Source organism: Paenibacillus sp. NPDC057934 (assembly GCF_042887565.1).
GTDB lineage: Bacteria > Bacillota > Bacilli > Paenibacillales > Paenibacillaceae > Paenibacillus_AQ.
Genome location: NZ_JBHVPB010000020.1, coordinates 1 through 50,865, shown reverse-complemented (window position 1 = coordinate 50,865; position 50,865 = coordinate 1). Strand labels below are relative to the sequence as shown.

General features: G+C 49.5%; 51 protein-coding genes and 1 riboswitch. Of the genes, 11 read left to right on the top strand and 40 right to left on the bottom strand.

The window, feature by feature from the left end:
- Positions 1–360: 360 nt before the first annotated feature.
- Positions 361–1,239, bottom strand: a complete 879-nt coding sequence (locus tag ACFVRY_RS28705) for a nucleotidyltransferase-like protein (RefSeq protein ID WP_387503665.1) — start codon at positions 1,237–1,239, stop codon at positions 361–363.
- A 138-nt stretch (positions 1,240–1,377) separates the two neighbouring features.
- Here ACFVRY_RS28705 and ACFVRY_RS28700 point away from each other — a divergent pair, with 138 nt between their 5' ends.
- The gene (locus tag ACFVRY_RS28700) at positions 1,378–1,746 is read left to right on the top strand and encodes a DUF2614 family zinc ribbon-containing protein (RefSeq protein WP_387503664.1); all 369 of its coding nucleotides are present in this window, start codon (positions 1,378–1,380) and stop codon (positions 1,744–1,746) included.
- 103 nt (positions 1,747–1,849) lie between these two features.
- On the opposite strand, the gene ACFVRY_RS28695 is transcribed toward ACFVRY_RS28700, so the two are convergent.
- The 17 genes from ACFVRY_RS28695 to uptA all read right to left on the bottom strand — a co-directional run bounded on the left by ACFVRY_RS28695 (position 1,850) and on the right by uptA (position 16,876).
- A complete protein-coding gene (locus ACFVRY_RS28695) occupies positions 1,850–3,571 on the bottom strand; it encodes a glycosyl hydrolase family 18 protein (protein WP_387503663.1) in 1,722 nt (573 codons plus the stop codon).
- A 359-nt stretch (positions 3,572–3,930) separates the two neighbouring features.
- Complete coding sequence (gene perR, locus ACFVRY_RS28690) at positions 3,931–4,368, bottom strand: peroxide-responsive transcriptional repressor PerR (RefSeq protein WP_066365765.1); 438 nt, start codon at positions 4,366–4,368, stop codon at positions 3,931–3,933.
- 125 nt (positions 4,369–4,493) lie between these two features.
- Positions 4,494–6,389, bottom strand: coding sequence for a DUF4097 family beta strand repeat-containing protein (locus ACFVRY_RS28685; protein WP_387503662.1), 1,896 nt, complete (start codon positions 6,387–6,389; stop codon positions 4,494–4,496).
- Positions 6,390–6,428: 39 nt separating this feature from the next.
- A complete protein-coding gene (locus ACFVRY_RS28680) occupies positions 6,429–6,896 on the bottom strand; it encodes a GNAT family N-acetyltransferase (protein WP_387503661.1) in 468 nt (155 codons plus the stop codon).
- Positions 6,897–6,987: 91 nt separating this feature from the next.
- Positions 6,988–8,421, bottom strand: coding sequence for an Asp-tRNA(Asn)/Glu-tRNA(Gln) amidotransferase subunit GatB (gene gatB, locus ACFVRY_RS28675; RefSeq protein ID WP_387503660.1), 1,434 nt, complete (start codon positions 8,419–8,421; stop codon positions 6,988–6,990).
- A gap of 344 nt (positions 8,422–8,765) precedes the next feature.
- Positions 8,766–10,223: an Asp-tRNA(Asn)/Glu-tRNA(Gln) amidotransferase subunit GatA gene (gene gatA, locus ACFVRY_RS28670; RefSeq protein WP_066365774.1), complete on the bottom strand. Its 1,458-nt coding sequence runs from the start codon at positions 10,221–10,223 to the stop codon at positions 8,766–8,768.
- Positions 10,224–10,252: 29 nt separating this feature from the next.
- Entirely contained in the window at positions 10,253–10,540 is a 288-nt protein-coding gene (gene gatC, locus ACFVRY_RS28665; protein WP_379469133.1) for an Asp-tRNA(Asn)/Glu-tRNA(Gln) amidotransferase subunit GatC, read from the bottom strand.
- A gap of 135 nt (positions 10,541–10,675) precedes the next feature.
- A complete protein-coding gene (locus ACFVRY_RS28660; RefSeq protein ID WP_175371706.1) occupies positions 10,676–11,059 on the bottom strand; it encodes an ATPase in 384 nt (127 codons plus the stop codon).
- 158 nt (positions 11,060–11,217) lie between these two features.
- Complete coding sequence (locus ACFVRY_RS28655; RefSeq protein WP_387503659.1) at positions 11,218–11,997, bottom strand: ABC transporter permease; 780 nt, start codon at positions 11,995–11,997, stop codon at positions 11,218–11,220.
- Entirely contained in the window at positions 11,994–12,914 is a 921-nt protein-coding gene (locus ACFVRY_RS28650) for an ABC transporter ATP-binding protein (protein WP_387503658.1), read from the bottom strand. Before ACFVRY_RS28650 ends, ACFVRY_RS28655 begins: the two co-directional genes overlap by 4 nt.
- Complete coding sequence (locus tag ACFVRY_RS28645) at positions 12,911–13,102, bottom strand: PLDc N-terminal domain-containing protein (protein WP_387503656.1); 192 nt, start codon at positions 13,100–13,102, stop codon at positions 12,911–12,913. The genes ACFVRY_RS28650 and ACFVRY_RS28645 overlap by 4 nt, the downstream gene beginning before the upstream one ends.
- 20 nt (positions 13,103–13,122) lie before the next feature.
- A complete protein-coding gene (locus ACFVRY_RS28640; RefSeq protein WP_387503655.1) occupies positions 13,123–13,341 on the bottom strand; it encodes a hypothetical protein in 219 nt (72 codons plus the stop codon).
- Positions 13,338–13,664: a YxlC family protein gene (locus ACFVRY_RS28635; RefSeq protein WP_387503654.1), complete on the bottom strand. Its 327-nt coding sequence runs from the start codon at positions 13,662–13,664 to the stop codon at positions 13,338–13,340. Before ACFVRY_RS28635 ends, ACFVRY_RS28640 begins: the two co-directional genes overlap by 4 nt.
- The gene (gene sigY, locus ACFVRY_RS28630; RefSeq protein WP_066365808.1) at positions 13,657–14,190 is read right to left on the bottom strand and encodes an RNA polymerase sigma factor SigY; all 534 of its coding nucleotides are present in this window, start codon (positions 14,188–14,190) and stop codon (positions 13,657–13,659) included. Before sigY ends, ACFVRY_RS28635 begins: the two co-directional genes overlap by 8 nt.
- Before the next feature lie 870 nt (positions 14,191–15,060).
- A complete protein-coding gene (locus tag ACFVRY_RS28625) occupies positions 15,061–15,690 on the bottom strand; it encodes an MBL fold metallo-hydrolase (protein ID WP_387503652.1) in 630 nt (209 codons plus the stop codon).
- 5 nt (positions 15,691–15,695) lie between these two features.
- Positions 15,696–16,262: a thioredoxin family protein gene (locus ACFVRY_RS28620; RefSeq protein ID WP_387503651.1), complete on the bottom strand. Its 567-nt coding sequence runs from the start codon at positions 16,260–16,262 to the stop codon at positions 15,696–15,698.
- Positions 16,259–16,876, bottom strand: a complete 618-nt coding sequence (gene uptA / locus ACFVRY_RS28615; RefSeq protein WP_387503650.1) for an undecaprenyl phosphate transporter UptA — start codon at positions 16,874–16,876, stop codon at positions 16,259–16,261. The genes ACFVRY_RS28620 and uptA overlap by 4 nt, the downstream gene beginning before the upstream one ends.
- 260 nt (positions 16,877–17,136) lie before the next feature.
- On the opposite strand from uptA, the gene ACFVRY_RS28610 reads away from it, so the two are divergent.
- Positions 17,137–17,475, top strand: a complete 339-nt coding sequence (locus ACFVRY_RS28610; RefSeq protein ID WP_387503649.1) for an autorepressor SdpR family transcription factor — start codon at positions 17,137–17,139, stop codon at positions 17,473–17,475.
- Positions 17,472–18,125: an SdpI family protein gene (locus ACFVRY_RS28605; protein WP_387503648.1), complete on the top strand. Its 654-nt coding sequence runs from the start codon at positions 17,472–17,474 to the stop codon at positions 18,123–18,125. The genes ACFVRY_RS28610 and ACFVRY_RS28605 overlap by 4 nt, the downstream gene beginning before the upstream one ends.
- Before the next feature lie 294 nt (positions 18,126–18,419).
- On the opposite strand, the gene ACFVRY_RS28600 is transcribed toward ACFVRY_RS28605, so the two are convergent.
- From ACFVRY_RS28600 to yyaC, 6 genes are all read right to left on the bottom strand, one after another.
- Positions 18,420–20,621, bottom strand: coding sequence for a tetratricopeptide repeat protein (locus ACFVRY_RS28600; protein WP_387503647.1), 2,202 nt, complete (start codon positions 20,619–20,621; stop codon positions 18,420–18,422).
- A 176-nt stretch (positions 20,622–20,797) separates the two neighbouring features.
- A complete protein-coding gene (locus tag ACFVRY_RS28595; protein WP_387503646.1) occupies positions 20,798–20,920 on the bottom strand; it encodes a hypothetical protein in 123 nt (40 codons plus the stop codon).
- 289 nt (positions 20,921–21,209) lie between these two features.
- Positions 21,210–22,391: a class I SAM-dependent methyltransferase gene (locus ACFVRY_RS28590; protein ID WP_387503645.1), complete on the bottom strand. Its 1,182-nt coding sequence runs from the start codon at positions 22,389–22,391 to the stop codon at positions 21,210–21,212.
- Between the two features lie 190 nt (positions 22,392–22,581).
- Positions 22,582–23,256, bottom strand: a complete 675-nt coding sequence (locus ACFVRY_RS28585; protein WP_387503644.1) for a DUF6483 family protein — start codon at positions 23,254–23,256, stop codon at positions 22,582–22,584.
- A 218-nt stretch (positions 23,257–23,474) separates the two neighbouring features.
- The gene (locus ACFVRY_RS28580) at positions 23,475–24,272 is read right to left on the bottom strand and encodes an alpha/beta fold hydrolase (protein ID WP_387503643.1); all 798 of its coding nucleotides are present in this window, start codon (positions 24,270–24,272) and stop codon (positions 23,475–23,477) included.
- Between the two features lie 53 nt (positions 24,273–24,325).
- Positions 24,326–24,883: a spore protease YyaC gene (yyaC, locus tag ACFVRY_RS28575; RefSeq protein ID WP_387503642.1), complete on the bottom strand. Its 558-nt coding sequence runs from the start codon at positions 24,881–24,883 to the stop codon at positions 24,326–24,328.
- A gap of 150 nt (positions 24,884–25,033) precedes the next feature.
- Here yyaC and ACFVRY_RS28570 point away from each other — a divergent pair, with 150 nt between their 5' ends.
- Positions 25,034–25,258: a DUF1128 family protein gene (locus ACFVRY_RS28570; RefSeq protein ID WP_387503641.1), complete on the top strand. Its 225-nt coding sequence runs from the start codon at positions 25,034–25,036 to the stop codon at positions 25,256–25,258.
- Between the two features lie 114 nt (positions 25,259–25,372).
- Here the strand turns inward: ACFVRY_RS28570 and ACFVRY_RS28565 are convergent, their stop codons facing one another.
- Positions 25,373–26,092: a pirin family protein gene (locus tag ACFVRY_RS28565; RefSeq protein WP_387503640.1), complete on the bottom strand. Its 720-nt coding sequence runs from the start codon at positions 26,090–26,092 to the stop codon at positions 25,373–25,375.
- A 103-nt stretch (positions 26,093–26,195) separates the two neighbouring features.
- Positions 26,196–27,203 (bottom strand): asparaginase, encoded by a 1,008-nt coding sequence (locus ACFVRY_RS28560; protein WP_387503639.1) that lies wholly within the window; start codon positions 27,201–27,203, stop codon positions 26,196–26,198.
- A 318-nt stretch (positions 27,204–27,521) separates the two neighbouring features.
- On the opposite strand from ACFVRY_RS28560, the gene ACFVRY_RS28555 reads away from it, so the two are divergent.
- Together ACFVRY_RS28555 and ACFVRY_RS28550 are read left to right on the top strand one after the other, a co-directional pair.
- A complete protein-coding gene (locus ACFVRY_RS28555; protein ID WP_387503638.1) occupies positions 27,522–27,983 on the top strand; it encodes a YtxH domain-containing protein in 462 nt (153 codons plus the stop codon).
- Between the two features lie 358 nt (positions 27,984–28,341).
- A complete protein-coding gene (locus ACFVRY_RS28550; RefSeq protein ID WP_387503637.1) occupies positions 28,342–28,662 on the top strand; it encodes a DUF5665 domain-containing protein in 321 nt (106 codons plus the stop codon).
- A gap of 198 nt (positions 28,663–28,860) precedes the next feature.
- On the opposite strand, the gene ACFVRY_RS28545 is transcribed toward ACFVRY_RS28550, so the two are convergent.
- From ACFVRY_RS28545 to ACFVRY_RS28500, 10 genes are all read right to left on the bottom strand, one after another.
- On the bottom strand, positions 28,861–29,631 hold the full coding sequence (locus ACFVRY_RS28545; RefSeq protein ID WP_387503636.1) for a sigma-70 family RNA polymerase sigma factor: 771 nt from the start codon (positions 29,629–29,631) through the stop codon (positions 28,861–28,863).
- A complete protein-coding gene (rsbW, locus tag ACFVRY_RS28540; RefSeq protein WP_387503635.1) occupies positions 29,628–30,080 on the bottom strand; it encodes an anti-sigma B factor RsbW in 453 nt (150 codons plus the stop codon). The genes ACFVRY_RS28545 and rsbW overlap by 4 nt, the downstream gene beginning before the upstream one ends.
- Positions 30,081–30,098: 18 nt before the next feature.
- Positions 30,099–30,437, bottom strand: coding sequence for an STAS domain-containing protein (locus ACFVRY_RS28535; RefSeq protein ID WP_066365894.1), 339 nt, complete (start codon positions 30,435–30,437; stop codon positions 30,099–30,101).
- A 96-nt stretch (positions 30,438–30,533) separates the two neighbouring features.
- On the bottom strand, positions 30,534–32,204 hold the full coding sequence (locus ACFVRY_RS28530; protein WP_387503634.1) for a response regulator: 1,671 nt from the start codon (positions 32,202–32,204) through the stop codon (positions 30,534–30,536).
- 18 nt (positions 32,205–32,222) lie between these two features.
- Positions 32,223–33,092 carry a CheR family methyltransferase gene (locus ACFVRY_RS28525; protein WP_387503633.1) on the bottom strand — a complete coding sequence of 290 codons (870 nt, stop codon included), beginning with the start codon at positions 33,090–33,092 and terminating at the stop codon, positions 32,223–32,225.
- An 81-nt stretch (positions 33,093–33,173) separates the two neighbouring features.
- Complete coding sequence (locus ACFVRY_RS28520) at positions 33,174–36,845, bottom strand: response regulator (RefSeq protein ID WP_387503632.1); 3,672 nt, start codon at positions 36,843–36,845, stop codon at positions 33,174–33,176.
- The gene (locus ACFVRY_RS28515; protein WP_387503630.1) at positions 36,842–38,014 is read right to left on the bottom strand and encodes a SpoIIE family protein phosphatase; all 1,173 of its coding nucleotides are present in this window, start codon (positions 38,012–38,014) and stop codon (positions 36,842–36,844) included. The genes ACFVRY_RS28520 and ACFVRY_RS28515 overlap by 4 nt, the downstream gene beginning before the upstream one ends.
- Before the next feature lie 218 nt (positions 38,015–38,232).
- Complete coding sequence (locus tag ACFVRY_RS28510; RefSeq protein WP_066365914.1) at positions 38,233–38,583, bottom strand: YflT domain-containing protein; 351 nt, start codon at positions 38,581–38,583, stop codon at positions 38,233–38,235.
- A gap of 91 nt (positions 38,584–38,674) precedes the next feature.
- Positions 38,675–39,205: a hypothetical protein gene (locus ACFVRY_RS28505; RefSeq protein WP_387503629.1), complete on the bottom strand. Its 531-nt coding sequence runs from the start codon at positions 39,203–39,205 to the stop codon at positions 38,675–38,677.
- 51 nt (positions 39,206–39,256) lie between these two features.
- On the bottom strand, positions 39,257–39,763 hold the full coding sequence (locus ACFVRY_RS28500) for a DUF948 domain-containing protein (protein WP_387503628.1): 507 nt from the start codon (positions 39,761–39,763) through the stop codon (positions 39,257–39,259).
- 190 nt (positions 39,764–39,953) lie between these two features.
- Between ACFVRY_RS28500 and ACFVRY_RS28495 the strand changes: the two genes are divergently transcribed.
- Positions 39,954–40,121: a DUF1328 domain-containing protein gene (locus ACFVRY_RS28495; protein ID WP_083205100.1), complete on the top strand. Its 168-nt coding sequence runs from the start codon at positions 39,954–39,956 to the stop codon at positions 40,119–40,121.
- 426 nt (positions 40,122–40,547) lie between these two features.
- Here the strand turns inward: ACFVRY_RS28495 and ACFVRY_RS28490 are convergent, their stop codons facing one another.
- On the bottom strand, positions 40,548–41,405 hold the full coding sequence (locus ACFVRY_RS28490) for a C40 family peptidase (protein ID WP_387503627.1): 858 nt from the start codon (positions 41,403–41,405) through the stop codon (positions 40,548–40,550).
- A 415-nt stretch (positions 41,406–41,820) separates the two neighbouring features.
- Here ACFVRY_RS28490 and ACFVRY_RS28485 point away from each other — a divergent pair, with 415 nt between their 5' ends.
- On the top strand, positions 41,821–42,006 hold the full coding sequence (locus ACFVRY_RS28485; protein WP_387503626.1) for a hypothetical protein: 186 nt from the start codon (positions 41,821–41,823) through the stop codon (positions 42,004–42,006).
- Positions 42,007–42,237: 231 nt separating this feature from the next.
- Here the strand turns inward: ACFVRY_RS28485 and ACFVRY_RS28480 are convergent, their stop codons facing one another.
- Entirely contained in the window at positions 42,238–43,863 is a 1,626-nt protein-coding gene (locus ACFVRY_RS28480) for an ABC-F family ATP-binding cassette domain-containing protein (protein ID WP_387503625.1), read from the bottom strand.
- Positions 43,864–43,982: 119 nt separating this feature from the next.
- Positions 43,983–44,975: an MBL fold metallo-hydrolase gene (locus ACFVRY_RS28475; RefSeq protein WP_387503624.1), complete on the bottom strand. Its 993-nt coding sequence runs from the start codon at positions 44,973–44,975 to the stop codon at positions 43,983–43,985.
- Positions 44,976–45,268: 293 nt separating this feature from the next.
- On the opposite strand from ACFVRY_RS28475, the gene ACFVRY_RS28470 reads away from it, so the two are divergent.
- Both ACFVRY_RS28470 and ACFVRY_RS28465 read left to right on the top strand, forming a co-directional pair.
- Entirely contained in the window at positions 45,269–46,405 is a 1,137-nt protein-coding gene (locus ACFVRY_RS28470) for a virulence factor (RefSeq protein ID WP_387503623.1), read from the top strand.
- A 109-nt stretch (positions 46,406–46,514) separates the two neighbouring features.
- Positions 46,515–46,722: riboswitch (Lysine riboswitch) on the top strand.
- Between the two features lie 158 nt (positions 46,723–46,880).
- A complete protein-coding gene (locus tag ACFVRY_RS28465) occupies positions 46,881–48,362 on the top strand; it encodes an amino acid permease (RefSeq protein ID WP_387503622.1) in 1,482 nt (493 codons plus the stop codon).
- A 224-nt stretch (positions 48,363–48,586) separates the two neighbouring features.
- Here the strand turns inward: ACFVRY_RS28465 and ACFVRY_RS28460 are convergent, their stop codons facing one another.
- The gene (locus ACFVRY_RS28460; RefSeq protein WP_387503621.1) at positions 48,587–49,726 is read right to left on the bottom strand and encodes a transglutaminase domain-containing protein; all 1,140 of its coding nucleotides are present in this window, start codon (positions 49,724–49,726) and stop codon (positions 48,587–48,589) included.
- A 346-nt stretch (positions 49,727–50,072) separates the two neighbouring features.
- On the opposite strand from ACFVRY_RS28460, the gene ACFVRY_RS28455 reads away from it, so the two are divergent.
- Entirely contained in the window at positions 50,073–50,387 is a 315-nt protein-coding gene (locus tag ACFVRY_RS28455) for a DUF3139 domain-containing protein (protein ID WP_387503619.1), read from the top strand.
- Positions 50,388–50,865: the final 478 nt, after the last annotated feature.

Sequence of the window (50,865 nt, the reverse complement as noted above, 5' to 3'; positions counted from 1 at the left end):
TTCACTTTCGTGAATTCGATACTCACTCGTTGTTCAGTTTTCAAAGATCAAGCTGTTCTCGTTGTCCGCTTAATGTCTCAGCAGCAACTCTTATACTATAACATGTCACCCTCGTTTTCGTCAACCCTTTTTTTAATTTCTTTTTTCAGGTTGTTCATTGATTGTTTTTCAACAAATCGTTGTCTCAGAGGGACGAGTTATAATTTATCACATCTTCATACGATGAGTCAACTATAAATATTTCCTTACTTCGTATTTCTCATTCATAAGCTACAACAAACAAAAAAAGAGAGTGCTCCGCCTCTCCCTACCCACAGCTTTTATCTATAGTATATTGTTTCAGCGTCCTTCTTCTTATCTCTATACAGTATAGCGAACAGCATGACCTTCCCCAGGATTAGCTTCCCCCCAGGAAGTGATCTCTCGCAGGAGTGAACGGGAGGCTAGTTTACGTAAAACAAGCGGAAGTTCAGCTTCCAGCGGCTTCAGACCAGAATGCTGAAGGAGTTCCGCGATACCCCATGGCTCTTTGCGACTCTTCAGAATGGAGAGGAGTAGACTACAACAGTCCACCATCTTCGACATGATTGAGAAATCACAGGCTAACAAGATCAGCTCCACTCTTTGTTCCAGTGTCTCCGTGCTTACAGTGAGTTCCTCATACAGCTTATGAACAGGTGAGTTCATTTTTTTGACCTGATCCCATACAGCTGGCTCGGGAAAACAACCACTCTCGCTCACTTCTATGCGTGCCCAATGATATAGTGCCATCAATATACAATTATAAGCATCCATAATACACGAGGCGTCCAGGTAGCGTTTGGCCTTCACATACATATGCAAAAAACGGGCGAACTCCATAAACAGTACCCGATCCTTAAGCGGCCCTGAAAATTGAGTGATTTCCCGGCGCATATCCTCAAGAATGCCCTTCGGATCCCAGATTACCTCTCCCGACATTAGACTAGTAAGCAGTTCATTGTTATCCCCCGCCATAACTGCTCGTTCGAGAGCAGACAAACCTACGTGGAGAGAATGGGTACGTCTTTCACCGGCAATTGTCTGGCTAATTAGACGTTCCTTGCCCTGCCCTTCATGCAGCATCAGCACGACCATATCAAAATCATGAAGCAGCGCACTCTGAAAAGGAGCATTCCCCTTCCGCCGCATTGCCACAGCGCCGAGAACACTATCATCAAACGTTTCTCCACTTAATAAAGTCAAATTGGACAGTTCCATACTTCCCTCCATCAAATTTGGCGATTTTGCGTCAATTCAGTTATAATTCAGGTATAATTTACTTAGTAATGTAATTCTACATATCCATGTTAGTTCCTTCTGGTCAACCGAACTATATTTAGTTAGGAGTTAATACTCATGAAATTCAAATCGGCCAAGATCAACGCTTTCCGTACATGGGGACTTTTGCTCACAATGCTTGGAATGGGACTAATGATTTTGGGGACTGCCGGAATTGTATTCTGGGGCCCGGCCGGTAAAGTGTTTGCCGGAATTGGACTTGTAATCGGTTTAATTGCGATGGTGGCCAGCATGGCCATCTATTTTTGGGCTGGCATGCTTTCTACAAGCGCTGTGCAGGTAGAATGTCCGGAATGTCATAAGCTCACCAAAATGCTCGGTAAAACCGACCGCTGCATGTTCTGTCACACCATTCTCACGCTGGACCCAAACCAGGCGAATATTACTGCAGAACAGCTTAAACAACAGCAGCTTAACCAGAATTAGAACTGCGTGCAGGCTCATCTGAATGATAATCCAACTAGATATGCATAGAAAAAGGGACATCCGGTTAGACGGAGTCCCTTTTTTAGATCATTTTGATAAAACATTACTTATGAATACCCTGTAAAGCTTCCCATGCCGTCGGATTAGCAAAGCTACGATTCCAAGAACCAATGCCTCCAAGTCCGAGAGACTGGGCAAGTTCAACTCTAGCCTTTAACGACGTCTTATCCTCAATCCATATTTTGCGAAGAACGCCTTCTTCCTTGTACTCTACATAGTTCTGCCCTGCACTCTCATCAAAGGTTGGCTTCAACTTCTTTTCATTGATGATCTTGTCCACTGCATTCATGCTCACTGCCTTGGAGCTGACCTTCGTCTTGCCATCCACTGGAGTCTCGGTCCAGATCCGTGTATACAGAGGCACACCAAGGATCAGCTTCTCTGGAGGTACCTCATCTTCATTGATAATGCGATTCATCGCTTTCTTGACCCACGGAAGTGAAGCTACAGATCCCGCTTTCGGACTAGCTGCCCAATGTTCATCATACGCCATAACGATCAGAAAATCCGTAAGCGGACCCAGGGATCGACGATCAAGAAACAACGACCACATTTCACTGTTCGATTTTGGGGTGACGTCTATGGATACGATGAGATTTTTGGCTTGTGCCATCGGCTTCAGTTCGCGCATAAACTGCGTAACGTTCTCTCCGTCCTTCGTATACACATTCTCAAAGTCAATGTTAATCCCATCAAGATTGTACAGGTCTGCATATTCCAGCATCTGCACGATCGTCCTCATCCGCTTTTCATAAGTGGACAAAGCTTGTGTTGTCAGATCAGCCTCAAAGCTGTTGCTGAGCAGTCCCCATACTTCCATCCCCTGAGCATGGGCCCACTGCACATAAGCACTGTCAGCCTGGCTGCGAACATTACCATCGGTATCCACAATCCGGAACCAGGTTGGACTGACTACATTGACACCCGGCAGCTTGCCGATTGCGTTCGGGTCTGGCTTGCGTTCGTAGACGGCTTCCCAGATGAGGTTAACAGGCTTGCCCTTCCAGCTACGCTCAGCTCTTGAAGGGGCCACTGGCTTCACCTCAACGGTTTTATCACCGTCAGGGATAATGTCACCCGTCTTGGCATATCCCGTATAGCCACTGTCCAACTGCACATACAACCAGCCCTCTTCGGCTTCTTTCCAGATTCTCACCGGAGCTCCGGGAGGCATGTCCGCCACTATTGGTGCATGAACCGTGGCTTCCGTACGTAAGGCAACTGTCTTGCCTCCTGCATCACCCTTCACTTTTCCAAGCGGAACCGATTCTCCTGCACTCATTAACAAAACCGCACCGGTATCCTTGTCCTCCTGGACTTCAAACCCGTAGAGATCCTCCAGCGTCGCCGTTGGCAGATAGGTCACACCACCCTTCACTTCCGGCGCGAGCCGAAGCTGCAGGGGCTTGTTATTGAGACTGGCATCTGTTTTATTTTCCTGCATATAAAGAAGTTCATTACCTGTGGAAAGGATCACCGATTTCGTAGCCGCCTCATAGCGGATAGACGGATCTACATACTCCTGAAGCAGCGGCAGCGGTAAAAGAAGACCATCTCCCGTTCCAGTGGCGGAGTATCCGGTCAGCTCTCCTTTGACGAATACAGGTCTCTCCAGCCCCTTCCAATCAGGGTCCACATGCTGCCGGTTCGGCATTATATAAAAGACCACCCAGTATGCTGCAGCGACGACAATCAAGAGTCCAAGCAGGCGGCGAAAAAAGCTTCCGCGTTTTTTAACATGTCTTTGTCCATGTCTTCTGTCCAAGATGCATCCTCCAACTATAGCATTTTTGATTTATGGTTAAATACGGCTAACACCGACTTTAAGTATACGCGCTAAATGTCTGTTTTGTTTCGAAAACTGCTGGAATAACTACCTGATTCTGCAAGTAGAAACGGCTTTGCCAGCCTCTAAGGGGCGGTATCCGTTTCAGCGAGAAATATTCAAGGATGATTTATAGCGTAAACATATAAGTCCTTATATTTTAAAAAAAGTTATAAAAAATAAAACGTGCAGCTTCCGTTGACCGGATTCCGCACGTCATGGACAGACAGGCCATAGGTTTCCCGGATCATCCGAAGTGCCATGCCTTCCCGCCTTGTACTATTCAGCTGCCTGTAATTCTATTGCTGGATCTTCTTGTCATTACACTCTTCACATACTCCATAAAGCTCCATACGCAGTCCCGTAATTCTGAATCCCGTCTCCTCTGCTGCACGATGCTCCACATCATGAAGCGGCGGATAACTGAAATCCTCTATCTTGCCGCATGTCTGGCAGATCACATGATAATGATCCGAGACATTGGCATCGAACCTGCTTGAATTATCGCCGTAAGTCAATTCACGAACCATGCCGGCTTCCATGAACATTTTGAGATTATTATATACGGTTGCCACGCTCATGCTTGGAAACTTAGGCTCCAGCGCCCGATAAATATCGTCCGCCGTCGGATGATTCATCGCTTCCATCAAATACGTAAGTATTGCATGTCGCTGGGGTGTAATACGGACACCGGTTGTCTTTAATTGTTCCAATGCATGTTGTACGCCACTACCCATAATTGCCACCGCCTTTAAATTAAAACTTCAGTAAAAGTATATTTACAATTGTAAGACCGCTCTTTCAATATTGTCAACGTGGTCTGTACATTATATTTATTATTATATAAGAAAAATTACTTAATTCAATATTTCCTCACATTTAGATTGCTGTTTCCTTCTACATGCAGCTTGAATTCTGCCATTCCCGTTTCTCCAGAGATTGTTTTCTTGTCTATAACCAGTCCCGGCAAATCTGAGATGATATCTCCGTATCCACTGGAACCGCTCAATTTGTAATCTCCTGTCTCGGGGACGTACAAGCTGATATCACCCACTGCGCTGTAAATATCCCAGTCTCCGCCAACGGAAGGCGAACGAACAATAATACCACCATTCAAGGATTCTGCATGTAGCTTCAAAGGCGCACCATCAATCTCCAGATTGCCGTTCTTGCTGGAAAGATCAATGTTATCATTGCTGTTCATAGCGCTAACATTGCCGACTACCGTCGACAGCTTCAAGGCCCCATTCACATCCCAGGCATTCATATCTCCACCGTTCGTCGTCAAATCGACGCTACCCTGCACCCCTCTGGCGCGGACCGCACCATTCAACGTTTTCCCTTTAACATCGCCGTAGATTCGGTGAAGAATTAATTGACCGTTGCCCGTCTCCAGGGAAATGTCCTTAATCGCTTCTACATTCTGGAGTGTTATACCACCGTTCATGGTGCGTACCTCGAGATCAAACCGTCGGTACTCCGGCAGTGAAATATCCAGGTTCATCCGCGGCTGACGTTTTCCCGAATCGCCATAGGCTTTGCTTTTGGGGGTGATTTTGATGTTGGGGCCTTCGGTTACATCCACAAAGGACTGCTCGGAAACCGCTTCAGCCACCGCGCCTTCTAATTGATCTACCCACACGGTAGTATTGATCTCAATATTCTGAACTGGGGCACGGTGTATCAGGATATCTCCGTTGATCCCGTCTATTGAAATTTTCGCGGTATTAAGTTCAACCGGTACAATTAGCGTTGGCTTCTTAAATTCCCTTCCTTCTGCTTCCCCGTAATCAACGGCGGCTGCGGTCAAATTGAGGCTCACACGGTTCCATAAATGCAGGTAATGTTCTTGCTCAGCAACAAGAAAGACACTCGCCGCCAGTACAATGGCAGTCAACAAACCTCTAAGATCGAGCTTCGCTCTTGCAGCATGGTCCGCGTTCACGTGGCGGGCAAAGACGTAGATCAGCAAGTACTCCACACCCCAAAGCACAGGAACCAGTGGCCACCACTTCAGCAGGAGCAGCATCCGGTCGGTCCCTTCTTTCCAATCGAGGAAAAGAAGGATGCCAACACTAACAAGCAGAACCACAGCTGTATATCTTCCGACGCGACGCTTGCGGCGCTCCGTCCGTCTCCGCAGGGCAGCTCCATTGGCAATCTCCCTAATCCCCAGTAGCAAGCCAGCTCCTACCAAGGCTATTGCGATTGCAACCTCCACATAGTGCTCAATGAAATACTGTAACCATGGTGGTTTCTGCCGGAAAAGGAAGAGAAGGGCCCCGCCGAATAACAGCATCAGGCCAAAGGATAGGCCAGGCTCGGTAACAAAGGTCCGGCGTTTGGAGGGTACCGGAGCAATTCCGGGGTCTTGTTCTACCGGAAATCGCAAGATGCGATCTGCAGATTGCAGCACGTCGTATACATTATAGAAATAAAGCACAGGGATCAATAAGCCCAGCAGAATAAGCAGCGGCACATTAATCTGCATGCCTATTGATGAGAAATATATTAATGCAGAGATATCTAAAAGGATTGCAAAGATAAAAGATATCCCTTTGCGGAGCAGCCCGAAGTAGATATGCCCGGACCCGGGAATAAGCGCCGCCAGCAAGCCGGCAACAAATTTACGTTTGTGCCTGCGCCGTTTGGGCCGGGGCGGAATATGTTTAGGCTGACCTTCATCCTGAAGTGACTCTTGCACATCTACTTCGCTCTGCACTTCTTCTTCGGGAACGAACTCCGGCTTGTCTGTCATTCCTGGCTCCTCCTCTCTCCAAGGTTGCCTTGTCCTGTCTCAAAGACGACCCCTCCGGTAAAACTCCACCAGTTCAACACCAGGCGCAACTTCTTCTACTCCCACTTGAATAAATCCATGCTTGGTGTACAAGGCGACCGCAGGAAGATTCAGTTTGCCAGTAGAGACGATGAACTGCTCCATCTCGCTGTATTTTTCAAATACATATTCCAAGAGCGCACCGGCAACCCCCTTACGGAAGTGCCCCGGGTGTACCATCATCCGGGTAATCGTCAGCTTGCCAGGTGATTCTTCTTCAACAGCAACTGCCCCCATCAACTCACTGGCGTGGTCATGACAGCCGTAAAAAATCTCCGGGGACTGTCTTAGCATATCCCTCGTCTCCATTAGTGGAGGAATCTCATTAAATCCGATGAGCTCCGCTTCCAAGCGGTATGCCTTGTGTTGAAGGCTCCATAAATCATCAACGGTCATCTCATCCTGAAGATCAAGTCTTGTTATATTCATTCCCGCCGTCCCCTTATATGCCGCGAAGGGCCTGCCGTTGCCGACAAGCCCCAAGTTATATATCGCTACAAGTATATTCACAACCAGACAATCAGTTATCTAAAACCTCGGCCAGCAGTTTGTTAACAAGGCCTGGGTTTGCTTTGCCTTTACTTTCTTTCATTACCTGTCCAACCAGGAAGCCGATCGCTTTTTGCTTACCCGCTTTATAGTCCTCTACGGACTGCGGATTGGCCGCAACAACGGCTTCAACGATTCCTTTAATGGCTCCCTCATCGCTAATCTGCACAAGACCCTTCTCCTCAACGATAGCTCCAGGCAGTTTGCCGGATTCCAGCATTTCCTTGAAGACGGTCTTGGCAATCTTGTTGCTGATGGTTCCACCCGCAATAAGGCCGATCATCTCGCCGAGACCCTGAGGGGTGATCTTCACTTGGGACAGCTCCAAATTATTGCTGTTCAAATAAGCCAGCAAGTCGCCCATGATCCAGTTGGCTACAGCCTTGGCATCCTGGGTATAGGTCAGACTCCCCTCAAAGAAATCAGCTAGCAGTTTAGACGAAGTGATTACACCAGCATCATAAGCCGGGAGTCCGAATTCCTCGCTGTAACGAGCTTTCCGTGCATCGGGAAGCTCAGGGATACCCGCGCGGATAGATTCTCTCCAAGCCTCATCAATATGCAGAACAATTAGATCCGGGTCCGGGAAGTAGCGGTAATCATGTGCCTCTTCCTTACCGCGCATAGACAAGGTCTTACCTTGAGCTTCATCCCAGCGACGCGTCTCCTGTACAACGACACCGCCGTCGTCGAGAATCTCAGCCTGACGGTATTCCTCATACTCCAATCCGCGCAGTACACCACGGAAGGAGTTCATGTTCTTAAGCTCGGCCCGGATACCAAACTCAGCCTGTCCGTACGGACGCAAGCTGATATTCGCATCACAACGCATTGAGCCCTCTTCCATCTTCACATCAGATACATCGCAGTATTGCATGATCGCCCGAATTTTTTCCAGGTAAGCTCGCGCTTCTTCCGGCGATCTGAGTTCCGGCTCAGAGACAATTTCAATCAACGGCGTACCGACCCGGTTAAAATCGACGAGCGAAGCATAGCCGCCGTCCACGTGTGTAAGCTTCCCTGCGTCTTCCTCCAGATGCAGACGGGTAATGCCAATTCGCTTGGTCTCCCCGTTCACTTCAATATCAATCCAACCGTTCAGACCGATCGGCTGATCAAACTGGGAAATCTGATAAGCCTTCGGTGAATCGGGATAAAAATAGTTTTTACGGTCAAATTTGCTAACGTCGCCAATGGTACAATTCAGCGCCATTGCCGCCTTCATTGCATAATCCACCGCTTGGCGGTTCAGTACCGGCAGGACGCCGGGATGGCCCAGGCAAACTGGACATGTGTGCGTGTTAGGCGGAGCGCCGAATTCGGTGGAGCAGCCGCAAAAGATTTTGGACTTTGTATGAAGCTCCACATGGACTTCCAGTCCGATAACCGTTTCATATTTAGACATAAGTTATCTCATTCCCTTAAAAGTTTTGTGAGCCTATTCTTCACTATATAGATTGAACTTGTGATTTTTCTACTATGGGATGAGCCGTGACTCCAGAGAATGTTTGGACTTTCGGCCGCTGTTGTCTGCAGATTTCTAGATTTTAACCGCTATTAGCGGTAGAAATCCGGAAAGCCTATGCTTCCGATGCGAGCTTTCCTTCGGAAAGCTCGCATCGGAAGCTCTCGCTCCTACAGTTCCAAAATTCCCCTACGCCACTTTTCCCTTCTTGTATATTTTCAAATCCAATCTATATAGATATCTTGTGTAAAACTTGCTTCATAGCGTAACTTTCAAAGTCCGGATTAGAGCTGTGGACGTTGCTTATGATGATCTGTATTTTGTTCAAATGCGTGAGCGACACGCAGTACAGTGCTTTCGTCGAATTCCTTACCGATAATTTGCAGACCCACCGGGAGTCCTTCGGCAAACCCGCAAGGAACGCTGACAGCCGGAATACCAGCTAGACTTACAGGAATAGTCAAAATATCATTCAGGTACATAGTCAATGGATCTTCGGTCTGCGAACCCAGTTTAAAGGCTGTTGTAGGCGCAGTCGGCCCGATCACAACATCATATTTCTGGAAGATTTCATCGAAGTCCTGTTTAATCAGAGTTCTTACCTTCTGAGCTTTCAGATAATAAGCATCGTAATAACCTGAACTGAGCGCATAGGTGCCCAACATGATCCGGCGCTTCACTTCTGGCCCAAAGCCGAGACTACGGGAGTTGTGATAAAGGTCGAGCAAACCGCTGCCATCATCCGCACGAACGCCATAACGGACACCATCAAAACGGGCCAGGTTGGAGGATGCCTCCGACGAAGCCAGCAAGTAATAGGTAGCAACCGCATATTCGGTATGCGGCAAGGATACTTCATCCCAAGTAGCCCCCAAGCTTTCCAGCACTTTAAGTGCTGCCAAAACCGGTTCGCGGACGGAAGCATCAACGCCTTCACCCAGATACTCCTTCGGTACTGCAATACGCAGTCCGGATACATCGCCAGTAAGCGAGCTCAAATAATCAGGAATATCCACTTTGGCGGATGTGGAATCTTTGGCATCATAGCCAGCAATGGCTTGCAGTACATAAGCAGAATCCTCGACATTACGAGTAATTGGGCCAATCTGATCCAGCGAGGAGGCGAAAGCTACCAAACCATACCGGGACACAAGACCGTAGGTCGGTTTCAGACCTACTACGCCGCAGTATGAAGCGGGCTGGCGAATGGAACCACCGGTGTCGGAGCCAAGTGCGAAGAAAACTTCGCCAGCTGCAACAGCAGCAGCGGAACCGCCACTGGAGCCACCGGGAACGCGTTCAAGATCCCACGGATTGCGCACCGGACCAAAGCTTGAGTTCTCATTGGAGCCGCCCATAGCGAACTCGTCCATATTCAGCTTGCCGATGGTTACAGCGTCAGCCTGACGCAGTTTGTCGGCTACAGTAGCATCATAGACCGGTTGGAAATTGGTCAGGAATTGGCTGGCACAAGTCGTACGCAATCCCTTGGTAGAAATGTTGTCCTTAATTCCTGCAGGGAGGCCGAACAGCAGGCCGCGTGCCGCCCCCGAGGCAAGTTTGTCATCCAGAGAGCGTGCCGCAGCACGTGCCCCTTCTTCATTTAACGTCAAAAAAGCATGCACACGCGCATCCCGCTCAGCGATGGCGGACAACGATTCTTCCGTCAGCTCGCTGACAGAAATCTCTTTGTTGTTAAGCATGTTATGTACTTCGGGCAATCGATATTGAAACAGGCTCAAGATTCTTCCTCCTTCTTAAATAGGTGTAGTTATTCCAGTACGGCTGGTACTTTGAATTGTCCGTCTTCCTGATCTGGCGCGTTAAGCAGCGCCTCTTCCTGAGACAAGCTGTCCTTCACAACATCGTCGCGCATCACATTACTTACCTGAAGCACGTGAGTGGTTGGCTTTACATTTTCTGTGTTAAGCTCATTGAGTTTCTCTGCATATTGTAAAATGGCATTCATTTGTTCGGTAAAGGTTGCCTCTTCTTCCGGGCTTAACTGCAGGCGAGCCAGCTTGGCCACATGCTGCACATCTTTGACAGTAATGCTCATAACAAACATCCCTCCTGATTAAAGGGCTAAAGCGCCCGGATAACGTTTTTAATTATATTGTAGAAGCCTGGACAATTCAATGTGCTTGTACTATGCCTCAGGTATATTAAAAAAGCCGGCTTGCGCCGGCCCTTCTTAAATCCAAGCCCGGAGATTCACTTGCTTAATGAATTCCGCCTGGGACAGACTCTCTTTGGTTGTAGTCTCTATCTCTTCCGCATCGGTTGCATCGCCGTTCATTAAATAGTGGAACAGCTTCTCATTATGCGTGGACAAGGCATAATCGATCAACGCTTCATGCGTCGCCCGCTCGGCTTCGACGGTCAGCAAAACTTCTTCTGCTTCAATATCCTCTGCCGGAACATAAAAATTCCGGTTCGCCTGGGGAACTCGAATGACATAATCAAACGCATTATCGGGATTGCGATCGTAAGCAATCAGGTAGCCGTAGTCCCCGATAGGAAGACCCTGCTCGAAAGCGTCCGCGACAATGACAATCTTCTCTCCTAAACGCAGCATCGCCCTACCTCCTGGCTCAAAATCTATGATGATTTTGCTTATTTCAACAGTCTACTAAAAAATACTAGAGCTGTCTAGCGGAAGGAGGAAGCGCAAAAGATTTTTTCCATAATATGCTTAGGGATTGGCAAAATGTCGCGACTGCAGTCGGATCTCCCTCATTTCGGTAATTTATTCCTACCCATTAGTATAGAAGCCCCGGCCACGCAAAACAGAATAAGGAGCGCTGCCGACAGACAAGGACTTAAGTTCACATCAGTGGCTGCCCTTCCTGGGGTAAGAAGCTTAGTAGACAGCTCGGGGAGGGCCGCTGGTGTCCACTGGAACCATTCCGGCATCAGACTGGTGGCAAGCGCCATTCCTGCGGACGACAAAAGCGACAGGAATGCAGCGGCAGGCGCACGCAAAAAAGCACTGAACAGCAAGGTGAGAGAAAGAGCACACAACAGCCATATTCCATAAAGTGCGGCTGCAGCCACAACATCCATCCAAGGAAGAGAACCTATCAACTGCTCCGTATAGTAGAGTGCACTAGCTACACCCAAGCCTAATGCAAGAAACAGTAGCGTAAACAGCCCGGCCCACTTAGCAATTACAAATCCAGTAGGTGACAAAGGTCTAGATAACACAAGTTCAGCACTACCGTTGTACCGTTCTCCGGACAGGCTGTTCATGGCCGCCAGTACCAGCACCAACATTCCGATCGTGCTATATTGCCCCAGCGCTTGGGACATCACCGTACCTGCATCTGGCATGACATAGCCTTCCAGCATTCCTTGAGGAACATTGTTTGCTGCCCGTAAAATTTCCGGCATATAGTAGGTTATTACAGGCTGCATGGCTCCCAGCAGAATAAAAACGACAGGTATCCAGATCAGTTTATAAGTACGAGCTGCTTCCAGCATTTCTTTTTGATAAACAATCCAAGTATTTCTCATCCCCCGACCACCTTCATGAACATATCCTCAAGCGTGGAAGAACCTGCTTCGAATTGCAGAAGAGGGATGTCAAAAGCGGCGGCTTCCTTTAGAATGGCATGGCGTGCCTTCTCCAAATTGTCCACATTGAACACAGCATGTTCTCCATTAAGCCTTGCCTCCAGTATAAAGGGCTTAGAGGCAACGAAGTTTAACCATTGGATAGCCTCTGCGTTATTCTCCGTACGAACCGAAATAAGAGGCTGACTGTACTTGGAACGAAGCATGGACAATGCCCCCTGCTCGGCAATCACCCCGTCCTTCATCACTATAATCTCGTCACATACTTCTTCAGCATCGTGAAGCACATGTGTGGAAAAAACGATGGTTGTCTCTTCCCTAATATCACTCAGTAACTCCATGACCTCCCGTCGACCAATGGGGTCCAGCGCCGATACCGGCTCGTCAAGCAGCAGTAGGCGGGGACGGTGTACAAGCGCCTGTGCCAAGCCCAAACGCTGCTTCATCCCGCCGGAGTACCCGGCGATGCGGCGGCGTGCGGCGTCTTTCAGCCCCACCCGTTCCAATGCGGCCTTAGCCATGACTACGGCTTCTTTCCCGTTCATTCCGCCGAGCTTGGCAGCAAAAATAACGTATTCCTGCCCGCTCATCCAGCCGTAAAAAGCCGGCGATTGAGGTAGATATCCCAATTCCCGCCGGAAATCCGCGCCTTGGGTACTCCCTGTAAAGATGATGCTTCCCGCTGATGGCGGGAGCAGGCCGGCAATCATACGCAGCGTTGTTGTTTTCCCAGCACCATTGGGTCCGAGCAGCGCGACACAGCTTCCTTGGGCAATCTCAAAGCTGATCCCACCAACGGAGAGGTGGCTGCCGTAGCTTTTGCGCAAATTCGAGACTTGAAGCAACGGCTGCATCATGTTTCCCTCCTACCAACCGTGAAATAGGCTATACTGCCGAACAAACTACCGGCTACAAGAATGATGATCCAGAGCCATTTGGGCCCACGCACACTCTCTGCTTTCCAAAGTGAAATTAAACCGATGACCGCAAGTAGAACTTGCAGTACCACAAGCGGCAGTATAAGTCCCCAATTCACTTTCTCCATAACCCCACTCTCCTTCATTGTTACTTTCTATTGGCTCTTCGTCTTTTGGATTCAGGCAAAATAACGAACAGCAGATAAACAACCGTGGGCGTGGGAACCCCAGTAATCCCCCATAATCCCCAGAACCAAGCCTTCTTACCTCTTCGCCTTGCATCCCGAAACAACAAGTTCCCTTGCAAAAATAAACAAATGGCCACAACGATCCATATCCATAGCGGCACATCCTGCAGTTCGTTCATTCCCTGGCACCTTCTTTCCACCGCCGGATGCGTGATACAGTCAGACCTACTAATGCGGCTAGCGGTATAATTCCTTGAAGTGTCAGATAGATTACTGGCACGTAGCCAAGTAAAGCTAATGTAGAGCTGAGCAGAATCACTGAGACGATGCAGAACAGCAATCTTTCCTTGCGGGTTTTCCTCCGTCTAGATTGTTCCTCTGCCACAATTAAAGATTCCAGCGTGCTGAGGGATGGAGAGGGAATATCATACTGTGCATCCAGGCGATCCATCTCCCTAGTAAGTTTGCGCAATAGCGCCTCCTGCTCGGTATCCTTATTCATTGTCTTCTCTCAGCTCCTTCCGTAATTGATTCAGTCCATAGGCTACCCGTGATTTGACTGTGCCAGCAGGAATTTGCAAAATCTCTCCGATCTCCTCATAGCTGTAACCGTAATAATGCTTCAGCAGGACCGCTATTCTCTGAGCAGAGGGCAGTCTGGATAATGCATCCAGTACGTCGCTCCATTCCTCATCCTTGCTCTCAAACTGCCAGCGGATCGAGCGGATACCCTGTTCCTGCTGCTTCCATCGCTCCTCACGTTTCCAGCGTCGTTTCCGATCAATATAAAGCCGAGTCGCAATAGTAATCAGCCAGGAGGAAAAAGATGAGGAGCCATTGTAGGCCCGGATTTTCTCCATGCATCTGACCATGGTATCCTGGGCAATTTCCTCTGCCTGCAAAGGGTCCATGGTCACTTTGATCAAATATTTGTACAGAAAGGTATAATGTTCACGGAGAAGCACCGCTAGTGATGAAACATCACCCTGCTGAGCCTGCCGTACCCTTTCCTTCATTAGATCGTCCATGGTCCCCTCCTCCATAAAAGTTGTTAGCACATATAATACGATTAACGAAGATAGATCGTTCAATCAGCGACTCATAATTTATTCTGGTACTCCCAAAGCTTGCGACGCCAAGGCTGGATCGAGCCTTTCCCGGCAGGAAAACACCAAAATAACGTTTCTCTCCCACGACGACGATCCGTTATGTTTCCCCCTTGAGCGCTTTCGTAGCTCCTGCTCAAACTGGCCTCTCTAACCAAATTCTCTGACGTAACAACAGCCTCATCTTCCCCTACATTCTGTGTGTACTCCATGAATGAACAAAAGCCGCCTTTCTCCGGACACTCCGAAAAAAAGCGGCAATTCTTGCTGCAAAAGTTGTCATATGTATCTTGAGTTCTAGGGTGTCCGTAGTCCAGATGCCTCGTCATATCATCCTTCAATTCAAGCCCTCCTTACTATGTAAGTCAAATTCAAACCCATATGTACATAAGCCGAACAAATGAAAGTAACGAAAAGTGAGGAGGAACGAAGGGGGAAGTTTGGAGCTGTAGGAGCGGTAGCGACCGCCTAAAAGCTTTCCAAAGGAAAGCTCGCACCAGAAGCATACGCTGTCTCCAGATTTCAACCGCAAGTAGCGATACAATTGAAAGAAATCTGGAGACAACAGCGGCCGAAAGCCCAAACATTCCACCGTAGTGACGACCGAGCCTTACGTTTGGATCTTAAGTTCGCCTTATATAGGCAAAAAAAGAACGCAAACCGGGATTATTCCACAGTCTGCGTGCTTCGCGAGGTAAATATTACATTTAATTAACAATATTGTAGCAAGTTTGTATTCTCTTGTCCATCTGTATTTTCCCGATTTTTGTCAGTACTTCTGGAATGATAGACTTATAAAGATACGTATGGATTGTTCTCGCGCTCAAACCCGATTGTTGTCCGTGAGCCGTGACCCGGATATACCTTGACCTCTCCATCCAGCCGGTACAACTTGTCCCGAATGGAATCAAACAAATCACGTTCCCGCCCACCAGTTAGATCGGTACGCCCTACTCCAAGCTTGAACAGCACATCACCGGAGAACAGGTCATCTCCGCACAGGAAGCTTACGCTGCCAGGAGAATGGCCAGGGGTATGGAAGACACGGAAAGTATGTCCAATCAAGTCCAGAACCTGACCTTCACCAAGATCATATTCCGCCGGAGCTGTGCTTAAAGGAGCGGACAGATTCGGCCACATCAGTGAACCGTTCAGCTTGGGATTCTCCAGCCACTGACTCTCTAAAGGGTGCAGATAGACAGGACAGTTCTTCAGCTTGCGGATTTCATCCACACCGCCCATATGGTCAAAATGGGCATGTGTCAGCAAGATTGCCTCAATCTCCATCCCCTCGATGCTTCTCACCAGTGCAGCAGGATTCATACCGGGATCGATAATGATGCCCCGTGCTGGATCAGCCCCCGTGAGCAGATAAGCATTGGTCTGAAGCGGGCCAAGCGTAAATGAACGAATATTAAGCATGTCTCTTAGAAACCAGAAATCAGGCCACGCAGCTCTTTGGCGATAATGGCGTGGGATTCCGTTCCTTCCCCGTAGGCTTGACCCATTGCCTTGCGGACGTCCCCGATTTTGCTGTCATAATCAGCAGCTTCCCGGTCAGGATTCTCCTGCTTGAACTCTCTCATCAGACGCTGTACATGCTCAGGACGAGGTCCCCAATGGCCAAGTACATAACCGCCTGTATCGGCGAAGATAACGATTGGCACTGAACGACCGCCCATGGTCAGGAAGTTGTCCATCAAGTCCTGATTTTCCTCGACAATGAGTACTTCTGTCTTGATTCCTGCGGTTTCAAGGATACGGAACACCACTGGAACATTGCGCACAACATCGCCGCACCAGTCCGCTGCCAGAATGATTACACGCAAATCGTCGCGGTGATTCAGGCTCTCGAAAAATTCCTTGTCGCTCTCGTCTTCCCAGGCAAATTTCTCATACCAGGCTTCGAAATCCTGCTGATTGCGAGTCATGCCCTCAACGAATTGACGGGGCGTGAGTCCTTGACCAAATTTAGGAGCTACATTTTGCTTCATGCTGCATTCCCTCTCTTCTTCTTGGATTGGTACCACTTGATTACAAAATAAATAACAATAAGGGCAATAGCACCTAGAATAATTTCATGAGTATACTTCGCAGCGACTTCATCAATGTTCTTCCACTTATCACCCAGAGTCATACCCAAGTACACAAATAATGCACTCCATGGAATAACGGCCAGTGTCGTCAGCAGTGTGAACTTGCCCAGTGGCATCCGGGTGATTCCGGCAGGTACGGATATGGCATGGCGTACAACCGGAATGAACCGGGCTGTGAAGATAACGCCTGTCCCATATTTGTTGAACCACTCCTCGGAGTGATCAATATGCTTTTTGGAGATAAAAATGTACTTTCCGTATTTCTCCAATACAGGCCTGCCGCCGTAACGGCCGATCCAGTATACGAAAATCTGGGCAATAACGCCGCCGATGGTTCCGAATACCACTGCACCGAAATAATTAATATCCCCCGTCCAAACCAAATATCCTCCGTAAGCTAGAACAATTTCACTAGGAATAACTTCCATCATTAAGCCGATCATAATCCCGAAATAGCCAAGACTCTGGATCCATTCAAAAAGATTCGAGATCAGCTCAGAGATGTAATGCATGTAGGCGCTCCTCCTCCGTTTATTTGCATAGGCGGCAGGGCTCACTGCGTCGCTATGCTCTATGTAGCCAGTCTTCTCTTAGCCTATTCTAGCATATGGAAGGATACAACTTCTACTTACAGGAAAATGAATCTCCAGAACACATTGTGGATCTGCCGAGCGTATCCTGCAAAATAGACACCAGAGTCATTGACAGAATAAGTGTTCTAAAGATATTATATATTTAGATAATTATTTAAATATCGAAGGGTCGGATAGACATGAATGAATCTTTTAAAGCACTGGCCGATCCTACCCGCCGCCAAATTATCCGTCTGTTGCGGGAGAAGAACAGGACCGCCGGTGAGATAGCCGATTATTTTAACGTCTCGAAACCAAGCATCTCGCATCATCTTAATACCCTTAAGCACGCCGGGCTTGTGCAGGATGAGCGCCAAGGCCAGTTTATTCTGTATACACTGAACACTACTGTTCTAGATGAGGTTGTCGGCTGGCTACTGGAGATGACGGGGACAGGCAAACAAGAACCTGTAGAGACTCTGGGAAAAATACAGAAAGCAAACGCAAATAATCATGCTACTGAGGAGGATGAACGATGAGAAACATCAAATGGAAATGGCAGGATACACTTATTGTAGTGTTAGGTCTGGCTTCACTTGGTTTTGCGTTATTCAATTACAATGCTCTGCCGGACCAGCTTCCGGCCCAATTTGGGGTTACGGGAAAGGTTAACCGGTATTGGAGTAAGGATTCAGCGATCGCCTGCCTCGGATTACTCGGCTTGCTCATGCCACTGTTGATGCATCTTACACGCAGAATTGATCCGCGAAGAGACAACTATGCGAAATTTGAAAACGCCTATGCCATGACACGTCTGGCCATGGCCCTGCTGTTCGATTTTATTTTTGTCCTGGTCATCATGTACGGGCTCAACATCAATCTTCCTGTAGGCAAAATTGCAATGGGTGCGGTTGGAGTTCTGTTTATCATTATTGGAAATTATATGCCTCAGGTCAAAGACAACTACTTCTTTGGCCTCCGTACCCCATGGACCCTGCATAATCCCGAGGTGTGGCGCAAAACGCATCGTTTGGCAGGCGGCCTCTGGGTAATTGGCGGACTGCTGATGATTGGGGCTATCTTTACAGGGGGAATATGGAACACGGTAGTGATTGTGACAGCTTTGGTGCTGATCACCCTCATTCCGGTCGCTTATTCGTGGATGATAGCACAACGGCTGAAGATCTAGTACTGGCTTGTATTTATGATGAACAAAAGTAACGAAAGCGAGCAACTCCTGATTTGTAGATGTAGATAAAGATACATTTAATATCGACACTATAAAGTTGGAAGGAGCGAAGAACGACAATTGGAAGCAAAGTTGTGTTAGCGACTTCTAGAGCTTCGTCGTATTTCAGGGTAAACAATAGTTCAAAGCAGCAGCAGTCTAGGGTGTGCATTATACGACTTCCCTTTAGGGATTATTGCTGCTTTTTTTGTATCAAAAACAAAATCAGAGCGTTCGTGCTAAACTGGGCGGCGGCTACGGGTTCGGAGGGTTCTTCCGAGCGACCTGCTGCCTTTTTGTCGCCAGCCATTGCAGCTTCTGACCTGCCACTTCAGCTCGTGCAGTCATTCGGAAATGTCGGTCATTCCCCTTTCCCTCACTGTGCAATTCAAGGAACCTGTATTGTCGCAGTAATTCCATACCAGTGGCAGCAATCCGGACAGCATCTTCTTTATCCCCAGTCCGAAGCTTGTTTCGGCCCAACTCCCATACTCCTTCTACAGCCTTAGTCCATTTGAAGTAGTTATACGTATCCATCCCCAGAGCTTGGCGAATCCAATATACTGCAGCTTCCGGCTGGTTTTTCTTCAAATATAACTCTGCCATTTCCCAGTTCAGACCTGCATCGCACGGCGATTTCCGAAGACCTGTCCGCAATACAGCTTCGCGCTGCCAGTCTGGCACCAGCCTTGAAAGCTCAAGCCGCGTCTCAGGAGAGAGCGGATTCCAGGTCATGGATTGTTCTAATAACCGCACCTTCTCCGCAGGACCAGGTACGTGGAGCGCTGTACGATATAATAATGCTCCCCTATCTGCACGGAATGAGCTGATTCCTAGCATCAAGAGCAGATTAAAAACTATTCCTCCTACTATCCAGCGGTAATGCCTTCGGATCAGGCCGTATGACATTGGACGCAGCGAAGCCGCCGGCCCTTCTCTTGGTGAAACAGCCAACGCCGGCAACCAGAACAGCAACAGCCAGACCAAGCCATAGCTCCAGTCAAAATCAACGACACTGTGCAAAACCAGGACCAGGAACGGTGCCAGCAAATGCGGTGTCGCTCTTAGTGAACATGCAGTAACCAGCAGCAGGACCAGAACCACTGCCAGGCCGATCCCGCCCAGGTTCAGCAGCAGATCAAGATAGCCGTTATGGGTTTGGCTGCCAACATAGGGGTGGGACTGAATGGCGAGGTACATATTGCGCCAGGCCCCGCCCCCGTGCCCCAGCCAGGGCGCTTCCCCCGCGAGTCGCAGAGCATCGCGGTACAACAGACCGCGCGCGAATACCGTGGACGACGGTCCGGTGATACGCGCGCTCATGTACATCAGGACGGCGGTGCCCCCCGCCGTCCAGCCCGCGGCCGCGAGTGCCAGCAGCGCGGCCCGGGTCCGCCCCGCCGCGCTGTGCCAGCGGCGCTCCAGCCATAGGCCGGCTAGCACAGCACCGGCCCAGCACCCGGCCAGCAGCAGCAGGCCGGGTGCTGGCTTTACCGCCAGGCCGGCAGCGGCCAGTTGGCGGTAGAATAGCGCCGCGCAGGCCACGGGCGCGGCGCCTGTAAGTAGAAGCGGCGTGATCAGCCGCCGCTTCAACGCCAGAACGGCGGCGCCGGCGCAGGCCGCCGCCAGCCATGCGCCGCGTGACTCGCTGAGCAGCAGCGCGGCGGCGTACGGAAATAGCGGCAGCTGGCGCAGCAGATTAGCAGCGTACGGGAATAGCCGCCACTGGCTCAATATCCCAGCTACATACGAGAATAGCGTCAGTTGGCGCAGCCGCTTGGCGGCGTACGGGAATAGCCGCCAGCGCACCACCTCCGCTTCATTCCCTGCTTTCTTATAACCTCCCGCGACTGCAAACAGCCGCTCCAGCAGAAAAACTGCCATAACCGCACCGAAGGTGTTGGGATATTGCAGCAGCCCGGCGAGCCGTGCGCCTGTCACACTGACCTCCGCCGTACTGGTGTAAGCTACATTAAAGGGGAGCGTCAAACCAGCACAAAGTGGGAATAAAGCGCTGAGACACAGAGTCAAGCCAAGCCCATGCCAACTCGCACTCAAAAGTCGGGAAGCGCCCTTGATGCCCGCGCTGCTATAGGCAATTAGAGCAAAACTAGCGTATAGCGCCCAGCGTAACATTTCATCAAAGTTGGCCTGTGCTGACAATGGACCGCGCAGCCAATGAATACCGTACAGACAAAGAATAACAATAGGTGCGGGAAGCACAATGTAGATCATTGCCTCATTATTGGCTCTGCTCCCCACACTCCCTAGCAGCGCTAGCTTCAGTGAAAGAAGCAGGCCACATAACAAAAACCAAATAGTCAGAAAGAAATAGATTTCTCGTGTGAAAAAAAATCCTCGCAGCAAACATGCTACAGTTCCGGCAGCTACGACCATTGCTGCGCACAGATAAGAGAAAGTAGTTTGCAGCGATATTTTGTGTTGATGATTGATCATTTGGATTTCCCCTGTACTACATGATGCTTACCAGTATTCCCAGCCCAGCCTGTATACAAAAGGGACACCGTAAAACCTTTCGAGATATATTTCATATTCGATAGATTTTTTGTATGGGATTCGGAATTCCTAGCAAAATCAGTGCTTGCTTTGTCAAGGAGCGGACTCCAAAGGCGCTATGAAGAGAAATCCTGTCCAAATACCGCAGTTTGGAAGGAAATAGCGTCACCTGCGTCCACTCCTTGTCCCAGGACAACTTCATACAGGAAATAACGGCTATACGGTCCGTTAGCTCCCATAAATTTCTCCAACCTAATGAATAGTTAATTCTATAAAGTTGTTTTGATGAAGCTCTTTTGACAAGAACTGATTGATTATTGTGGAGAATTGGAATTTGGTTACAAAAAAATGACCTCTTTCTCCACTGAAGCGTGGATTCTAAGGTCATTTCTGGGGTTGATCCCAACGATAGCGAACGCGTTTGGAACCGAACCGTCCATTTTCAACATGATATCGTTGGAACTTATAGTTTTGATATAAGGTAAGTCCGTCATTGCAAAATATTGTGGACTTGGGACTGCTGTCTCCTTACGCCTCCGTCGGCAGCAAATCCGCACAAGCGCGTTCCAGATAGGGCTTGGCGCCCAGGAAATCACGGAAGGCGGTATACTCGCGCCATTTGGCGGCATTATCGCCTCCAGGACTGCGGACAGCACGGATCAGGATGTTCTTAGGAGTATGCTCCAAGTCGATAAACTCCAAGAGCTGGCTCCGGTAGCCGAGAAGATCCAACAGCTTGGCACGAATAGCATCTGTCGCCAGCGCAGAGAAACGCTCCTTCAGAATACCGTGCGACAGCAGCGGATTCAGTACTTCATTCTCGATCTGTGCGAACAGCTCATGCTGGCAGCAGGGTACAGAGAGGATGACTGAAGCGCCCCATCGAACCGCTTTTTCAAGCGCAGCATCTGTTGCGGTATCGCAGGCATGAAGTGTGACGACCATATCGACTTGTTCCAACTCGTCGTACTTAGCGATATCGCCGACCAAGAAACGAAGCTGATCGTATCCTAGCTTCGCAGCAAGCTCGCTGCAATGTGCGATAACATCGACTTTCAGATCCAGACCGACAATGTTCAGTTCCCGCTTCTCGCGCACCTTCAAATAATGATATAACGCGAAGGTCAAATATGATTTGCCGCAGCCAAAATCCACGATCGTTAGCGGACGTCCGGTTGGCAGATCAGCGAGTACATCCTCCACCATCTCCAGGAAGCGGTTGATCTGCCGGAACTTGTCGTATTTCTTCGCCAAAACCTTGCCTTCACTGTTCATGATCCCCAGTTCCACCAGGAATGGTACCGGCTTTCCGTCCTCCAGGACATATCGCTTGCGGCGATTGTGGGCAAGGTCCGGGGTTTCCTTCTTGGTTGGGGACTTTGTCAGAATGGAGACTTTGTATTTCTTGCTGATCAGCACTTGATAATCGGCTTCTATGGTGCAGATCAACCCTTGGCGGAAGATGTCTCTGAGTAGCAGAGTCATCTCTTCGGCAGCCTCTTCGGCCGGTATGTTACGATGCTCCACCTTTGGTCCAATATAGTAGGCGAACTGATAATGCAGTTTGCCTTTTAACTCAACAGGTTTAATTACCACCTTGTTGTAGGCGACTTCGCCTTTGCTTCGTAGTTGACTCAACGTCGCTGTAATTAACGTACGGTCACTGATCACTTGTTCAATAAGAGCTTTTAAAGATTCCACAGGGCACATCTCACTTTCGGAATTAAAAATGGAGAACCATGTTCTCCTGACAGTTCATCTATTATAGCATGTCATAACAATACTGGTTATAAACAGACCGGCTCCACTTTCAATGCTATCTCGGACAGATTCATTTCCGCGGCCGGATTGCCGGAGTAAGCCCGATCTGCAAACGCATCAACAATGAATAAAGGCAGGCTCATTGCAGCTCCCATTCCTTTTCCCGGGCAACCAGCCGGTTCCATTCCTGCAATCCCTGCATGACTTCATCAAGGGGTAGTTGTCCCTTGTCCAGTTCTTCGGGGGCCTTTAGCAGCAACCGTTCATAAAATGCCTTCCCTTCAACGGCTACATCCTCCCCCTGCTCCCGAAGCCGGTACAGACTGTCCTCCGCTTTGCTATAACGGCCCTGTGATTCCAGGTAGGGGAGCAACAGCCGCTCTGTCTTGGCTGGAACCCGGTATCCCTGGACCTCCTGCAGTAGTTCATCTATTTCCTCCGTCATAGACAGAAGACTCCGGTCGGCCCCATTCAGATCGGCGTATAAGTACAGATGCAATGCCCGCATCGACCGGAACAGTGCTTCTTCCTTGTTGCCTGCAGCCGTGTAGATTCCGCCCTCTTCTTTGAGTAATTTTGCTACTCCCTGAAGTTTATCGGATTCAATGATACCGCCCAAACGGAACATCTCAATGACGTCCTCCACAGATAATGAATTTAAAAGGCGGGAATTGAGCCGGAAATGCCTGTTCAGTAATTCATCGACTTCCCATAAGGCTTCCGTCGTCTTTCGTTCCTGCTTCAGTGTAAGAACCTTTGCCACCATCGCTGTCATATCCTCAATCATGCGGACAATATAATCTCTTCGGAACATACCCTACACTCCCTTCTATTACCGCGGCCGCAAACACTAACTCCCTGCTGCCACACTACCTCTTTTATGTTCAGCTGTGTCTTCTGCTTCCATCTTAAACGATGGACAACGGCTTGACAAAAAAACACTGGGGCGGGTCCCTCCGCAGTTGAACGGAAAAGAGGCAGCACCCCGCGAACCTGAGGGTACTGCCTCTTTGCTCTCTTGGAGAGCAGACATTAATTTGTAGCCACAGCCTTGTCCACAAAGTCCCCGATAATCTCCGACAACCGTTCGGGGTCCTCCATCATACTCATGTGACCCACGCCTGCAATGGTGGCCTGAATAACGTTCGGCTTGTCCGATGTGAAGGTTCGCTCAGCAGGAACCAATCTATCCTCCGCACCGGCCACCAGTAGAATAGGCAGCACGCTAGCTGAGATTACATCCCGACGGTCCGGGCGCTCGCGCATCGCCAAAGCAACTCCCGCGGCTCCCTGCGGAGGTGTTCTGTAGCCGATTTCCTTCGCCCGCTCCAGCAGATGCGGCGAAGACTCTACTGTACTGGGTGCGAACAGACCTGGTACAAGCCCATCCACAAACACGTTAATTCCTTCGTTTTGAATGGTGCTGACACTCTTCAGCCGTTTCTCCTTCGCCTCTTCCGTATCCGGATAGGCTGTCGAATGGATCAATCCAAAGCCCGTCAAACGGGACGCATACCGTTGGGCGAAGGATAACGCAACATAACCTCCCAACGAATGACCAAGCAGCGTCACCTTAGACAATTCCAGAGAATCCAAAAGTGCAAGCACATCGCCCGACATACTCTCAATTGTGTAAGCCCCAAGCGGAGCATCCGATTCACCATGTCCACGCAGGTCAGGTGCGATGACACGATAGCTGCTGCTAAGACGGGGAATCACCTTCTCCCAATATTCAGCGCTGCCGCAAAATCCGTGCAGCAGTACAATAACTTCACCCTTGCCCTGATCACTGTAGCAGATCGTGCTTCCTTCACAACGAACTTTTTCCATGGCTGCTCCTTCTTTCTATGTAGAAGATTATGAAGCACGTTAGATACATATATTTAAGCCAAACTGCTTCCCTTGAAACGCCCATAAGCTTCCAAACCGAAACCTGTGGCGGCCGCTCCAGCAATCTGCTCTGCCATGATCATCACCCGGTGTAGCGGCGTTGTCTGTAAAGTATGGTAGGGCTTGGGTCCGTTCACATCTACAATAGCCGCTATACTGTAGTGCCCAACAGCCGGAAACTTCAGACCAACCGACTGTGCAGGCTGCAAAGGTCCCACCGCAGCGAGATAACTGCCCCGTGTGAGTAGCGTCCCCAGACAGGCATCTACAGCAACAATAATCTGTCCTGGCGGGATCGAAGCCACCCGTGCCGCCAAATTATCCGCATCGCAGGGGTATGGCAATGTGCCAACTACATGCGGAAAGCCATAGTCCAGCAGCCTGCTCCCTGTTAGCGGACCAAGCGAATCTCCAGTGGAGCGATCCGTCCCAATACAGAGAAAGGTTACCTGCTCAATGGCATGAAGAGCTGCAATTTCGCGGAAGAACGCCGCCAGCCCTTCTGCATCCTTTTTATGGCGGCGTCCATTCTCCTGCTCCCTGATTCCCATCGCCCTACCTCCTTGTTCTCCTGCTTCGAGCTTCCAAAATTCTTTTATCATTCTACACGATTTCATCCTCCCGGACAAAAAAATGGTGGCCTATCCTGTAAACATGGTAAAATACATGGATCAATGGTCAGAGAGGATGTAATAAACCCAATGGATTTGACACAGCCAAGCCAGGAAAATGTTGAATATATGATTGAAGCCATCAAAGATAAGCTGAAAATGGCCAGCGCAGCCGCTATGCAAGCTTCCGCGTTCTCGGTAGATAGCTATGAGGATATTCTCGATGTGTATGAAGTCGCTATGGGTAGCGACAGACTCAGCATTTCCCAAGTAGAGGCCCTGGTGTCCGAGCTCGGTCGTCTTCGCCGCAAGTAACAGCGTACGCAAAAGCCCCTTGTCTTGGTCCATTCCGCGAATGAGCCATGAAGACAAGGGGCTTTTTTCAATTATAAGGAAGAAAAGTTCATTGACCCGTAGACGATCCCCTTTTTAAGGAAGATCAATCAGAATCAGCTCCGCTGCACCATCACTGCCAGTCCCTCTTATGGTCATCTCACAGCTCTTGCGGATGCGCGCAGCATCTCCTGTTCTCAGGTCAAAACTGCCATCCGAACAGGAAATCTCCACATTCCCTGAAATCACGAAGATATGAGTTCTCCTGTGCTCCTGCTGTGGATAATGCAGCTCCCGGTTCGTCTCCAGCACTGACAAATAGATTGTTGCATTCTCGTTAAACTTCAGTGCACCATCCTCACCGGTTTCAGAAGCCACCGGCAGCAGCTTGTTCAGACGGTGCTCACGGGGATAGAATTTCGCATCCCATCTGGGGGATAGCCCGCGCTGGTTCGGAAGTAGCCAAATCTGTAGGAAACGTACATTGCTGCTCTGCGATTGATTCTTTTCCGAGTGATTAATGCCTGTTCCCGCACTCATAATCTGGACAGTACCGGCATGAAGATCGATCTGATTGCCCAGGTCATCTTCATGGCTCAGTACCCCTGAAACCACATATGTTATAATCTCCAGATTGTGATGCGGATGCTCATGCATACCCTGCTGCGGCTTCAACTCGTTGTCGTTATGGGCCAGTAGCGCACCGAAATGTGCGTTGCTGGGATCATCGTAATCGGCAAAGGAAAAGCTGAACTCACTGTGTATCCACTCTCTATTCGATGTATGCCTCTCTGCGGATGTGATGACTTTGATCATAATTGTTGCACCTCCATAGATGTTGATATCTTGGAACCATACTGGTAAATAGGCGCTTTAATTATATATTTCTTACCCTCACTCATCCGCAGTCAATCATACATTAGTCGAGATTAGACTGTAGTTTGAACACCGTCTCTGCGTGCCCTACTCTCGTTCCGCCGTCATTATAGATAACACCTGTGAAGGCTTCACGTAGCTTTTCCATCGTAGTCTGCTCACTGTAGCCTAGTTGTTCCAGAATGCTGTAGACAATCAGGCCCCACTCTTCCTCAGAGCCGTCGAGGATCTTGAAGGAGATTCCCAGCCGCTCCCGGCGTAGTGCGAAGCAATAGACCCCCTTGAAGCCGCCCTTGGCGATGATGTTATCATCCGCCAGCAAAATTGAATCCAGGCGTCCATGACCAGCCACCATCTCTGGATGAGCATTCATGGCTGAAGTAATGACCTTAACCGCTTCACGGGTTGGTCGATCGTCAATAAGATCGGGACAGGCCATCTTCAGATAGGCATTAGCGAGTGCCGTTAGCGGGAGGGCAAATACGGGCAAACCGCAGCCATCCGTTCCGAGCCCGATGCTCTCCGGGGTTATGTTCGCCAAGTCTGCAATCGTATCTATAATTTCACGTTGAACCGGATGACTCGGCTGATCATATTCATCCAGCGGCAAGCCCTTCAGCTTGCTATAGGACAGAATACCCATATGCTTACCGGCACAGTTGTGATAAATTTTTCGCTTGTTGTAGCCACGGATAGCTTCTTCCCGACTGCTGCGGTCCAGCGGGTAGCTAGTCGCACAAATCATAGCCGATTCCTCAATGCCGACCTTAGCTGAGATGCTCTCCAGTGTGGTTACATGATAGCTTTCGCCCCGGTGGGAAGCAGTCATGAGCGCAATTTCCGGCGGTGTGAGGCCATAATGCTCAGCGATTCCACCACGAATACCAGGAATGGCCTGCATAGGTTTTGCTGCTGAACGGGTAAAGGAAACAAAGCCGGGATCCCCAGCGTATCCCTTTAATTGCCCCCCCTCCCCGACGATGGCGATATGTCCACTGTGGACACACTCCAGCAAATCCGATCGGTATTCTCGCACCAACACTGTTTCCATGATGTCTCTCCTCTTTTCTAAAAACTTCTATAAAATAAATTCATGTTTAATCGCAAGAAACTATATAATCTTTCGGCTATCAGGGGTTGTTTGTAAAGTCGCAAAAACAGCCGTTTATGTGCTTACAAGGCATTCTGTTGCGTCCAATCTGTGGATTTCTCCGTTAATCGTTCCCTTGCTCATTTACTGTTTCAGCTTATACACTAACGTTTATATACCAAGTAAGATAGCTTCAGATTCCCATGAAATCCCGATGAAGGGGGCGATATTCCCGCCTCCCGATCTGGAATACCCTATTCTAATAAGGAGTGATCGGTGATGAGTAACGTAGAGCATGAAACAGAGCACGGCAGCAATTTCCTAAAAGGGATCTTTATCGGTGGATTGATCGGTGCGGCAGCCGCCCTGCTGTTCGCACCCAAACCCGGCCGCGAGATACGCAGCGATTTGTCGGACAAGCTGTCGCTTGCCACAGACAAGACCAAGGAGGTCGCTGAGGCCGTGACGGATAAGACCAAAACTCTGGCAACTACTGTAGGCGAAAAGGCCTCCGACCTTGCTAGCACGGTCTCCACCAAAGCCTCCGACATTTATACTACCGTCAGCGACAGTAAACAGCAAATCGCGGCCACTCTTCAGGACACTGGAAGAAAGATCGGCGATACAGTTAGCGAAGCTTCAGCCAGTGTGGCCTCGGATGTGAAAGACGCATCTAAAGATGTAGCAGAGGAAGCCAAGAGCGCCAAAGAAGACGTAGAGTCTACCTATAAATCCTCCTAATGGAACGACGGTGAAAACCAGCTATGCTCCATTTATTCAATAGCCAGCTCACCGTAGCTGGCTATTGGCATGTCTTAAAGGTCGATTTTTAAAAAATATTGCGGCTAAAGAGGATCAATCTAAAAATCAGAGGTTGACTGTACGCGGCGTTAGTGCGGAGGGTCAGAGGGATTCTGGAGAAACGTCAGTGTTCGCCTTTAAAGACCGATTTTAACCTATAACTCCTTTACCATCCAAAAAATCGGGCTTTATCAGCGATCGGAAGAACCCTCTGAACCCGTAGCGTCCTTATTTAGCGTCAACCGCTGATTTTGGTTTTGAGTCGCTAAAGAAAGTGGGGAGCGATATGGGAAATTCGATGAACAAAAGCAAAACCTATGAATTGGAAGAACATCCCTTTGAGCTGCGGCATGAGGTCAAGAGGCTCAATGCGCGGCTCGACCAAATTGCGAATTCGCTGGAAAAAGCAGAATTCAAAGATATTCTCGAAAATTATTCTAATCCGAAAAAACGGATCGTCACCAACCTGATGGCTGGCATTTCCCGGGGACTCGGGCTTTCACTAGGGACGTTCGTTATCCTTGGTCTGCTTGGTTATTTAGCCAGTCTGTTCATCAATGTGCCAGTCATCGGAGAATACCTGGGTGAGATCAAAAAATATATTGATGCCAATAATTAACACGCCCTATGCCTGCGTCCGACTTTCGTCAAACACTTGTTACGAAGCCCGGCGTGTGCAGGGGGCTTTCGTTTGTCGACACAACAAAGGGTATGCTTCTCTCCACTTCGGAGAATAGCATACCCTATCGTTCTTTAGGCAATATCGTGCGGACGGCATCATTAATTCTATTCATCATTCGTAATATCCGCCCGTTATTCAATAGGAAGAATTAGACATGATCTGCTTCAGCTTCTCGGTGGCCCGCTTCTGAATCCGCGAGACACTCATCTGTGAAACGCCCAGCTTCTGGGCGATGGCCCGCTGAGATTGCCCGTCCTGGAAGGCCAGTAGCAGCACCTGCTGCTCTTGCTCCTTCAATTGACCGAGCGCCTGCTGCAAGTCCATGCGCTTCTCTACCGTTTCAAAATCATTGGCTTCCGAACTGATCAGTTCGCCAAGTGTTGCGCTGGTCTCCTCTTGGGAGAGCGGTGAATCCAGTGACACATAGTGATAACATTCCCTGCCCGCTAGTACTTCTACTGTTTCCTCCACAGATAGGTCGAGGTAGTGGGCTATTTCATCCACTGCGGGCGAACGCTCCAGCCGGATCGTCAATTCGTCGATCGCCTGCTGAACGAGAGCCCCCTTCTCCTTGATCCGTCTCGGAACTTGTATGTACCAGGATTTATCGCGCAGGAAATTCTTCATATGCCCGATCATGCTTTTCATGGCATAAGGTTCAAATGGGATGCCCAAGCTAATATCATATTGTTGTAGCAGCCGGATCAGTGCCATCTGACCGACCTGGTACAGATCCTCGTAGAGGTCGGGACGATTGCGGGCGATTTTGCCGGCAGCCATTTTGACCATTGGCTCGTATCTCTGAATTAAAGTGGTGGCTATTTCATTGTCTTTACTTTGCTGGTATTCCCAGATCAGGCTCACTGCTTCATTCATGGACTCGGGGGGAGTCGCTTTTTCGTTCATACTTTCTCCTCACTAAAATGAAGCCGCTTGGTCAAGGTAACCACCGTCCCTTTCCCCGCCTCGCTTACTACGCTAACGTCGTCCATCAGTGCCTGCATCAGGTAGAATCCCAGACCTCCGACCTGAACGTCACTCAGCTCTTTGTCGTGCAGCGTCGTACGCTCTGCAGCCGATTCCACGCCGTCAAAGCTCTCCCCCTCATCTTTGACAATAATGGACAATGCATCCGGGCCAACCTCAAAGATCACATCCACCAATCCATCATCCTGCCCGTAAGCATACAGTACAGAATTGTTACAGGCTTCCGATACGGCAACCTTCATATCTTCAATGTCTTCGTACGTAAAGCCCATTTTTGAAGCAATGCCATATAGATTTAATCTGACGATATCGACATATTCCGCGCTGGCCGGCAACTGGAGAACTACTCTTTGCACATCATCACTCATTCTTTGTTCGGTCCTTTCCTAGTGGGAATTCTCTTGGGGGGCAAAAAACTTGGCAATACCAGTCATATCAAACAGCTTCTGAATTTGCGGAGGCACTTCTTCCACAATGAATTTAACATCCATACCATGTCTGGCTTTCAGGATCGAGAGCAGAATGCCGATGCCTGTGCTGTCGATGTATCTTAATTCTTTAAGATTAATGACGAGGTCCAGCCCAGCTTCACCCACAAGCGGCTCCATGACAAGACGAAAATCAGGAGCAACCGACAAATCGAGTTCCCCGCTTAGGAAAACTGTACATACACTGCCTTCGGTCTTAGTCTTTGCATGAAACTTTTCGCTTTTATGTGTATTCATAGACAATCTCTCCTGATATATGTTTTCTTTACCAATAACCCTAAAGGCATACTTTTGAAACAAAAAACGGTTATTCAGACTCTGGTATTTGCTGAATTACGCATGATGAATGGACGTCCCACGCTCATTCATCATGGCATCCTTTCGGGAATACCGTGAAATGATTTGCTTGATGCTACCCATCTTGAGTGGCTTGCTGATGTAATCATTCATTCCTGAAGCCAGGCAGCGGTTCTGAATGCCCTCCATGACATTGGCCGTCATCGCAATAATAATAGCTGTTCCGGCAGACGGTCCGCTTCCACGCCGGATCTCGGCAGTAGCCTCCAGGCCGTCCATCACCGGCATTTGCAGGTCCATAAAGATAAATTCATAAGCATGCTTCAGCGCCAGGGCTACCGCCTGTCGGCCGTCTTCGGCGACATCTGCCTCATAGCCCAGCTTGTGCAGCATGCTGACCATTAGTCTCTGGTTAATGGGATGGTCATCTACAATAAGCACCCTGCTGCGTTCCTCTTCACTCGGGAAGGTATGGGCTGCTTCTTCCTTCTCTCCATTGCCCACCAGTTCCCCTTCGGGCAGTGTTGCCTGGATGGTAAAGACAAACGTAGCACCTTTCTCCTCCATGGATTCGACCCGAATATCCCCGCCCATCATCCCTACAAGAGATTTGCAAATGGCGAGTCCAAGACCGGTTCCCCCATACTTACGTGTCATAGAGGAATCAAGCTGTGAGAACGGCTGGAATAGCCGATCGCATTTCTCCGGGGAGATCCCGATGCCCGTATCCTTAACCGTAAACTCTACTACGATTTTATTATCCTTGCTTTGCACAGCAGACGCAACCAGGTACACTCCACCCTGATTGGTGAACTTGACGGCATTCGCCACCAAATTGATCAGTACCTGGCGTAAGCGCGCCATATCGCCGTACAGCAATCTCGGGAGCTTATGGTCAATGAAATAGGCCAGCTCCAGGTTCTTTTTCCCAGCTTCCATCGCGAAAAGGTTGAAGACCTCTTGTATACAGGTTCGCAGCTCAAAGAGCTGCTCCTCCATCTCCATTTTGCCGGACTCCATCTTCGTGAAATCCAGAATATCGTTAATAACGGTAATCAATGTGTCCGCACTTTTCCGGATAATCTCGGTATATTCCTTCTGCTCCGGCTCAAGCTCGGTCTCCATCAGCAGATCGATCATACCCACAACGCCGTTCATCGGAGTACGGATCTCATGACTCATCATCGCCAGGAATTCCGTCTTGGCTTTGGCCGCAATTTCAGCCTCTTCCTTGGCCTTGATCAGTTCCCCGTTGATCCGCTCCAGTTCCTGCGTCTTCTGCTGCAGCAACATCGTCTGCGTCTGATGCTTCTTGCTCGTCAAATACATATCGACAAAGCCCTCAATCTTAGATTTCAAAATCTGCGGAATGAACGGCTTCACCATATAATCAATGGCCCCGGCGGAGTATCCGGCGAACAGATGCTCCGCCTCTCTGCTGTTAGCTGAAATGAAAATAATCGGGATATCCTTAGTCTTATCTCTGGCCTTGATCAATTTGGCGGTCTCAATACCATCCATACCCGGCATCTGTACGTCCAGTACAATAACTGCGAACTCATGCTTCAACAAACACCGCAGCGCTTCCTCGCCGGAGGTGGCTTTGACAAGCTTATATTGCTGACTCTCAAGCACTGCCTCCAGCGCCAGCAAATTTTCAGGACGGTCGTCTACCAACAGTATATGAATCGGCTCTTGAAACCCCATGGGACCCTCCTAAGCACACTATTTGATCTTCCGATAGATTTTCTCTACTCTGTCCAGGGGTTCGTAACTATCGCTGTACCTGGTGAAATGAATGGATTCTTTCGAGCCAAGTACGAGCACGCCGAACCGACCAAGGCTTTCGTTGAACAACCCATGTACATGGTCCCGCAGATCATCATTGAAGTAGATCATTACATTTCGGCAGAAAATAACATTGAATTCGTTAAACGAGGTGTCTGTAGCCAGATTATGTTCGGCAAAAATAATATTTTTGCGCAAATAGGGCTGTAGAATCACCGAATTGTATTTCGCTGTATAGTACTCTGAGAATGCGCGGGTCCCGCCCGCTTCCAGATAATTCTTAGTATACTGCTGCATTTTGCTGATCTCGTATACGCCTTCCTTGGCCTGCTGCAAAGACCGGTCATTCATGTCCGTCGCGTAGATGCGCGCCTTGTCATACAGCCCTTCTTCATGCAGTAAAATCGCCATGGAGTATACTTCTTCGCCTGTAGAGCAGCCAGCATGCCAAATGCGGATGTAAGGATAGGTCCGCAGCAGCGGAATGACCTTCTGGCGGAAGGTCAGGAATAGCCCTGGGTCCCTGAACATTTCCGTTACAGGAATAGAAAGGCTGTAGACAAAACGTTCAAAACAGGACCGGTCATGCAGCACTTTCTCCTGCAATGCGGATATGCTGGATAGATTCTCTGCATGGACATGATGCCAAATTCGCCGCTTCAAGGAAGGTAGCGCATAATTGCGAAAATCATATCCGTATAAACGATGTACCCCGTCTAGGAGCAGTTCAATCTCGATTTGCTCTAATTCATTCTTGCCCCCGGACGATGCAAGCTGGCCTTCATATCCTTGATCCATTGCTGTCATGATTATCCTGACTCCTTGCTACTACACCATCCATGGATGGTCTGTTTATTCATCTTTAAGACTATTACCCCAAAATCGTGGTTACGAATACAACCACACCCGCATTAATGAAAGAAGCTGATCTGTCTCGATCGGTTTCTTCATATAATCGGAGGCTCCAGCCTCTATACATTTAGCTCGATCCTCTTTCATTGCCTTCGCTGTCAGCGCGATAATCGGCAGCTTCTGGTACTGCGGCATCTCACGAATCCGGCGCATGGCCTCATATCCGTCCATCTCCGGCATCATCATATCCATCAGCACCAGGTCGAAATCCTCCTGCTCCACGAGCAGGTCTAGTGCTTCACGGCCGTTCTCGGCGAACTTCACTTCCATATTGTAGCCTTCCAGTACGCTGGACAGAGCAAATACATTCCGTATATCGTCATCGACGAGAAGTATTTTTTTGCCGTCGAACAGTTCCTCTTTATTATGAAGCTTCTGCAGGATCATGCGCTTGTCTTCCGGCAAATTGGCCTCTACCCGATGTAGGAACAGCGTGGTCTCATCCAGTAGCCGCTCCGGGGAACGAACATCCTTTATGATGATCGACTCCGCGTATTTGCGTAGCCGCATCTCTTCCTTGGTGTCGAGATCCTTACCAGTGTAGATGATGATGGGCAGATCATTCAGTTCCTCATCGTCGCGAATCTGATCCAGCAGCTCGAAGCCGTTCATATCCTCAAGCATGAGATCCAGTACCATGCAGTCATATTTCCGCTTGCGGAGCTCGGCCATCGCTTCACCGCCGCTGGATACCGCAGTGATAGCGACATCATCGTGTCCTATCAGCTCCATGATGGAAAGACGCTGAATCTCATCATCCTCCACAATCAGGAGATGCTTAAGCGTGCTGGACGTATAGTTCTCGATTTGCGAGAACGCCCGCTCCAACGCTTCGCGGGAAGAGGGCTTGCGCAAGTAGGCCATCGCGCCCATCATGAGTCCCTGCTTCACCTCGTCGCTGACAGAGATGACATGAACAGGGATATGGCGGGTCTGCGAGGAACCCTTCAGTTCCCGCAGGATGGACCAGCCGTCCATGACCGGCAGCTGAATATCTAGAATAATAGCATCCGGTAGATAGGACTTGGCCATTTGCATCCCGGTATCTCCCTGAAGAGCCACCAGCCCTTTAAAGCCGCGTCCACGGGCCATACCAAGCAGAATCTTCGCGAAGCTCTCATCATCTTCGATGATCAGCAGCACCTTATCGCTGGTACTGAGATCTTCACGGTCATCGTCTACAATGACCAGCTCTGGAACCTCTGTAACGGTAAAAGCATTGGTCGTTTTGACCGGCAACAGCTCTTCAACATAGCCAGCCAGAGACGCCGTTTCACTCGCTGCGGCGGCCTCTGCAGTCCCCAGAAGCTGACTGTAATTCGCTTGAACCGGCAGATACAGGGTAAAGGTGCTGCCCTGCCCTTCCCGGGAATCCAGCACGATCGCCCCGCCCATGAGACGGGCCAGCTCGCGGCTGATAGACAGACCTAGACCCGTGCCGCCATATTTGCGGCTGGTCGTTCCGTCCACCTGCTGGAACGCTTCGAACACGAGGTCCGTCTTGTCCGCCGGAATGCCAATGCCGCTGTCCTTCACAGCCAGAGCGATGTACTCAGCTTCAGGAGGCAAATAGACAGGCATATTTCCTGTTACTGGGCTTACAGAGAACTCGACGAATCCTTCACTTGTGAATTTAAAGGCGTTGGAGAGCAGATTCCGTAGGATCTGCTTCAAGCGGTGGCTATCGGCAATGATGATCTCCGGCAACGGTTCGGCGAAGTTTGTTCGCAGGGATAGACCTTTCTTGAGTGCCTGCGGACCGAAATTTTGCTTCACGAAGCTGTTCAGATCCGTCAGCCGGATCTCCTCGTGGTTTAATTCCATTTTGCCAGCATCGACCTTGGACAAATCAAGAATCTCGTCGATCATCTTCAGCAGATCAGCGCCTGACATATAGATGGTGTGCGCAAATTCCACTTGCTTATCATTAAGATTACCTTCTTTGTTCTCTGTAAGCAGTTGCGAGAGAATCAGCAGACTGTTCAGCGGTGTCCGCAGCTCATGGGACATATTCGCCAGGAATTCCGACTTGTATTTGCTGGTCACAGCCAACTGCATTGCCTGCTTCTCCAGTTGACCACGGGCATGCTCAATCTCGTCCTTCTTCTCCTCGACTTCCTGCACCTGCTCCTCCAAGGCGCGGGTCTTGGCAATTAACTCCGTATTGTAATGCTCCAACTCTTCCTGCTGGCGTTGTAGCAGCTCTTCGGAGCGCTTGAGCGCCTCCGTCTGCTCCTCCAGATTCTCATTGGAGCGGCGCAGCTCCTCTTGCTGGGTCTGCAATTCCTCCGACTGACATTGCAATTCTTCTGTCAACGCCTGCGATTCGCGGAGCAGCTCCTCTACTACAATCCGACGGGTAACATTATTCAGAATAATGCCCAGGTTGTTCGCAAGTTGGTGCAGCAGTTCCGTCTGCAGAGAGGTAAACGGTTCAAACGAAGCAAATTCTATCACACCCAGTAGCTCATCCTCGAACAACACAGGATGAATGAAAATGTGATCGGGCTGAGCATGACCGAAACCGGAGGCCACCTTGATGTAGTCGTCCGGTGCCTGTTCGAGTTTTATCGGCTTCTTGTCCAGCGCGCACTGACCGACAAGCCCCTGACCGATGGCGAAGCTTCTCTTCGGCTCCTTCTCGCCGTCGGCGGCGTAGCAGCCGCTACTGCGCAGAGAGTCTGGATTATTGGGGTCCTTCAAATAGAGCGCCCCGTACTGAGCGCTCAATATAGGGGTGAATTCATTGATGAAGGTCTGGGCAATGCCATCCAGCGAACTAACTCCACGCAGCAACTCCGTGACCTGGGCTACATTAGCATTTAGCCAGGACTGGTCGTTTTGTGCCTGAGCGTAGGCTTTTTCCATCTCCTGCTTCTGCTCGATATCCTCGGCCATTTCTTTGAAAACCCGAGCCACGTCGCCGATTTCATCCTTGGAGGTGACTCTGATCCGGCGAATAGCCCTAAGCTTGCCGTTCCCGAAGCTACTGATCATCAGCGATATCACATTCAGGCCGCGTGTAATGCTTGGAATGACCCACAGAATGACTCCCAGCCCAAGCAACAGCCCCATAATCATGATCAGCGTAACCATTTGGATGGAGCTTTGGTAGGCCTTCTCCGCCTGAGTAGCTTGTTCATTCTGCTTATAGTAGTTATAGTCAGACAAGCTGTTCAAACTCTCAAGCACCTCATTCTGCACATCCTGACCCTTAGCGTTGCGGTAAGCATTAGCGCTTTGGATATCGCCCGCGGCAAGCATCACCATCGCCCGTTCCTGATAATCCTTATAAGCAGAGTAGGCGTTCTCAATATTTTTGACAATCTGAAGTTCTTCGGCACTCGTCATGGATTCCTTGATGTTACCCAAATATTGATCCACTTTGACAAGTTTCCCGTTGATCTCGCTCTTTTGCGACTCGATCGCCATAGAATCTGAATTCAGCATCGAGGTTGTCAATATACGTGCCATATCGTTTACTTCTCCGCGCATGCCGGAAGAATTCCGCCCCTTCTGATACCGGTCCTGATAACTGTCCAGCTGATGGTTCATATAATTTAACCGGTCATATCCAATAAGAGTGAGGGCAAACATAATCACCAACAGCGCACTGAAACCGATAAGAAGTTTGGCTTTAATCTTCATTCTTTCTCTGTCCCCTTCTTCAGTGAGATCCAGACCAGGCACTTGTCATCATCGCGTTCCCGATTCAGCTTTTCATTAAAGAATGCAGCTTGCATTGCTTCTTCCTGCCACGCATGCCCACCTCTCAAGTGTCCGATCATAAAGTCCAGCTGGTCCTCCTGCTCACCTTCTGCCATCTCCAGCAACCCATCGGTATACAATACCAGGTGACCTTCCTCCTCAAAGCTGAGGCTTTGCGGCTGGGCTTCCATACGATCAAACAGACCGACTGGATGACAGTTGCTCTTCAGCAGTACTGGCTCCTTGCTATCGCCTTCAAAGAAGAGTGCTGGCGGATGTCCTGCATTGACATAATCAATACGACGCATGCGGGTGTCCACAACCATATAAATTGCTGTGAAATAATACTGTACAAGCGATTTCTCAATATAGAGCTGATTAAAACGCCGGTTCAGTTCTTGCACGACTTTCTCCGGCTCTACATAGGTTGTGACCGTGTCTTTGAGCACGGAGGCAATGAACATACAAAAGAGGGACGAGGAGATCCCGTGACCCATCATATCTAGAAGAATGACACCGTAGCGACCATCCCCTAAGGCGTACCAAGCATACAAATCCCCCGCCAGTTCAAAGGACGGCTGATAAATAGCATGGACTTCAAAATCCTCCTCCTCAATCGGCAAGCTAAGTACAGCGTTCTGTACTAGTGCCGCGAGCTTCAGCTCATCCTGTATTCGCTGGTCCCGCTCTTTATGCCAATCCTTCTCCTGCTTTAATCGTAGCGCCAAGCGAATTCTTGCCATCAGTTCCACCTTGTTGATCGGCTTCGTGACATAGTCTACAGCTCCAGCGTCCAACGCTTCGGCCAGTTTTTTGGAATCGCCTACAGCAGTAACCATAATAATTGGAATATCCTTGAGATGCTCGTACTGTTGAACTACACGACAAGCTTCAATGCCATCCATCTCCGGCATCATCATATCCAGCAGGATCAGATCGATGTCCGAGTGCCGGGGGCGTCCTTCCGGATTTTTCTGGTCTATGCCCAGAAGATCCAGCATCTCCTTCGCAGAGGAGGCTGTAATGAAATTCCGATAGTCTTCTTTTTTCAGGATCTCACGGATAATGATCACATTAGTCGGATTATCGTCCACGATTAGAATTCTCATTATCTTCACCTCGCATGAGTAGTATATCGACCGTAACATCCTGTACAACCTGTATCTTCATAAGCATACGATACTTGCTAAGACGGTTCCATTCACAACCTTAACATACGGGGCAGTTGATCTGCCTAAGGAATTCAACAAAGTAACCTCCAGCCCCACTACACCTAGTGGTTCTGGAGGTTACTTTATTGGACTATATATTCTTTACAGGACAAGCTTCATATCAAGCGAGCTCTCCGGGCAATGACAAGAACTTTCCCCCGATCCAGCTCCTTCTCGTAGAAATCAGCTTCGGCGTCACTGAATCCGAGTGAAGTGATCTTGGAGCGAAGCTCGTCGCCGCGTGAGCGGAACAGGTTGGCCATAGTACCAAACAGTCCTTCTTCCGATAAGCCAACCTCATTGGAGTCAGCAATATCTGCAATTTGTTCTTCACGATCCTGGTCATGACTGATTACATAAATGTCTTCCTTGCTGTAACCGCTGCTCCGTAGCTGATTCACTTCCTCTATCGCCTGTACACCGTTCTCTACCACCTTAGCATACGATCCAGTACCGATTGAATCCATGATCTCACTCTCCTTTAGTTAAGGGTTAAGAGCCACTGTGACAAAAAGACAACTGATCTTTCATTAACCTCAATTCCCCCTATTGAAACGGTTAGGAAGAATTGCCATCGAACAAATCAATGCCGTCCCATGTTCCGGTTGCCGGATTGCGATAAATCTTAAGTGCTATATTCCCCCTCATATATACGTCACCATCCTCGGCCACAAAATATGGGGTTCCCAGCAATTCACGCAAAACATCCTTCTCCGGTTCAATCTTTACCCCGTTAATTAACAGACCATACAGCCGCGCCTGATAAGGGGCGACATGAACATAGATCACTTGTCCTGCATACACTCCTGCTGACATGTCTTCATATTGATACTCCAGACAGTCAGGCCAGGGATCTTGGGCAATGTGAAGCGGTGTCCCCTTGATCTGCAGCAGTTCTTCCTGTGTGGTATCCAGCGAAACGCCTGCCAGAGAATCAAAGCTATCCAAGTAAGTTGTGGGACGGGCGGCATATAGTAGTGACGAAACTACCTGCGCCTGCGGCGCTAAGACGGCTGCGGAATCCAGCTTCTGCGGACTCGCATCCAACATCGGAGAAAGGAGACTAAGCAATAAAATGATCATATTCATCTTGTTGTTCCGCCTTTCTGTTCTGCTTCCGTCTTGCCCTCTACGCCGAACCTACGGCCGAAATTTCTTCCAGAGGGTCGCTGCCACATCCACACCCTTCAGGATAGCAGAGACTTTGCCCCCTTCTTTTTTGGCATAAGTCTCTTCATAAGACTTCACCGTACGCTCCTCAGATGGGGTTAACGGGGTATCATCAATGGATACTGCTTTGCTCTTGTCCTTCAGCTCACGAGATTTGCGGTATTTCTCTATGACGGTCACAGATACTTGTTTTGCGGTTAGCGTCAGTTCATTCATGACCTCGCCCAGATTCTTCACCGAGTCCATAATGGGATCAATCTTCTGAAGCTGGTTCTGTACATCCACAGTAATATCGTTCGCATGCCGGACTGTGGTTTTCACTTCGTACGTAAGCTCATCAATGGTCTTTTGGACCTCCTGCAGCGTCTGGCTGACATTATCGAGAGAATCTTTTGCCGAACGCAAGGTTTTGATTAAAAAGAAGACAAGTACAGCGAATGCGACAGCCACAAGGGCTACGCTAAGTTCAATAATCATATCCAAAAACCCCTTCCAAAATCATAAATGAATGATGGCTAACCTGCCTTAATACTGCATAGTTACCCCTTCGCCAAAAAGCCGAAACAACTTGTCAAACGTCCAGAAGACTATTCTCAGACCCCTTGTTTCAATGACCTACCCCACCGTTTATACAATGACTATCGACAAACGAAAGGGTGAACTCATCATGCTAAAATGGTCTGTAATCCTGCTAGTGATCGCCTTGATTGCCGGAATTTTCGGTTTCTTCAATCTGGTAGCCGCGGCTGCCGGCATTGCCAAAGTCCTGTTCTATATCTTTCTTGTTCTCTTCATCGTCTCGCTCTTTACCGGACGCAGAGGAAGATCCATGTAACCACAGGCTACTCCTAAGTCCCTGCGCTGAAGATAGAAATATTTCGTTTAGTTCACACCCGGCCTCCTTTTGGTTTACTAGAATATTAGCAATCAGCGAGAATGAAAAAAATTCCAAACCAACATCTGGCTGGGTACAGCCTGGATTAAAGTCCCTGCTTCTTGCGTATGTATTTACACCATAACTCTACCATAGCCCCAGGAAATGGTGCCTGTCCATGGTTTTTATTCCAGAAGAATACCTGGTCCCGGCAAAATTCAAAACAGCATACTATTTTGATTGATTTTCTATATTATTAGAAAAGGCTATCCCCACAGTAGATCGTCTACTGAAGGAATAGCCTCTTCTCTGTACCCGCTTGTCGTTCACCCGTCACATACTCTTGCTGTTTGCTGTCGCTCCTGTGTCTTGATTTACTTATCTATATCAGCGGATGACCGATCCTCCGTACAGGAAACGGTTCACCCAAGAAGCGCTTAAATTATCCACTCTAACCCCGCCGGAAGCAACGGAGTAGGTGTGCAGAATTTTGTTGTCGCCCAAGTAGATGGCAACATGTGTGATTTTTTCAGTCAACTTGTTAACACCAGCATAGGCCGATGCGGAATTCCCGCGGTAACTCATAAAGAACATCAGATCTCCGCGCTTTAAACCAGAGATATCCTTAACCACCGTGCTGTTCTGCTTCACCCAATCCCCTTGCTGACGGGAATCTGCGGGGAGCTTCACAACACCTGCATCCATGAATATTTGGCGGATAAAATCGGAGCAATCGAAGGTATCCGTATTGTTGCGGCTGGAGCCAAACTCGTAAGGCGTTCCCAGATATCCCATGCCCGCATTGATTACCCGTTCTACGGCATTACCCGGATTGGAAACAATGGGAGCTGGCGTTGGTGCCGGTGTCGGCATTGGTGTTGGTGTTGGCTTAGCTTGCGTGCCACCCGCACCGGTCAGAGATATATACTGGCTCCCAGCGCTGACATACCCGACCTCACCACTAACAGACTGTACTTTATAGAAATAACTGTTCGTCACTTCCAAAATCGAGACGATTTCACCCTTCTGCAAATACTTCAGCACATTGCTGTTTACAGATGGGGCGGTACGTAGACGAACACTGGATTCAATTTTGGCAGACTGTCCGGCAGAAGCCACAACCATAGATGAATGAAGCGATTCGGATTGGGCGGACGCCTGCTGAGGGCTGACAACCCCAAGCGTCAACGCAAGTGCAGCAGAAACCAATAATGTAGATGTAAGCTGTTTGTGTGACTTGATCATTCCGTTCCTCCGGTTAATTGAAGTAAGAACCAACAAGTGTGCGCGCTACATTTGTTGCTTTCTGCCCTCATTATAGGCTTGACCGGGATTAAGAACATGCCCCAAATTTCATAAATAAGTATGCCACTTTATGGTAAGATACAGGTCTATAGTCGCGATTCCTCCTTGGATTTGGTGGAAGATGGAATGTATTAGGTAAAGTGAATTCTCACCTAGGCTTTAGGTTCCAAATGGACTGCAAGCCCCCCACATTCACTATGAGACAATATCTTCATAAATATCTCCCAAATCCGCTGCTCCCCTACTGTTCTAATTAACGTACGTAGAGAATTCCTTCAACTATTCTCGCCCTTGTAGCAGCATTTAAAAACCATTAGAATAAAGTGAAGGACTTGCTCCCAAGGAGGTTAACACAATGAGCGAAAAAACCGAAAAAGGAAAAATCAATCTTGCCGATGCGATCCGCCAAAAGCTTGAGCAGAAGAAGCAGCAATCTTCCGCCAAGCCGGGATCTTCATTCCAGGCAGGTTCGGCCAAACCCTTAAAAAGCCAGAACAACAAAAAGCCTAACAATCAGCGCCGCCGCACTGGCGGGTCCTAGGGGGGCCTGATCCCCTATCGGGTTCACGGGCAATGTCAAACATCCCGGGCCTGATTCAAGGGCAGGCACATAGGTTACAGCCAAACGGCTGCATACTCCCTACCTACCTACGGGGAGCATGCGGCCGTTTTTACTATTACCTGTAATACAAGAAAAGCAGCCTGTTTAATCCCAAGGGATTAAACAGGCTGCTTCGTCTAGAGCACTCCCGCAGGGGAGCACAATTTGAACTTATACTTCTACAGGATACATGCGCTTGCGCATTTCCTTGACTTCATCGCTCTCCAGATACTCGTCATAGCTCATAGAGCGGTCAATGACGCCGGCCGGAGTAATCTCAATGATCCGGTTAGCAATCGTCTGAATGAACTGATGGTCATGCGAAGTGAACAGGATCGTGCCGTCAAAGTCGATCAGCCCGTTGTTCAGCGCCGTGATGGATTCGAGATCCAAGTGGTTCGTAGGCTCATCGAAGACCAGCACGTTTGCACCGTTCAGCATCATCTTCGCCAGCATACAACGAACTTTCTCTCCCCCGGACAGCACGCTTGCCTTCTTCAGCGCTTCCTCACCAGCAAATAGCATCCGGCCCAAGAATCCGCGCAGGAACGTCTCATCCTGATCCTTGGAATACTGACGCAGCCATTCCACAAGATTCATGTTTACGCCGTCAAAATAGCTGGAGTTGTCTTTCGGGAAATAAGCCTGAGTGGTTGTAACCCCCCATGCATATTCTCCTGCATCCGCTTCTTTATCGCCCATGATTACATCAAACAGCAGCGATTTAGGCTGAGAATATGGGCCGACAAAAGCAATCTTGTCACCTTTATTAACAACGAAGCTAATCTCATCCAGCACTTTCTCACCTTCGACTGCTTTGGACAATCCGCTGATGGTCAGCAGTTGCTTCCCGGCTTCACGTTCAGGCTTGAAGTTGAGGAACGGGTATTTACGGTTGGACGGACGAATGTCGTCCAGCGTAATTTTCTCGAGTTGCTTCTTACGCGATGTCGCTTGTTTGGACTTGGAAGCATTGGCCGAGAAGCGCTGAATAAAGGCCTGCAGCTCCTTGATCTTGTCTTCCTTCTTCTTGTTCGAGTCGCGCTGCAAAGCCTGTGCCAGCTGACTGGATTCATACCAGAAGTCATAGTTGCCGACATACATCTGGATTTTACCGAAGTCAATATCCGCGATATGCGTACATACTTTGTTCAGGAAGTGACGGTCATGGGATACGACGATAACGGTGCCTTCGTAATCCATGAGGAAGTTCTCTAACCAACCAATGGATTCCAGATCCAAGTGGTTGGTAGGCTCATCGAGCAGCAGGTTGTTCGGACGACCGAACAGGGCCTGCGCCAGGAGCACGCGAACCTTCTCATTGCCGCTAAGTTCGGCCATGTTCTTGTCATGCAGTTCACGCATAATACCTAGACCGATCAGCATCGCTGCTGCATCCGGTTCAGCATCCCAGCCGTTCAGCTCGGCGAATTCGCCTTCCAGCTCTCCGGCGCGTAGACCGTCAGCCTCGGAGAATTCAGTCTTCGCGTAGAGAGCATCCTTCTCTTTCATAATCTCGTACAGACGAGTATGGCCCATAATTACTGTCTCAAGCACAGGGAATTCATCATACTCGAAATGGTTCTGCTTCAGTACGGCCAGACGTTCACCGGGTGTGACATGAACATCACCGGAGTTCGATTCAATCTCACCGGACAGAATTTTCAGAAAGGTAGATTTACCGGCGCCGTTCGCACCGATCAGACCATAGCAGTTACCAGGAGTGAATTTTATGTTTACATCTTCAAATAGTGCGCGTTTTCCGTAGCGGAGTGTTACGCCGCTTGTACTAATCATTAAGCATTACCATCCTTTTCACATAGGCTTCCGGCTCATTATAGCATAAAACCCATTATAATAACCCGTCAAAGTGGCGTATCAAGCGGGAAGTTTACATCAAAAATGCACTTTCGTACTCATTGCTCTACTGTCCGAGCCTCCGGCTTCACGACAAGCGTCTCTCCATAGCTGAGGACCCGCACTCGTTCCTGCGAAATACCATGACTCTTTCTTGCTTCCTCCATCCGATCCAGCGCCTCTCTGGCCGTATCGTCGGCGAGCCGGAAGGTACCATAATGCATTGGAATCATCGTCTCCGCACCGACATCCACAAAGGCCTGCATCGCTTCCTCCGGATTGACATGCTGTGAGGTCATGAACCACTCCGGCTCATATGCACCGATCGGCATAAGGGCAATATGGATCTTGAAGCGCCTGCCAATCTCCTTGAAGCCCGGGAAATAGCCGCTATCCCCGGCAAAATACAGATTGGGTGGCAGTTCACGCCTCGCGCCCCCTTCAGAAGGATGCTTCTCCGGCTGCGCTGGCTCCAGGATGAATCCTCCCCAATGTGAGGTGTTCGTGTCAAAAGGAGTGCGCCGTGTCCAGTGCTGGGTGGGCACGAAGGACAGCTTGATGTTACCGATGGTAAGTTCCTGCCACCAATGCATCTCCACACAGCTGCGGAATCCCTTGCGAACCATCTTCCGCTTTAATCCCACGGGCACAACAATAGTTGTTCCCGCACCGTAGAGTTTGCGGATGGAGGCGATGTGCAGATGGTCATAATGGGAATGCGAGATGAGGATCATGTCGATCGGAGGCACATCCTGCAGACTCATGCCGGGTTCTCCCAGTCGTTTCTCAAAACCCAGACGCCGAGCCCAGATCGGATCAGTAATAATGTTCATGCCTTCATATTGAATAAAAAAGGTAGAATGCCCAATCCAGGTGATCGTGGTCTCCAGTCGGTTCTCCGCCAGATAGGACAATCTGGGGGGAACGCTCGGCACTACATAAGAGTAATCCTTGATCTTCCTGCGGCGTTCTTCCCGCCATTGACGGAATTCTTTAAGTTTCTTGTCGGTGCTGACATTGTCAATATTGTTGTAGCGAATTTTTTTAGCCATCGTAATCTCTCTCCTTCACAGGTTTGCCGGGCAAACTCCGTGGCAAGCGAATATATATTAACTATAGGTTTTGACAGACATATTTGCAAAATATCCAGTTTGCTGCGCAAGCGTGCGCCCTTTTATAGAAGAATCGCTTGTCGGGCTTTTCCAGCCCCAGGCCTGGTTCTACTCATTTTACCCATTCCTGCTGTAGACTAAGCTTGTCACGACAGGTTAACAGGCTTTGTGTTCAACAGGAGAAATGATGTAAAATGCGGATAAGACACTATCCGTTTTAGGGGGAGCTACGTATGAAGATAACTTTTATTGAACCGACGCCAAGTCCAAATACGATGAAGCTTCATCTGGACGAAAGTCTCGAAGCGGGCATCCGCAGAACCTATACGCCGGAAAGCCAGCGTTCCGCCCCGTCCTGGGCGCAGGAAATGCTGACCATTCCCGGTGTAACCAGCATCTATCATGCCGCAGACTTTGCCGCACTGGAGCGCAAAGGCAGTGCCGACTGGGCAGCCATTCTCCGGGAGGTTCAGGCCCGCTTCGGAAGCGGCGAAGGCTTGGCTGAGGACTGGAGCCTGACCGACGAGAATGCCGGAGCCCACTTCGGAGAAGCCCAAGTATTCGTGCAAATGTTCCGCGGCATTCCGATACAGATCCGTGTGAAGACCGGTGTGAACGAACACCGCATTGGCTTGTCCAACCGCTTCACGGAGGCGGTTACCAATGTCGCCAGCGCCGTGATGATCAAGGAGCGCAAGCTCACAGATTACGGCGTCCGCTACGGAGAGCCTGACGACATTGCCCGCGAAGTGGAGCAGGAACTTGAGGCGGCATACCCGCAGGAACGCCTGGACTCTCTCGTTCAACAAGCCATCGCGCACGGGACCGCCAGCGAGTTCGTCGAGCAGCGGGTAGACAAAGACCGGGACGAGCTGCTACGAGACTTGAAGGACGAAGACTGGCGCGTCCGCTACGCCGCGCTGGAGGCCTTGGCACCAACGCCGGAGCTGCTTCCGGAGCTGGGCGCAGCACTGCATGATCTCAAGCTGCATATTCGCAGGCTTGCGGTTGTCTACTTAGGCGACCTGCGCACGCCAGAAGCGATGGAGCTGCTCTATGCAGCGATGAAGGACAGCGCCCCAGCCGTAAGGCGCACTGCGGGCGATACTCTGTCCGACATCGGCGACCCCGCCGCCACGCCTGTCATGACAGCGGCGCTGACAGACACTAGCAAGCTGGTCCGCTGGCGTGCTGCCCGGTTCCTCTATGAGGTCGGAACCACGGAAGCGCAGGCTGCGCTGATCCTTGCGGCAGAGGACCCTGAGTTTGAGGTGAGCTTGCAGGCGCGCATGGCGCTGGAGCGCATCGCTTCCGGCGAGGAAGCGGCCGGAACGGTCTGGCAGCAAATGTCGGAGCGCCGTCGCACTTAAGGTCCAGATTTCCGTATTTTGTCATTGCTCGCTGCTGGAAGATGATCTATACTGATTGCTGTTGTGTTTATAAACGAATGAAGTAGTAAAGATAGCCTCATCATACCTAGGATGAGGTAGAGGTCGCGGATAGGAAGAGTACGCGCGTAGAGACGTTGAAGAGCCGTCGATGACACGCCGCCGAAAGGACTATTCGCCGAAGCCTGTGCCGCCGCTCTAACTGTGGCGCAGGCTGGGGCCGTTTCCGAAAGGAACGGAACTGTCACGGAGCATTTTCCTATTGCATAGGGAATGCACTGTGTTGCGCTATCTTCTCAGGGAGTATGATGCGGAAGCTGTCTATCCAGAAACCGCAGCCACCGTCTGCGGTTTCTTTGCGTCCATAATTTGACGCAGATGCCCCGTTACCCGGTGCATGGCCTTCACACTCCCCGTTCATGAACAGAAACATGAGAACAGAAGGAGTGTTTATTTCATGCAAGAAACAAGTCATCCACAGACTGGGGGCGGCCCTGCAACCGAATTGAAAAAGTCATTCAAGGCCAGACATCTCACGATGATTGCCCTAGGCGGGTCCATCGGAACAGGACTGTTCCTCGCCAGCGGCGGCGCCATTGCCGCCTCAGGTCCAGGTGGCGCGCTGCTCGCCTATAGTGCTGTGGGGATCATGGTTTATTTTCTTATGACGAGCTTGGGTGAACTGGCAACGTACCTGCCGGCTTCCGGATCCTTCAGTACATATGGCACCCGTTTTGTCAGTCCTGCCTTCGGATTCGCTGTCGGCTGGAATTTCTGGTACAACTGGGCCGTGACGATCGCCGCAGAGCTGTCCGCCGCCACCGTCATCATCAAATACTGGTTCCCGGACAGCCCGTCCGTACTATGGAGCCTACTGTTTCTGCTGCTAATGTTCGGCTTGAACTTCCTGTCTTCACGGGGCTACGGAGAATCAGAATACTGGTTCGCTATTATAAAAATAATAACCGTCGTTGTCTTCCTGGCTGTAGGCGTACTCATGATCTTCGGCATCATGGGCGGTGACGGAACCGTGGTTGGCTTCAGTAACTTCCAGCTGGGCGGTACCTCCTTCCATGGCGGATTCTTCGCCTTTGTCGGGGTCTTTATGGCAGCCGGATTCTCTTTTCAGGGGACTGAGCTTGTCGGCGTTGCCGCAGGTGAGAGTGAAAATCCACGCCGCAATGTGCCGCTGGCGATCCGTCAAGTATTCTGGCGCATCCTGATCTTCTATATCCTGGCCATCTTCGTCATCGGGATGCTGATCCCTTATACGAATCCCGATCTGCTTCGTGGCGGGGTCGATGATATCGGTGTCAGCCCGTTCACAATTGTCTTCAACAAGGCAGGCCTTGCCATCGCCGCTTCGGTCATGAATGCTGTCATCCTCAGCTCCGTGTTGTCTGCGGGGAACTCAGGCATGTACGCTTCCACCCGCGTCTTGTACGCTATGGCCAAGGACGGCATGGCCCCGCGTGCGCTGGGCAAGCTCAACCGACGCGGTGTACCTGTAGGTGCCCTGTTGGTAACCACGGCCGTTGGGATGCTGGCCTTCCTTGCTTCCTTTTTCGGTGACGGCGCCGTCTATAACTGGCTGCTGAACGCCTCCGGGATGTGCGGCTTCATCAACTGGCTCGGCATTGCCGTCTGCCATTATCGTTTCCGGCGCGCCTTTGTCGCGCAGGGACATTCTCTCGATGAGCTGCCTTATCGGGCAAAATGGTTCCCAATCGGACCACTCTTCGCCTTTGTACTGTGCATGATCGCAATTCTGGGCCAGAACATGGGCGCCTTCACAGGTGGACGTATCGACTGGTACGGCATTCTCGTTTCTTACATCAGCTTGCCGCTGTTCCTGTTGATCTGGGTCGGCTACCGCTGGTTCCGTAAGAGCTCCATTGTGCCGCTGGATCAATGCGACCTCAGCACTGAGGCCAAATAGATTCCAGGTCTTAGTCCAAGCAGCCCAAGAAAATAAGAACATATTAAAAAGGAAGAGGCGTTTGAGCCTCTTCCTTTTTTGTAGCTAATACATGTGCACTTTTCTTTGAGCAATGACGAACAACTTCACAACAGCCTCAGAACTACCCCGCTCTTCTTCATGGCCCTGCCCATTCTAAATGATTCCTTGTCCAATGCCGACGATGGCCCATTTCTTATACAAGGCTACTTCCAAATCACATACACTCTAAGGTCACTGGTATTGTCGAACTTGCTGCTAGTGTAGGAAGGATTACTCAGTCCTAACGCATACAATACCTGAAGATCATTTGTAAGCGATTTGGCACTGCCTCGGTAACGGAACAACAACGATTGCTCCCCGGATGCTACTGCCTTCTCAGCTAATACCTTCAGGTCGGATACCGAACGGATAATTCGTCCTTCATCATACAGTTCATAGTGAAGCTCTTGCTGCAGTTTTTCGTATACGGCGACTTTGGGTCCGCCCTGGCTAACCAACTCCGCAAGTGTCTTGTGGTACCCCTTAGATGCTGGCGGATAAGGCTTGGTCCAGGTATGGTCACGACGCATCTGTGCGTCCGTCCTCATATAATAGTTGTGGCTAGCCACCCCGGCCTGATCGGGTGTCGGATCATCCCAGGTGGTGTCCAGGTGATACCAATGTCCATCAAGCTGGACCAGATTCCAGGCATGCGACAGAGTCGAGCCTCCCTCTGGTTTGGCGGTTCCCTCCACGATTTTGTTCGGGATGCCGGCTCCTTTCAGCAGCTTGTAGGTTAGCAGTGAATAGCCCTGGCAGACTGCACTACGGTTCTGAAGTGCTTCATAGGCGGTATAACGGGTATAGGAGGTATCGTATTTCAGGTACAGCACCACCCAGTCATGGATCACCTTCACCTTCTCATGATTGTTCATCCCCGGTTTAATGATATCCTTAAGCACAGATGCCACCTGCTTATTGACATATGCGGTCTGTTGCAGGGTCTCACGGTATTTGACCTGTACGGTGACATTAGCGGAACGGCTGCTTCCCCGATAGGTAAAGCCGTAGCTGTCTACAATATAATATAGGTAAGGATCGCTGCCCATCGCCTGATCCAGTGCAGTTTGTATCCCATTTTTTAGAGTAGAGGTCTTACCTTCGTAAGTAAACGTGATGGTCTCTCGCCGATTGTTCATTGCGCCCGTTAGTCTCTCAGTCATTTGTGCTATTGACCCAAGCGCAGCGGGCTTGTCAGCCGCGTAGGCATAATCCCAGCCCCAATAAATCGCCGGAGGTATGGCTGCAGCAATGATAATCCCGCCGAGAACAGCCTTTCCCAATGTAAAACGAATCTTCCTCATACTATTTTCCTGCCCCCCGCGCCTCATTACTTGCATCCCTTTAATCTTAAATAGAGCACGTACGCAATTCAATAGCCTGATTATATATTTAATGCCGGAAACTCTGTTTCCACGACTGTAATCTTCACAATATGCAGAAAAGATTATTCAACCCTTGCTTCTCATTATCAACTTAAGAGATCAAAGGATCAAGCATGTAGTTTTAGGCAAGTTGAGCTTGTCCTCAATTCCATGAAATGCACCATCGCTCAGGAGATGAACAGCAACGCTATGCACGTGCTATAATTACTATAATATTCGAATTCCTTATATAAGTTGGAGGTGTCTCTTGGGCAGAAGGAAATGGATGATTCAGGTGTTCTCCCTCACGCTAATGATTCTTATTTGTGCTACTGTCTATTTCTCATTGACCGGACTTCCACAAAAGAAAAGCGAGGCGGCTAATGAAGTAAAGGCGTACCTCATTCATACAAGAGCTTATCCTCCGGAGGATATTCAGACGATCAGAGGCGTATATAGGTTTAAATCAGGTGATTATCAAGCAGAGGTACGTTATAAGGATGAGCCTAATGTGAACTATGTTTATGAAAAAAAAGCAGGAACTTTCCTGCTCATTGAAACCTCAAATTTGCATGGAAATCATATGGATGAAACATTTTAATAAGTAAAAAGTGCTTCAGCCGATTGTGAGCAATCGAAAGCCTGTCGATCAGGGACGTCACCTTCTCCGTACTTCGCAACAGAAATTACCGGAATCCCCAGGTGTTTGTTCGCGGAGCGTCCACAACAAGTGCTAACATACATCTACTTCAAGGCAAGGGTAGGTCAAGTGCCATTCCGTCAATAAAAATTAGCTCTACCTCCTCAACTAAGAGCATTTTTGCACCTTATATTTCTGAAATAGAGGTATATATGGAGAATAGGGGCATTTTTGTACCTTATTTTTGCAAAAAGTACGCTGAGAGGGCTATTGTGGAAAATTAACGTACGATATTGCACCTATTTTCCTCATCACCTTGAATACTGACAATTTAAGGTGCAAAATGTACCTCTGTCAATAGAGTGGACACAGTAAATAGGGTCAATTCGCGAGTTTTAGATTGCTGTAGTAAAGTGACTCAAAACGATCTGGAGACAGA

Excerpts from the sequence above, each read along its gene's own strand:
- ACFVRY_RS28610 (WP_387503649.1), top strand. The coding sequence starts at position 17,137 with ATGAATGAATCTTTTAAAGCACTGGCCGATCCTACCCGCCGCCAAATT.
- yyaC (WP_387503642.1), bottom strand. The coding sequence starts at position 24,883 with ATGGGAATCAGGGAGCAGGAGAATGGACGCCGCCATAAAAAGGATGCA.
- ACFVRY_RS28570 (WP_387503641.1), top strand. The coding sequence starts at position 25,034 with ATGGATTTGACACAGCCAAGCCAGGAAAATGTTGAATATATGATTGAA.
- ACFVRY_RS28660 (WP_175371706.1), bottom strand. The coding sequence starts at position 11,059 with ATGCTGCGTTTAGGAGAGAAGATTGTCATTGTCGCGGACGCTTTCGAG.
- ACFVRY_RS28565 (WP_387503640.1), bottom strand. The coding sequence starts at position 26,092 with ATGATCAAAGTCATCACATCCGCAGAGAGGCATACATCGAATAGAGAG.
- gatB (WP_387503660.1), bottom strand. The coding sequence starts at position 8,421 with ATGTCTAAATATGAAACGGTTATCGGACTGGAAGTCCATGTGGAGCTT.
- ACFVRY_RS28685 (WP_387503662.1), bottom strand. The coding sequence starts at position 6,389 with ATGACAGACAAGCCGGAGTTCGTTCCCGAAGAAGAAGTGCAGAGCGAA.
- ACFVRY_RS28500 (WP_387503628.1), bottom strand. The coding sequence starts at position 39,763 with ATGATTATTGAACTTAGCGTAGCCCTTGTGGCTGTCGCATTCGCTGTA.
- sigY (WP_066365808.1), bottom strand. The coding sequence starts at position 14,190 with ATGGACGATCTAATGAAGGAAAGGGTACGGCAGGCTCAGCAGGGTGAT.
- ACFVRY_RS28515 (WP_387503630.1), bottom strand. The coding sequence starts at position 38,014 with ATGAGAATTCTAATCGTGGACGATAATCCGACTAATGTGATCATTATC.
- ACFVRY_RS28460 (WP_387503621.1), bottom strand. The coding sequence starts at position 49,726 with ATGAGGAAGATTCGTTTTACATTGGGAAAGGCTGTTCTCGGCGGGATT.
- ACFVRY_RS28580 (WP_387503643.1), bottom strand. The coding sequence starts at position 24,272 with ATGGAAAAAGTTCGTTGTGAAGGAAGCACGATCTGCTACAGTGATCAG.
- uptA (WP_387503650.1), bottom strand. The coding sequence starts at position 16,876 with ATGCATTACATCTCTGAGCTGATCTCGAATCTTTTTGAATGGATCCAG.
- ACFVRY_RS28705 (WP_387503665.1), bottom strand. The coding sequence starts at position 1,239 with ATGGAACTGTCCAATTTGACTTTATTAAGTGGAGAAACGTTTGATGAT.
- ACFVRY_RS28635 (WP_387503654.1), bottom strand. The coding sequence starts at position 13,664 with ATGAATAAGGATACCGAGCAGGAGGCGCTATTGCGCAAACTTACTAGG.
- ACFVRY_RS28585 (WP_387503644.1), bottom strand. The coding sequence starts at position 23,256 with ATGTTCCGAAGAGATTATATTGTCCGCATGATTGAGGATATGACAGCG.
- ACFVRY_RS28495 (WP_083205100.1), top strand. The coding sequence starts at position 39,954 with ATGCTAAAATGGTCTGTAATCCTGCTAGTGATCGCCTTGATTGCCGGA.
- ACFVRY_RS28465 (WP_387503622.1), top strand. The coding sequence starts at position 46,881 with ATGCAAGAAACAAGTCATCCACAGACTGGGGGCGGCCCTGCAACCGAA.
- ACFVRY_RS28680 (WP_387503661.1), bottom strand. The coding sequence starts at position 6,896 with ATGAATATAACAAGACTTGATCTTCAGGATGAGATGACCGTTGATGAT.
- ACFVRY_RS28485 (WP_387503626.1), top strand. The coding sequence starts at position 41,821 with ATGAGCGAAAAAACCGAAAAAGGAAAAATCAATCTTGCCGATGCGATC.
- ACFVRY_RS28655 (WP_387503659.1), bottom strand. The coding sequence starts at position 11,997 with ATGAGAAATACTTGGATTGTTTATCAAAAAGAAATGCTGGAAGCAGCT.
- ACFVRY_RS28510 (WP_066365914.1), bottom strand. The coding sequence starts at position 38,583 with ATGGATTCAATCGGTACTGGATCGTATGCTAAGGTGGTAGAGAACGGT.
- ACFVRY_RS28490 (WP_387503627.1), bottom strand. The coding sequence starts at position 41,405 with ATGATCAAGTCACACAAACAGCTTACATCTACATTATTGGTTTCTGCT.
- gatC (WP_379469133.1), bottom strand. The coding sequence starts at position 10,540 with ATGAGCATTACTGTCAAAGATGTGCAGCATGTGGCCAAGCTGGCTCGC.
- ACFVRY_RS28560 (WP_387503639.1), bottom strand. The coding sequence starts at position 27,203 with ATGGAAACAGTGTTGGTGCGAGAATACCGATCGGATTTGCTGGAGTGT.
- ACFVRY_RS28470 (WP_387503623.1), top strand. The coding sequence starts at position 45,269 with ATGAAGATAACTTTTATTGAACCGACGCCAAGTCCAAATACGATGAAG.
- ACFVRY_RS28625 (WP_387503652.1), bottom strand. The coding sequence starts at position 15,690 with ATGCTTAATATTCGTTCATTTACGCTTGGCCCGCTTCAGACCAATGCT.
- perR (WP_066365765.1), bottom strand. The coding sequence starts at position 4,368 with ATGGGTAGTGGCGTACAACATGCATTGGAACAATTAAAGACAACCGGT.
- ACFVRY_RS28650 (WP_387503658.1), bottom strand. The coding sequence starts at position 12,914 with ATGATGCAGCCGTTGCTTCAAGTCTCGAATTTGCGCAAAAGCTACGGC.
- rsbW (WP_387503635.1), bottom strand. The coding sequence starts at position 30,080 with ATGAGTGATGATGTGCAAAGAGTAGTTCTCCAGTTGCCGGCCAGCGCG.
- ACFVRY_RS28475 (WP_387503624.1), bottom strand. The coding sequence starts at position 44,975 with ATGGCTAAAAAAATTCGCTACAACAATATTGACAATGTCAGCACCGAC.
- ACFVRY_RS28455 (WP_387503619.1), top strand. The coding sequence starts at position 50,073 with ATGATTCAGGTGTTCTCCCTCACGCTAATGATTCTTATTTGTGCTACT.
- ACFVRY_RS28550 (WP_387503637.1), top strand. The coding sequence starts at position 28,342 with ATGAACAAAAGCAAAACCTATGAATTGGAAGAACATCCCTTTGAGCTG.
- ACFVRY_RS28520 (WP_387503632.1), bottom strand. The coding sequence starts at position 36,845 with ATGAAGATTAAAGCCAAACTTCTTATCGGTTTCAGTGCGCTGTTGGTG.
- ACFVRY_RS28600 (WP_387503647.1), bottom strand. The coding sequence starts at position 20,621 with ATGATCAATCATCAACACAAAATATCGCTGCAAACTACTTTCTCTTAT.
- ACFVRY_RS28555 (WP_387503638.1), top strand. The coding sequence starts at position 27,522 with ATGAGTAACGTAGAGCATGAAACAGAGCACGGCAGCAATTTCCTAAAA.
- ACFVRY_RS28525 (WP_387503633.1), bottom strand. The coding sequence starts at position 33,092 with ATGACAGCAATGGATCAAGGATATGAAGGCCAGCTTGCATCGTCCGGG.
- ACFVRY_RS28505 (WP_387503629.1), bottom strand. The coding sequence starts at position 39,205 with ATGAATATGATCATTTTATTGCTTAGTCTCCTTTCTCCGATGTTGGAT.
- ACFVRY_RS28620 (WP_387503651.1), bottom strand. The coding sequence starts at position 16,262 with ATGAAGCAAAATGTAGCTCCTAAATTTGGTCAAGGACTCACGCCCCGT.
- ACFVRY_RS28605 (WP_387503648.1), top strand. The coding sequence starts at position 17,472 with ATGAGAAACATCAAATGGAAATGGCAGGATACACTTATTGTAGTGTTA.
- ACFVRY_RS28595 (WP_387503646.1), bottom strand. The coding sequence starts at position 20,920 with ATGGGAGCTAACGGACCGTATAGCCGTTATTTCCTGTATGAAGTTGTC.
- ACFVRY_RS28535 (WP_066365894.1), bottom strand. The coding sequence starts at position 30,437 with ATGAATACACATAAAAGCGAAAAGTTTCATGCAAAGACTAAGACCGAA.
- ACFVRY_RS28530 (WP_387503634.1), bottom strand. The coding sequence starts at position 32,204 with ATGGGGTTTCAAGAGCCGATTCATATACTGTTGGTAGACGACCGTCCT.
- ACFVRY_RS28590 (WP_387503645.1), bottom strand. The coding sequence starts at position 22,391 with ATGTGCCCTGTGGAATCTTTAAAAGCTCTTATTGAACAAGTGATCAGT.
- ACFVRY_RS28700 (WP_387503664.1), top strand. The coding sequence starts at position 1,378 with ATGAAATTCAAATCGGCCAAGATCAACGCTTTCCGTACATGGGGACTT.
- ACFVRY_RS28640 (WP_387503655.1), bottom strand. The coding sequence starts at position 13,341 with ATGAACGAACTGCAGGATGTGCCGCTATGGATATGGATCGTTGTGGCC.
- ACFVRY_RS28545 (WP_387503636.1), bottom strand. The coding sequence starts at position 29,631 with ATGAACGAAAAAGCGACTCCCCCCGAGTCCATGAATGAAGCAGTGAGC.
- ACFVRY_RS28645 (WP_387503656.1), bottom strand. The coding sequence starts at position 13,102 with ATGGAGAAAGTGAATTGGGGACTTATACTGCCGCTTGTGGTACTGCAA.
- ACFVRY_RS28480 (WP_387503625.1), bottom strand. The coding sequence starts at position 43,863 with ATGATTAGTACAAGCGGCGTAACACTCCGCTACGGAAAACGCGCACTA.